Below are 55921 nucleotides of genomic sequence, written 5' to 3'. Positions count from 1 at the left end.
AGGGGCGCGATCCCCGGGGGATCGCGCCCCTTCACACGTTCACGTCACACGGACCGCGGGAACCGCAGGTCGCTCAGACGTCCCAGTTCTCGCCGGCCTGCTCGCGCGCCCGGTCCGTCTGCTCCTGGGTCTTGGGCTTCGCCCTCTCCTGGAGCCTGGCCGTGCGCTCGGCCTGCTCGTCCTTCGCGGTCTTCGCGCCCTTGGCACCCTTGGCGCCGTTCTGCGCCCGGTCCCTGAGCTCGCCGGCCTTCTCCTGGAACTGGTCCTTGATACCCATGCTGTTCCCTCCATGAGGGTGGTTGGTGGTCGGCCTGTTGGTGGTTGGCCTCGACCAGACTTGCATGAGGGGACAAAGCGCGCATTTCGATCAGTTACTCTGCGTGCGCTCCCTCTCGTCGGCGGCCCCGCCGAGCCCGACAAGCCCCTTGGAGACACCGCCCAGTCGCGGCTCGAAGCGCTTCATCTCGCGCTGTCCGACCGTCGCGATGAGTCCGGGCAGGTACCCGCGCGCTCCCTGCATCCCACGCAGCCACCACTGCGCGTACACGTGCGCCGAGCGCCGCTCGATGCCCGCGACGATCCGGTCGACGGCCGGGCCGAGCGGGTAGGTGCGGTTCGACGGCCACGGCAGCCGCCGGCGCAACTCCCGCATGACCTCGTCCTGGTCGGCGCCTCGCACCATGTCGGTGTCGGTCCAGGAGAGGTAGCCGACGCCGACCTTGACGCCCTTGTATCCGACCTCGGCGCGCAGGCAGTGGGCGAACGCCTCGACGCCGGACTTGGAGGCGCAGTAGGCGGTCATCATCGGAGCCGGGGTGATCGCGGCGAGCGAGGCGATCTGGAGGAAGTAGCCGCGGCTCTCCATCAGTACGGGCAGGAAGGCGCGCGCGGTGACGGCCCCGCCTATGAGGTTGACCTCGATCACCCGGCGCCAGGCGTCGGGGTCCGAGTCGGCGAACGGCCCGCCGGCGGCCACGCCCGCGTTGGCGACGACGATGTCGACCTTGCCGAAGCGCCGCTTGACCTCCTGCGCGACGCGGGCCATGGCCTCGTGGTCGGTGACGTCGGCATACCAGTGGTCGCTGTCGGTGTGCAGCCGCTCGGAGACCTCCTTGAGCGCCTCCGGCTCCAGGCCGACGAGGGCGATCCTCGCCCCGCGCGCCGAGAGCTTGCGGGCGAGCAGCTCGCCGACCCCGCGGGCGGCGCCGGTGACGACGGCGACCTGGCCTTCCAGACTCCTGCGAGCGCTCACGGCGTCTTCTCCTTCTCGGTGGTGTCGAGATACAGCGCGGTCAGCTCACGCACGGCTCGGGTGACGGCCTCGGGCGCCTCGACCGGGGTCATGTGCCCCATGCCGGTGAGCTCGGTGAGGCCCACGCAGTTCGGCAGCGCGGCGGCGAGCCCGCGTGCGTGCACGATCGGGGTGAGCCGGTCGACGGTGCCGCCGATGACGGCGGTGGGCACGGTGAGCCGGCCCACCTCGGCGTCGAGGTCCAGTCCGGCAAGCACCCGGGACCACGCGTGGCGCACCCCGGTGGGACAGGCGTGGACGATACGGGCGCACGCCTCGACCTTGTCGGGCGCGGAGCCGGGGCCCATCGTGGCGTACTTCAGGACCTTCCGGGCCATGGGAGTGACCGGCCCGAGCGGGGCGCGGGACCCCAGGACCGCGCCGGTGATACGGGTCCGGGCGCGCCCGGCGCGCACCGGCAGGACCAGCGCCTCGGCGACCAGCCGTGAGCTTCCGGTGCTGCACAGCAGTACGGCCGCGGCGTGCTCGGCGAACTTCGGACGGCCGGCGGCCGCCATGATCGTCATGCCGCCCATGGAGTGCCCGGCGACGACCGCACGCTCCGCGGGGGCGAGGGCGGCCCCGAGCACCGCCACGAGGTCGTCGGCGAGGGCGGTGGTGCTGTGCGCCCGGGCGGCGGGGGTGCGCCCGTGACCGCGCTGGTCGTAGGCGATGACCCGGTGGGTGGCGGCCAGGGCCCGTATCTGAGCGGCCCAGAAGGCGGTCGAACAGGTCCAGCCGTGTGCCAGCACCACGGCCGGCGCCCCCTCGTCCCCGTGCACCTCGACGTGCAGGCGGGACCCGTCGGCGGAGACGGCGACGAGCTCGCGGCGGGCGGCGGGCGGGGCGTAGGGCCCCGAGACGACGTGCGTCAGCCGGCTCACGCGTCCCCCTCCGCAGCCCCTGCGGTCTCGTCGGCGCTCGCCGCGCGGGCGTCCGGGGACAGCGCCCCCGGCAACGGCGCCGCCCCGGACCCCACCGTGACGGGGAGCCGCTCGCGCTCACCCACCCGTACGACCTCGTATTCGGCGAGGTCGACCGTCCGGGTCTCCCTGCGGAACTCACCGGTCGTGCCGGGCCAGACGGTGGTGTTGCGGCCCTGTGCGTCCAGGTACCAGCTGGTGCAGCCGCCGGTGTTCCACACCGTCCGCTCCATCCGGCTCTGCACGCGCCGGTTCCACTGGTTCACCGCGGAGGGCCGCGCGGCCAGCGCGACCTTCCCGCCGAGGCTGCTCCCACCGAGGACGGCCAGCTGGCGCAGGTAGTCGGCCATGTAGTTGAGCTGCGACTCGATCATGAGGATCATCGAGCTGTTCCCGAGCCCGGTGTTCGGACCGATGATGGTCATCCAGTTGGGGAAGCCGGCCGCGGTCGCCCCGCGCAGCGACCGCATCCCGTCCTTCCACTCCTCCGCGAGGGTCCTGCCGTCCTCGCCGACCACCCGCTCGGCGATCGGCAGGTCCGTGACGTGGAAGCCGGTGCCGAAGACGATCGCGTCGACCTCGGTCTCCGTCCCGTCGGCGGCGACCAGGACCGAGCCCCGGATCTCCTTCAGCCCGGAGGCGACCAGGTCCACATTGGGCCGGTTCAGGGCCGGGTAGTACGTGCTGGAGAGCAGGATCCGCTTGCAGCCGATCCGGTAGGAGGGCGTCAGCTTGGCGCGCAGCGCCGGATCCTTGATCGAGCGCGCCATGTTGGCCTTGGCGAGCGCTTCGACGAGCCCGAGCTGGTTCGGCCGCTTGGTGAAGGCGCTGACCTGAAGGTCCCGGATCCCCCACTGCAGTCCGCGGCGCGCCGCCCGGGTGAAGGGCAACTGGCGGTGCAGCCAGCGCTCCACGGCCGTGATGGCCCGGTCGGTGCGCGGCATCACCCACGGCGGGGTCCGCTGGAACAGCGTGAGGTGCTCCACGTCGGGCGCGATGGCGGGCACGATCTGGATGGCCGAGGCACCCGTACCGATCACGGCGACGCGCTTGCCGGCGAGGTCGTAGTCGTGGTCCCAGCGCGCGGAGTGGAAGACCTTGCCGGGGAACCCGGACAGTCCCGGGATCTCCGGCATCTTCGGCTCGGACAGCGGACCGGTCGCCGACACCACCACGTCGGCGGTCAGCTCACCCTGCGCGGTCTCGATCTCCCAGCGCAGCTCGGCGGCGTCCCAGCGCATCATCCGGACCTCGGAGTCGAGCCGGATGTGGCCGCGCAGCCCGAAGGTGTCGGCGACGTGCTCCAGATACGCCCGGATGTGCGGCTGCCCGGAGAAGGTCCGGGGCCAGTCGGGGTGCGGCGCGAAGGAGAACGAATACAGGTGAGAGGGCACGTCGCAGGCGCACCCGGGGTAGCTGTTGTCGCGCCAGGTCCCGCCGACCGCGTCGGCCCGCTCCAGCACGACGAAGTCCGTGATCCCCTCGCGCCGCAGCCGCACGGCCGCGCCCAGCCCGCTGAATCCGGACCCGATCACCGCCACCCGTACGTGCTCACGCTCACGCCCGCCGCCCGTGCCACGCGTACCGCTCGTGCCACCCATGCCGCCCATGCCCGCCGCCTTCCGCCTCATCCGCAGTCCCAGCCACGCCACGCCGCACACACCATCGAAACACTGCCAGCAATCACTGGCACAATCGGGAGGGTAGAGCAGCCCCGTACTCATGGGTAGGGGTCGGACCCGGAAAGTTACCGCCGGTACGCCATAAGGTGCGACTGTGGCGAAGGACGAGACGCAAGCGAAGACGGTGCGCGAGTACCGCACGGAGGAACTGGCCGAAGCGGCCGGCATCCCGGTCCGCACCCTGCGCTTCTACCGCGAGCGCAAACTGCTCCCACCGCCCCGCCGCGAGGGGCGGATCGCCTGGTACGACGACCACCACCTGGCCCGGCTGCGCACCATCGCCGCGCTGCTCGAACGCGGCCACACCCTCGGCGGCATCGCCGAGCTGACCGCCGCCTTCGAGAACGGCCGCGACGTCGGCCAGCTCGGCGAGCTTCTCGGCATCGGCTGGTCGGAGGAAACCCCGGTCCGGCTCACCCCGGAGGCCCTGGCCGACTACTTCGAGGGCGAGGTCACTCCGGAGAACCTGGCGGCCTCCCTCGACCTGGGCTACGTCGCCGTCGACGGCGACGCGATCGTGCACGTCAGCCGGCGCCTGCTGGAGGTCTCCTCGGCCCTGGTCCGCGAGGGCGTCCCGCTGGCGGCGGTCCTGGAGAGCGGCCGCCGGGTCCGCGAGCACGCGGACGCGATGGCCCTGCTGTTCACCGAGCTGATAGCGACCCACATCTCACCGGACGCGCTCACCCGGCTGCGCCCGCTGGCGAAGAGCGTGGTCGAGGCCGAGCTGACGATGGCCATGGACCGCCTCCTGGCCTCCGCCGCCGGTCAGGAACCCAGCGCGCCCAGCTCGTAGACGACGGTCACGGGCGCGTGGTCGGACCAGCGCTCGGGGTGCGTCTCGGCCCGCTCCACGAAGGCCTTCACGGCCCTCGCGGCCAGCCCGGGGGTCGCCACCTGGAGGTCGATCCGCCAGCCGGCGTCGTTGTCGAAGGCCCGCCCCCGGTAGGACCACCAGGAGTACGGCCCCTCGGTGTCGGGGTGCAGCTCCCGCACCACGTCCACGTATCCGGCGTCCGCGTACACCTTCCCGAGCCACTCGCGCTCCTCGGGGAGGAAGCCCGCGTTCTTCCGGTTCGTCTTCCAGTTCTTGAGGTCGGCCTCCTGGTGGCAGATGTTCCAGTCACCGCACACCACGACCTCGCGGCCGTCGGCGGCGGCTCGCACCTTCAGCGCCGCCAGGTAGGGCAGGAACTCCGCCATGAACCGGTACTTCTCGTCCTGCTTCTCCGTGCCGGCCTCACCCGAGGGCAGATAGAGACTGGCCACGGTCACGCCCGGGAGATCGATCTCCAGGTACCGCCCGCCGGCGTCGAACTCGTCGCTCCCGAATCCGACCTGCACCCGCTCGGGCGCGCGGCGCGTGTAGAGCGCGACCCCGGCCCGCCCCCTGACCGCGGCCGGGGCGAAGACGGTGTGCCAGCCCGCAGGCGTCCGCACCTCCTCCGGGATCTGCCCCTCCTCGGCCCGTACCTCCTGGAGGCAGACCACATCGGCGTCGGAACCCGCGAGCCAGGCCCCGAACCCCTTCTTGGCGGCGGCGCGGATCCCGTTCACATTCACGGACGTCACAGTGATCAAAACTTGCCTCCCACATCGCACAAAACGGGAGCAGCCTACTCGCCGGAGCCGCGGCCGGGCCCTCCCGTCTCACGGCGGGCGCGGGGGGCGACGGGTGGGTTCCGTACGATATTCAGATGTCTCACCGCATCCAGCTCCGCACCGTTCCGTACGACCACCCGGACGCGGTCAAGCTCAACGACCAGGTCCAGCTCGAGTACCAGGAGCGGTACGAGGGTGAGGGCGACGCCACCTTCCTGGACCCGGCGATGTTCGCCGCGCCGCACGGCCTGTACCTCCTGGCGTACGACGCCACGGACACCCCGGTGGCGAGCGGCGGCTGGCGCCGGCAGGACCGGAACGACGAGGGCTACTCGGACGGCGACGCCGAACTCAAGCGCATGTACGTCGTCCCGGAGGCCCGCGGCCTGGGTCTGGCCCGCCGGATCCTGGCGGTCCTGGAGGAGGACGCCCGCGCGGCGGGCCGCCTGCGGATGGTCCTCGAAACGGGCGACCAGCAACCGGAGGCGATAGCCCTCTACCTCTCCTCCGGCTACACCCCGTCCCCCAAGTTCGGCCACTACCGCTTCCACCCCTCCAGCCGCTGCATGGCCAAACCCCTGAGCCACCCGAACCCCGCGAACGCACTGCCCAGCCCCGCCGGCGTCTGAGGCGCGGGGCCCGGGGCGGAGCCCCGATCTTTCAGCCCCACCACGCACAGCCAGCCCCACCACGCACTGCCCAGCCTCGCCGCGCACCATCCAGCCCCGCCGGCGTTTGAGGCGCGGGGTCCGGGGCGGAGCCCCGATCTTTCAGCCCCGCCGGCGTTTGAGGCGCGGGGGTTCGGGGCGGAGCCCCCGGCAGCGGCCCGCAGCCGCGCTACCGCGGAAGCCAGACGGCCCGGTCCGTGCCCCACCGGGACGGCCCCACCGCCCACTCCCCGAAGGGACTGGCGGCGTGCCGCAGCACCCCGTACCCCGACCCCGTCTCCCTCAGCCACCGCTCCGCCGCATACCCCCCGACCGGGCCGCCGCCGGACGCCGGACCCCCGCCGGCCAACCCCCGCACCAGCCACGACCCCGTCCCCGCCAGCGAGAACCGCAGCCGCCGACCGCCCCCCTCCGCCAGCGCCCTCAGCACACCGGCGGCCATCAGATACCCCGTCCCGTGGTCCAGCGCCTGCGCCGGCAGCGCCCCCGGCACACCGTCCGCCCCGCACCGCGCAGCGATCCCGTACCCCGCCTGCACCAGCGAGTCGAACCCCCGCCGCCCCGCCCACGGCCCCCGCCACCCCCACGCGCACAGCTCGGCCACCACCAGGCCCGGCCTGCGCTCCAGCAGCTCCCGCGCGCCGAGCCCGTGGCGTTCCAGCGCTCCCGGCCGGTACCCCGTCACCACCACGTCGGCCTCGGCCAGCAGTGTCTCGAAGACCGCCCGGTCGCCCGCCCGCGCGAGGTCCAGCCGCGCCGACCGCTTCCCGAACCCGGTGTCCGCGTACGCGTCGTCCGCCTCCGCCAGCCCCGGCGAGTCGATCCGCAGGACGTCCGCCCCCAGCACTCCGAGCGTCCGCGTCGCGACGGGCCCGGCGATGACCCGGGTCAGGTCCAGCACCCGTACCCCGGCCGCGGGCCGGCCCTCCGGTGCCGGCCCGAGCGCTCGCCCCCGTACCCCGGATTCCCGTACGGGCTCGACCAGCGGCTGCGGCTCCCCGTACTCCTGGGTGACGGCGACGGCCAGCCCGCCCTCCGCGTACACGATTTCCTGCACCTCGACTGCAGTCCGCCCCGCCACTGCGGCGCGCAGCGCCTCCGGTGTCGTGGACGGCAGCCGGAGCGCCCGCACCAACGCGGCCTGGTGATGCGGGTAGTTGGCGTGCGTACGGACCCAGCCGTCCGCCGACTGCCAGAAGCCGGACAGCGGCGCGAAGGTCACGGGCGCCCGGCCCCCGACGCGCAGATGCCGTTCGCTGACGAACGCCGTCGCCACCGCTCCCTCGTCCACCACGAGACGGCGGGCGTCCCCCGACGCGCCCCCGACCCGCACGGCGGCCAGCTCCGCTGCCGCCAGCCCGCACACCCCGACGGCTGCACGCGCCAATTCCCTTACCGGCAAAGGCCCTTCCCCGAGGTCGCCGGCTCCGGTGTACCGCACCCGCTCGACGAGCTCCGGTGCGCCACCGAGCGCCTCCCAGGCCTGGGCCGTCCCGCCGTCCCGCTCCTCACCGATCGTCATGAGGCCATCATTTCCCACTCCTTCCCGCACGGACCTGATGCGGGTTCCCCGCCGATTCCCTCCGGCGGGGGGCGGGAGCAGCGTTCGGCATCCGGAGAATGGTGCCGTGCACCAGCGATCACACCGCGTGCGCAGCGGATCTCCGTCCACGACGACACCGGCTCCGATGTCCGCCCGGCCTTCCGCCTGAAACTCCGGCAGAACCGACCCGCCCCCGCATTCCCGGGCCGCCCCTGCGGCGGGACCGGCCCGGAAATGCAGAAGATCCCGCCCGATCTTGCGATCGGACGGGATCTTCATCGTCTGTGGGCTGTTCACGAGTACCCCTGACCAGGCACTCCGGAGGCGAATAAAGATCGCTTCCCAGACTGACGAAGATCGTTTCCCGCCCCAGCGACAGGTGTCCTCCGCTGTCAGAGGCAGAGGCGAGGATGTGCGGCATGACGAAGACCGGAGCGGACTACGCGTGGTTCGAAGACGACTTTCCAGACATCGCCGAGGCATACTGCTTCACCTTGGTGCGGGACCTCTCGCCTGCTGAGCTAGTGTCCCGGCTTGCGGGACGACCGGAAGCGCCCCTGCAGGGCATCGCCGCAGTCGTCGACGCCGCCTTCGCCCAGTACGACCTGGAGGATGGCGACCGTCAGATGGTCGCCATGACGACTGTGGGCGCCTGGACGCTGATGATCGAACCCAACGGGTACATCGGAGTCACCGAAGATCGAGCCTTGCCGGCCTCGGCCGGGGCGAGCTGGGTCTCTCACTTCGTCAACATCAATGCCGTCGGCACGTTCCTCTGGGCGGAGGACCAGGTCCTGCGACTCTGCTTCGACCCCATGTTCCCGGAGGATCGGTGGGGCACCGCACCGGACGAGCTGCTGGACGTCATGGTGCGGATCGGCTTCCACCTCGAGGACGAGACTCCGGAAACGGATCTGCCCTCACCAGCGGCCTTCGCTCTGGCAGAGCACCTGACCGGCGTGGCCATCAGTCCGGCGCTGCTCCAGGACACGACCTTCACCTGCGCCACTGTCCAGGCCCGATGACATCGCGCGACCACCCTCCCCGGGTCTGCCCTGTGAATGCGGTGTGGATGATGGCGCGGTGACGAACATCAGTGACGCCCACGTGAAGGTCCACTTCCGGATGGACGTAGATGAGGATGGCTGGCCGCCGGCAAGCGTCGAGAGCCTGTGGGCGGTGAACCTCGGCGACGGCACGGTGCGGCTGGACAACACGCCCTGGTTCGTACGCGGAGTCGCCAGCGGCGACATCATCAAGGTGGAGTGCGATGGCGACGGTGTTCTCTGGGCCGGGGAGACGGTCCGACCATTTCAGAACTGCACGATCCGGCTGATCGTACTGAAGGACGACGGCTCAGCCGCCGCCCGGCAAAGCGTGCTGGAGGTCTTCCACCGCCTCGGCACGACCGGCGAGGGAATCGAGCAGTTCCGGATGGTGGCCCTGGATGTCCCACCTGAGGCGGACCTGCCGCGGATCCGCACGCTCTTGGAACACGGTGAAGCGAAGGAGTGGTGGCACTGGGAGGAAGGCTGTGTCACCGCTGCGTGGGAAGCCGCTGCTCCTGCCTGAGGGCAGCTGAGTTCCATCCCCAGCACGTGGCGGCGGGCTGCACCCATGCCGCTTGTAACGAGTTGGTGCTCGAGCGGCTGCGCACGGCACGCTGTGGGCACGCGTCCTGACGAGGGCGGATGTGGATCCGCGCCGACGCGGCGGCCGAATGCCGCCTGATCTCCCGGGGGGCAGTGGTGAACGAACGGGACGTCCGGCTCAATGAACTCGCGCAGGGGCTGCGCCCCATGTCTGAAGGCATCAAGTGGTTCGACGACCTCGTCCCGGATGACCAGTCCGAGGTGCTGCTGTTCCTACGTCATCACTGTGCCCAGGCGCGCGCTGTCGCCGAGGATGCGCCAGAGAGCATCCGCCGTGCTGGGCTGCGCCAGACGCATACGCCCGCGGTATTGATCTCACGCGGCCGGATCGACGATCAACTGGGAAAGATCGCCGGTCTCACGCCTCTCGACGAACGTCGAAAGGCGTTCCGGCTGCTGATCGCAGTCCTGGCGGTTGCCGACGAGCGGCGCCGCGAGCGCTTCTGCTCCCGCGGCTGCGGTCATTGGTGGCACAGACTACCCGTCGACGGCTGATTGGATCCGACCGCTCGGACGTGTTGCCACGACCGCGGGCTCCTGAACAACGTACGGTGCTACATCCACTTTGAGGGCTCCGGGGCGCCCGACGGCTGCTTTGGGACACCCCTGACCGCACCTCTCGCTGTGGGGCGGGGGCCGCCTATGATCCAAACCAGGGGAACAGGGGAGGATGGGCATGTCAGGAGACGCGAACAGCACCGGAACAAGGCTGAACGGCGTGGATGGTGTACCGGCTGGCCCCTTGGCTCCGGGAGGCGGGAGCGTATTCGGCTCGACGCCGGCGGAGAAGAAGGCAGCGGCAAACACCATCGAGACCGAGCTGGAGCCCAACACCAAGAAGGCTGCGGACGGTGCGAAGGACAACACGAGCGCGGCGGCAAGGAGCCTTGATGGCTGGGAGACAGCCTCCGGCCTGAAGAAGGTGACGGAGACCTGGGACCAACAAGCGAAGATGCTGATGGGACGCCTGAGCGCCGAAAAGGCCTCCCTGCGAGGGGCCTCGGGCCTATTCATGCAGAACGACGTGCGGACGGGTGACCAACTCCGCGCAGTGGGCCCGAAATCCAAGCTCGAGTGACTGTAGGGGGATCGGGCACGTGTTGACATACCAGGAAGTCATGACGACCGATCTCAGCGTCCTGACGACGGCTGCCGAAAAGTGGCAATCCATGGCCGCTGATCTGTCGAAGGTTGAAGAGCGCTACGGGGAGACGGTCCAGAAGATCACACTGGGCCAGAACTGGCTCGGGCTCAGCGTGGAAACGGCGCACACGAAGTTCGCAACAACTCGGCGCGAGTACAAGTCCGCGCAGACCGAAGCGAAAGCGGTGGCCAAACTGCTGACGGACGCGCATACCGGTTTCGCGGACCTGAAGAAAAAGGTCGAATCGGCGCGGGACGATGCGGTGGCCGCGGGCATGGCGGTATCGGCGGCGGGACGCGCCACCTTCGACTTCACACGGGTCCAGGACCCGGCGCAGGCGCGGACCCTGCGACGCGACCCGGACTTGAAGAGCGTCGAGGAGTCCTGGACCGCGCACATCGCCGCAGCGGTGCGGGCAGTGGACGAGCTCGATAAGGCGGTCAAACAGGCGCTCGAAGCCGTGGTCGTGGACGGAAACATCCTCGACGGCACCATCGGGGGGTTCAACGCCTCGGCCACTCCCGTCATCCCGCCGACGGGGTCGGCGCGGAGCGAGCAGAAGTTCACCGACGCCGAAAAGTGGATCTTCGATGAGATGAAGCGAAACGCAAAGTCGGACACGGTCGGGCAGATGCGGTCCCTGCTGGACAAACCCGAGTGGTACGAATTCGGGCGCAACTACGGTTCCGACATCAACGCAGCACTGACGATGTGGGGCGTGAAGGTGGCCCCGGGACAGGACTGGGACCACAAGCCGCAGCTCCAGGAACGGTACGACCTCCAAACGCTTGACGACTACTACTTCAAGCAGCCCGGAACGAACCGCGAAGTCTTCTACGACATCTACTCCAACGTCCACTACGGATACGTCGGCCGGGCAGCCGGCTTCGACGCGGACACCTTGATCAAGGGCGCCTCCCTTGGAGAAACGCTGCTCACCGGAGACGACGACCAAGGCGATCAGATCACGATGCGCATCGGCATCGACCTCTACGACAAGTACGGCGACAACCTGACCGAGGAACAGCTCCGGCAGGGAATCAACGACGCGATGGACCAGATGGAACAAGCGCAGCGCAACGGTGAGAACGTCCCGCAGGTCAGGAACCGGAAGTGACGCGGGGACAGTGGGGCTGTGCGGTCGCCCCCGTTGCCGGTCTGGCCACCGGTGTGCTCGGGGCGGTGCTGCTGGCAGCCGCCTGGCGTGCGTGCGACGTAGGAGTGAACGGCGCGGCCAATGGGCTTGCGCTGATCTTCTACGGAGCCTTGCTCGCGATCATGGCGGCTGTGTGGTGGGGGGTGTTCATCGGGTACGTCGGACGCTGGAACCTCACGGCCGCCCTCCTGGGCGGCACGGCCGGCGCGGCGGTCATGATTTGGATCTTCGTGGCTCTCCTCCAGGTTCCCAACGGCTACCGCTGCTAACGAGTTCGCCCCCGACGCGGTGCCGCGCCGAGCACGGCCACATCCACTCCGCAGTCTGGGATGGAGCCACTGGCCGGCAGGCCACGAACCGGCTTCAACGGCTGGCGAACGATCTCGTCCTGGTGCCCGTCCGCCTGGCCCAGCAGCGCGGGTACCTGCGCCACCGGAGCGGCGATGTGGGAGTGGACGCAACCTCGATCCCGGTCCTGGCCCGCCCGGACAGCGATCGCTCGGGGACCGCCTCGGTCGAGATCACCGCAGGCTGGCACTACCGTGGCGGTTCCAACGAAGGGATCTTCGGCTACAGCGCAACCCTGCTGGTCGCCGCCCATTCCCGCACGAGCGAGCAGGCGGCCAAGGGACGCAGGGCACCGTCCTACCCGCAGCTCTGCCTCGGCCTCACCTTGGACACCCCCACCGTCCGTACAGGTGAGAACGCAGTCGCCGTCTTGGCACAGCTCGCTGAGCTCCGGACGCCCACTGGAACCTGCGCAGCCGACCGCGCCTACACCGGGTGCTCGCCGGAGAAGTTCCAGGTCCCCAAACGCCGGCTCGGTTTCCGCCTCGCACTGGACTACAAGGCAGCCGACCGCGGTATCCAGGGCAGCTGGCAGGGAGCCGTGCTGATCGACGGCTCCCTCGCATGCCCGCAGATCCCCAACGTGTTGGCCCAGGCCACCCACGGCATGGACGACAAGACCTTTCGCCAGCGGCTCGATGAACTGAAGCCGGTGATCGCTGAGAGGCTGCCCTACTTCCTCAAGCTCAAGCAGAACGCCGATGCCCGAGGCACCGTACGCCTGCAGTGCCCCGCCGCCGGCCCGTCCCCCTCGGTGAACTGTCCTCGCCGAGAACGCCTCCGGCCCGCAGGGCCGAGCACTTCCGGCCCCCACAGACCGTGGTCCGGCTCGCGGATCGACGGTCCCGCGCCAGCCACCCGGCTGCCCGCCCGACCGTCCAACTCCCTGACGGCGAGTGGATCGACCCTCCGCGAAAGGACGAACTGCCCGCTGTCTGCGGCGCATCCGCGATCAGCGTGCCCGCAGACGCCGCCGGAGATCTGAAGACCGCCAAGTTCCGGCAGGACAGCCACTACCTCAGCCTGGCCTGGGAACGGATCTACAAGCCGATCCGCTCGCACAACGAGGGCCTCAACGGACGGCTCAAGGGCGCCGAGCTGAACATCGGAGAGCCCCTGCATCGCCGGGCTCCAGGGCAGGTCGCCCAGACGCTCCTGGTCGCCATCATGGTGACTGTCGGCAACCTCGACATCTTGGAGACCTGGCTCTACGAACGGACGGGCAGCCGGCTCTCCGACACCGAGTTCGAGTCCGTGCCAGCCCCGCCAGGTCTTGACCCACGCCACGTCCTGGCTCCGCTGGGCACTGGCCGACATCCGCCGGGCAACCTCTGATCGGTCAGCGACACAGCCAGACATTGTGATCACCAGCCCCGGGCAACCGGGGCCCCTTCGCATGCCCCCAGAACAGCCAGAAGCCTGCCGGAGGGGATGTGATCCGGTGCACGCCGCCATCCATCACCCCGAACAGGCATCGAACGACCCCGTAAACGACGAAGATCCCGCCCGATCTTGCGATCGGACGGGATCTCGTGAACGTTCCTGAGAGCTACTCAAGAACAGTCGTCTGTGGACCTGTGGGGATTTGAACCCCAGACCCCCTCGATGCGAACGAGGTGCGCTACCAGACTGCGCCACAGGCCCTTGCGACGTGTGAAACATTAGCATCCCCGCGCGGGTGCTCCAAAACCGATATCCCGGAGCGTCCGCGCAGGTCATCGATCATTCGTTCGCGGCGCGCGGGCGGTCGTCGCTCTCGTACTGGTCGAACAGCGGGGTGCGGGCGCCGCCGCCCTGGCCGCGCGGGCGCGGGGTGGTCTGGGGCTTCGGGTCCGGCTTGGGGGCCGCGGGCTGGGCCCGCAGGCGGGGTTCGGTCGGCTCGGCCGTGCTCGAACGGGTCGCGCTCCAGGCGTCCGGGGCCGTGGGGCCGGTGGCGCGGGGGGCGACCGGGGCCGTCACGTACGTCGGCAGCGGAACCGGGACCGGCTCCCAGCTGTCACCGCGGGCGGGGCCGCGTTCGCGCTCGCGCTGCTGGTCCACCCACTCGGCGTGGTCGGTCTGCTCGACCAGCGCGCGCCGCCCGGCCTCCTGCGGGGAAACCGGTGGCGCAGGGTCCGGTTCGGTGCCCGCGGCGACGCCGGTGCCCGCCGCGGACTCGGGCTCGCGGCGGCGCGAGCGGTTCTCGCGCAGCTGCCGCGCGGCCGCCTCGGCGCGCCGCCGGTCCATGGTGAACTCGTAGCGCCGCCGCTCCTGGACCCGCAGGTGCACGATGTACGTGCTCAGCAGGAGGGCGGGCACGGCGGGGGCCCACAGGTAGCGCAGCCCTCCCACCGCGGCGACGACCGCGCCCAGGGTGAAGACCAGGAAGAGGAGCGCGGTGGTGCGCCGGCGGCGCGCGAGGACCTGGAGGCGCTGTTCGCGCCGGGCCCGCTCCGCCCGCTGCTCCCGTTCGGCGGTGGCCGGTCTCGGCTCCGCCCTGGTCGGGGGCACGACGAAGGCCCGGGCGTCGGCGTCGACGGAATTCACCGTCTCCGTCGCGGCGTCCGGGTCCGCGTGGGGCTGGGGCCCCGCCTCCTCGTCACCGCGCTCACGCAGCCCCTTGGCGTAACGGCGCTCCATTCCCGCCCGGCCGGAAAGCAGCCGAATGGCGGTGGAGAAGCGTTCCGTCGGACGAGCCTCGTTCAGCTCGTCCTGCCTCCGGAGCCACATGGGCACCAAGTAGGCGGCCCACGCCCCGACAATGACTGCGTAGATGAGGCCGCTGCTGCTCACACCTCACACCGTAGAGGGGCGCGGGCGAGGGGATCGGCCAATTGGGCCGGTGTGTCGCACGATCTCGCTGATATCACGGACTTTTTTTGTGATTCTTCGGATCAGGTTATGGGCGAATCGGTAACCCGGACCCCTAATTCGAACAGTTATTCGCTTACTGTTCCGGCGGACCCGTTATTTCGGGAGGACGGCGAGTGGCGGGCCCGGTGCCAGCGGCGCAGCAGCCCCTCCGGCACCTCCTCCACCGTGACCGCGTAGACGAGGTGATCGCGCCAGGCCCCGTCGATGTGCAGATAGCGCGGCCGCAGCCCCTCCTCGCGCAGGCCCAGCTTCTCCACGACCCGCCGGCTCGGCCCGTTCTCGGGGCGGATGCACACCTCGATCCGGTGCAGGCCGACCTTCCCGAAGCAGTGGTCGATCGCCAGCGCGACCGCCGTCGGCATCACCCCGCGGCCCGCCACGTCGCGGTCCACCCAGTACCCGACGTGCGCCGCGCACATCGAGCCCCAGGTGATGCCGGCGACCGTCAGCTGGCCCACCAGCCGGCCCTGGTACTCGATGACGAAGGGCAGCATCCGGCCGGCGTTCGCCTCCGCCCGCAGATGACGGACCATCTGGCGGTACGTGGGTCGCTGGATCACCGGCCCCCACGGCGCGGGCGGCGGAATCGTGGCCTCCCAGGGACGCAGCCAGTCGCGGTTGCGCCGGTTGACCTCGCGCCAGGCCTTCTGGTCCCGCAGTTTTATCGGCCGGAGCGTGACGTCGCCGTCCGCCAGGACAACCGGCCAGGAGGGGCCGTTCAGCTCGCGCTCCCGGAGGGTCCCGCCGGTCTGGGGTGGTCCCCGCCGCGGATCTGGTCCACGGCGTGCGGCAGGACGCGGGACAGGACGGCGAGGCCGTCGCGTACTCCGCCCGTCGAGCCGGGGAGATTGACGATGAGCGTGTGTCCGGCCACGCCCGCCAGGCCCCGGGACAGGGCCGCGGTCGGCACCTTGGCCAGGCCTTCGGCGCGGATGGCCTGCGGGATGCCCGGGATCTCGTAGTCGAGCACCCGCGCGGTGGCGTCCGGGGTGCGGTCCGTCGGCGAGATCCCGGTCCCGCCGGTGGTCAGGATGACGTCGTACCCGGCGGCCACGCCCTCGCGCAGCGCCCGTTCGACGGGATCGCCGTCCGGGACGACCCGCGGGCCGTCCACCGTGAAACCGAGCTTCTCGAGCGCCTCGGCCAGCAGCGGGCCGCCCTTGTCGGCGTACACGCCCTGCGAGGCGCGGTTCGAGGCCGTGACGACCAAGGCCATGCCCAGGGGCGCGGCCGCGGGCCCGGGGTGCCCGAGCTCGGCGGCGGGCTCCGGGTGAACCGCCGAGGACTCACCGACCGCGGCGTGGTGGCTGTGCACCTCGCCGCCGCGCGGGGGGTTCACGAGCGCGCCCAGTCGCCGGACTTGCCGCCGGTCTTCTCCTCCACCCGGACGTCCGTGATGACGGCGCCCTTGTCGACCGCCTTGACCATGTCGATCACGGTGAGGCCGGCGACCGCGACCGCGGTCAGCGCCTCCATCTCGACGCCCGTGCGGTCGGTCGTCTTCACGGTGGCGAGGATCTCGACGGCGTCGTCGGCGACCCGCAGGTCCACCTTCACGCCCGAGACGGCCAGCGGGTGGCACAGCGGGATCAGGTCGGGGGTCTTCTTCGCCCCCATGATCCCGGCGATCCGCGCGGTGGCGAGGGCGTCGCCCTTGGGCACGCCCTCGCCGCGCAGCAGCTCGATCACCCGGGGAGAGACGAGTACACGTCCGCTGGCCCGCGCCGTCCGGGTGGTGACGTCCTTCCCGGAGACGTCGACCATCCGGGCCGCGCCGGCCTCGTCGATGTGGGTGAGCCTGCTCTCGGTACTCATTGCTGCGCCGCTCCGCTCTGGGCCCCTGGGGGGCCTGTGTGGTGCGACACACGCTACCCGCACCGGCCGCCGACGGGGCGCGCCGGGGGAACAGGTCCGAGTGCACGGGGGAGACCGCGGGCGGGGGCACCTCCCGGCGGTGGCCGGGGCGAGCGGATTTCAAGCCCGTACGGAATGGTGAATCCGGCACGAAGCGCCCCCGGAGGCGCACGACTGCAGCGGCTCAGCCGAGCAGTACCACTTCCAGCTCGCTCCCGGGCTCCACCGAGGTGACGTCCTCCGGTACGACCATCAGCGAGTCGGCGTGCGCCAGCGCGGCGATCAGGTGGGAGCCCGATCCGCCGACGGGGCTGACCGTGCCGCTCTCGGCGTCGTAGGCACCGCGCAGGAACTGGCGGCGGCCGGCGGGGGAGCCGAGCGGCGTGTCGGCCTTCAGCACCGCCCGCACGCTCGGTCGCCGGACCTCGGACTCCGGCAGCCCCATGAGGGTGCGGATCGCGGGGCGCACGAACAGCTCGAAGGAGACGTAGGAGGAGACCGGGTTGCCGGGCAGCGCCAGCAGCGGGGTGTGGTCCGGGCCGATCGTGCCGAAGCCCTGGGGCTTGCCGGGCTGCATGGCGAGCTTGCGGAAGTCGATCCCGCCCCCCGCGACGTCATCGGCGTCCGGATCGCCCGAGCCGACGGCGGACAGCGCCTCCTTGACGACGTCGTACGCGCCGACGCTGACCCCGCCCGTGGTGACCAGCAGGTCGGCCCGGATCAACTGGTCCTCGATGGTGGCGCGCAGCGTGTCGGCGTCGTCCTCGACGGCGCCCACCCGGTAGGCGATGGCCCCGGCGTCCCGCGCGGCCGCGGCCAGCGCGAAGCTGTTGGAGTCGTAGATCGTGCCCGCGGTGAGCGCCTCGCCGGGCTGGACCAGCTCGCTGCCGGTGGACAGGACCACCACGCGCGGGCGCGGCCGCACCCGGACGGTGCCGCGCCCGATGGCGGCGAGCAGGGCGATCTGAGGCGGCCCGAGGACCGTGCCGGCCGCGAGCGCCAGGTCACCGGCCTGGACGTCGCTGCCGCGCGCACGGACGTGGGCGCGGGCCTCGGCGGCGCGGTGCACCCGCACCTCCCCGCCCGCATGCTCGGGGGCGGCGCTGGCCGGGGTCATGCCGGCGGCCGCGCCGCCGCCCGTGCCGCCGTCGGTCCACTCCACGGGTACGACGGCCTCCGCGCCGGGCGGCAGCGGGGCGCCGGTCATGATCCGGGCGGCCTCGCCGGGGCCCACGGCGGGCAGCTCACCGCTGCCCGCCGCGACGTCCCCGACGACCGTCAGCACCGCGGGGAACTCCTCGCTCGCACCCTGGACGTCGGCCGTGCGGACGGCGTAGCCGTCCATGGAGCTGTTGTCGAAGGGCGGGAGGGCGACGGGCACGGTGACGTCCTCGACCAGGACACAGCCTTGGGCGTCCAGCAGCTGGAGCTCGATGGGCTCCAGCGGCCGGACGGTCGCGAGGACGTCCGCGAGGTGCTCGTCCACGGACCACAGACGGTGGCCGGTGTCCTGCGGTGCGGAACTGCTCAAGGTGCTACATCTCCTCCGTGACGTAACGGCGAAGCCAGGTGCGGAACTCCGGGCCCAGGTCCTCACGCTCGCACGCGAGGCGGACGATGGCCCGGAGGTAGTCGCCGCGGTCCCCGGTGTCGTAGCGACGGCCCCGGAACACCACGCCGTGCACCGGACCGCCGACACTCTCGTCGGCGGCCAGCTTCTGCAGGGCGTCGGTGAGCTGGATCTCCCCACCGCGGCCCGGCTCGGTCTCCCGCAGTATGTCGAAGATCGCGGGGTTGAGGACGTACCGTCCGATGACCGCGTAGTTGCTGGGGGCGTCCTCGGGCTCCGGCTTCTCGACGAGTCCGGTGACGCGGACCACGTCATCCTCGTCCGTGGCCTCGACGGCGGCGCAGCCGTAGAGGTGGACGCTGGCCGGGTCGACCTCCATGAGCGCGATGACGGTGCCGCCGGTGCGGGCGTAGATGTCGGCCATCTTGCGCAGCAGCGGGTCGCGCGGGTCGATGAGGTCGTCGCCGAGCAGGACGGCGAAGGGCTCGCGGCCGACGTGCGGCTCGGCGCACAGCACGGCGTGGCCGAGGCCCCGAGGGTCGCCCTGGCGGACATAGTGCATCGTGGCGAGGTCGCTGGACTCCTGGACCTTCTTCAGCCGGTCGTCGTCGCCCTTGGCGATCAGAGCCGACTCCAGCTCGTAGTTCCGGTCGAAGTGGTCTTCCAGCGGACGCTTGTTACGCCCAGTGATCATGAGCACGTCGTCCAGTCCCGCCGCCACGGCTTCCTCGACCACGTACTGGATGGCCGGCTTGTCCACAACCGGGAGCATTTCCTTCGGGGTCGCCTTGGTCGCCGGAAGGAAGCGAGTGCCGAGGCCAGCGGCCGGGATCACGGCCTTCTTGATCACGGGGTGCAACATAGTCATGGCCCGAACGATAGTGGGTCCAGAAGAACGCCAGGCTAAATCGCCGTTGGTAGATCCGTGTATGCCCCGATTCGCAAGGATATTTGATTCCGTCGTGGCACAGAACCCGCCCACCGCCTCCGCCAAGGCCGAGCTCCGCCGAGAACTCCTCGCCGCCCGCCGCGCCTTGTCCCCCGTCACCTGCCGTACGGCGGCCTCCGCACTCGCCGTCAGGGCTCTCGAACTGCCCGAACTGGCCGATGCGCGCACGGTGGCGGCGTACGTCTCCGTCGGCACCGAACCCGGCACCCGCGCACTTCTCGACGCCCTGCGCGCGGCCGGCAAGCGGGTGCTGCTGCCCCTGCTGCTGCCCGACAACGACCTCGACTGGGCCGCGTACGAGGGCCCGCAGAGCCTCGCCGAGGCCGCCCACCCGGGCAGGATGCGGCTCCTGGAGCCGACCGGACCGGCGCTCGGCCCGGACGCGGTGACCGCGGCCGACGCCGTGCTGCTGCCCGGCCTCGCGGTGGACGGGCGCGGCATGCGGCTCGGTCGCGGCGGGGGCTCGTACGACCGGGTGCTGGAGCGGCTGGAGCGCGCCGGGGCGCATCCGGCGCTGGTCGTGCTCCTCTACGACGACGAGGTGGTCGCGCGGGTCCCGGAGGAACCGCACGACCACCCCGTTCAGGCGGTGGCCACCCCGTCAGGGGTGCGCCGCTTCAGCCCGTGACGCCCGCGTGGACGCCTACGACCCCCCGGGCGTGAGGGTCAGGGTGTCCACCGTGGCCCTGTCGACGGCGTCCTTGCCGAAGGGCCAGTCCAGCAGCTCTCCCTTGGCCCACATCGTCGTCTGGTCCGTGTAGTGGGAGTTGTACGCGTGCCCCGAGGCGCCGGTCAGGTTGATCCACCGGGATTTGTCGAGGTCGTTGAGGTTCACGACCATGCGCATCGACGGCACCCAGGTGACCCCGTACCCGCTGGAGGCGTTCCAGCCGGTCGCGTTGACCGTGGCCTCGCCGCCGCCCAGGTTCCACGGGCCGCGGTTGAGGAGCCACTGCATGAAGCCGGGGCCCTCGGTGCCGATCGTCTGGTTCTTGAGCGTCAGCTGGTGCAGGCGGCCCCAGCTCCAGGTGGACTGGTCCTTGCCGAGCTTGGCGGTCAGCTCCCAGCGGGCGTCCTTCATGGCCCGGGCGAAGAGCTCGTCACGGGTGGTGGTCGCCGGCTGGGTCAGGGTCCTGGGCGAGCTCCACCACTGCGACTTCTCGTCCTTGACCAGGCGGCGGACCACCTCGAACCAGCGGTCGCCGCCGTCGGGCTGCGCCGAGTCGGAATCGCGCGTGCCGCACTCGCGGACCGTCTTGGCGAGGTCGTCGGCCGGGCCGGTGCCGTTGCCCAGGACGTTCATGCAGCTGCCCTCGATCCGCAGCTCCTTGGGCATCTTGTCGCCGAAGGACAGCTTGAGGATGTTGCGCCAGACCGCGTTGAAGTAGGCGGCGGCCGCCGAGTCGGGCTCCTGGGTGTAGTTCCAGCCGTCCAGCAGCTTCTGCGCGGCGCGCACGCCCGGGTCCGAGACGTCTATCTTCGCCAGCATCGGGGTCAGCAGCGCGGCGATCTCGCTGCTGTTGTCCATCTGCATGGTGCGCATGTCGTCGGTCGAGATCTTGCCGCCGTCCTTGATCTTCGCCTCGATGAGGTCGTTGATCCGCTGGCTGCGTGCGCCGTAGCCCCAGTCGGTGGTCAGCAGGTGGGGATACTTGCCGGCCCCGCTTCCGCCCTCCGCGACGGCCTGGTTGGCCGTGACGATGTAGCCGCGCGACGGGTTCTGGTCCCAGGGCAGCTCGTTCTGCGGGATGTAGCCCGCGTTGCCGTCCCGGCCGCCCTTCCAGGCGTACTTGGAGTCCCAGCCGGGGGCGGGCATCTTGCCGTCGCCCTGGCCGCGCATCGGGATGCGGCCCGGGGCCTGGTAGCCGATGTTGCCGTAGGGGCCCCTGTTGTCGGCGTAGATCAGGTTCTGCGAGGGGACCTCGAAGTCGGCGGCCGCCTTGCGGAAGTCTTCGAACGTCTTGGCCCGGTCGAGCTTGAAGACCGCGTCCATGGACTTGCCCGGGTCCAGCGCGGTCCAGCGCAGGGCGACGGCGTAGCCGTCGCCGCGGTCGGGGGCGGAGCTGGCCACGGGGGCGCGGGTGCCGACCGTGGCGAGCTCCTCGCTGCGGTCGGAGACGAGCGGTCCGTTGTTGGTGATGCGGACGGTGATCTTCTTGCTGGCGCCGCCCGCGACCTTGATGACCTCTTCACGCGTGGTGAAGGGGAGCACCTTGTTGTCGTAGACGTAACCCTCGGGCTTGACCTGCTCCAGGTAGAGGTCGGTGACGTCGGCGCCGAGGTTGGTCATGCCCCAGGCGATGTCGGCGTTGTGGCCGATGACCACGCCGGGCATGCCGGAGAAGGTGTAGCCGGCCACGTCGTACTGGCACTGGGCCGAGACCGTGCGGCAGTGCAGGCCCATCTGGTACCAGACCGAGGGGAGCTGCGGGGACAGGTGCGGGTCGTTCGCGAGCAGCGGCTTGCCGGTGGTCGTGTACTTGCCCGAGATCACCCAGGAGTTCGAGCCGATGCCGCTGCCGTTGGGGCCGAGGATCGCCGGAACCTCGTCCAGGGTGTCGGCGAGGGCCGACAGCTGGGTGCGCAGACCCACGGTCGCGCCCTGGGCGGTGGCGTTGCCGGCGAGGCCGGTGGCGGTGCCGGTTCCGGTGCCGGCCGTGCCCGTCGAGGCCTGCGAGCCCAGGGCGGCGGCGCCGCCCGAGCCGGAGCCGCTGCCCGTGGAGCCGGAGCCGCCGGAGCCCTGGGGGGTGTACTTGCCGCCCTCGACCTTGCCGCCCTCGACGACCGGCTTGTTCCGGTCGAAGGGGTACGGCGGGTAGAGCTCGTCGATCTGCTGCTGCGAGAGCTTGCTCGACATCAGCGCGCGGTCGATCTCGTCCTGCATGTTGCCGCGCAGGTCCCACGCCATCGCCTTGAGCCAGGCCACCGAGTCCACGGGCGACCACTGCTCGGGCTGGTAGTCGTCGCTGAGCTTGAGGGCCGCGTGCTCGACGGAGAGGTCCTTGCCGGACTTGCCCTTGAGGTAGGCGTTGACCCCGTCGGCGTAGGCCTGCAGGTACTTCTTCGTCTCGGGCGAGAGCTTGCCGGCGTACTCCTCCTCCGCGACCTGGCGCCAGCCCAGCGTGCGCAGGAAGGCGTCGGTCTCGACCTGGCCGGAGCCGAACATCTCCGAGAGCCGCCCGGAGGTCATGTGGCGGCGGACGTCCATCTCCCAGAACCGGTCCTGGGCGTGCACGAAGCCCTGCGCGCGGAAGAGGTCGTCGTCGTTGTCGGCGTAGAGCTGGGGAATGCCGTGGGCATCGCGCTTGACTTCGACGGTTCCGGTCAGGCCCGGCACCTTGAGGGAGCCGGTCGTCTGGGGGAAGGAGGCGCGCACGCTGTCCACGCTCCAGTACGCCCCGTAGCCGAGGCCCGCGAAGAGCGCCAGGACCAGAACGAGCACGATCAGACGCGCGCGTCGTCCCTTCTTCTTGACGGGAGGAGCGGTTTCGTTGGCGGGCATCGCTGTCCTTAGAGGGGCAGGTGGTCCTGGGAGTGCTGGGAGCAACCATAGGCGCAGGACCCGCTTCGTTGATCCGCCAGGGGTCGAGGACCTGAGGACAGGGGCGAACAGGCGTTTCACAATGTGGGTATCGCGTAAAGGGCGCGTCAAAGATTAGGTAAGGTAACGAACTACTTGCCGAACTTGCCGCCGGGAGGATCGATCCACCGGGCGCATCGAGGAGGGCCGCCCGCTGACTGTCCACACGCTCAATGAGCTTTTGCTGGTCTGCTCGCTCGTGCTGCTCGTCGCCGTGGCGGCGGTGCGCGTCTCGTCACGCAGCGGCCTCCCCAGCCTGCTCATCTACCTCGGCATAGGCGTCGCGATAGGCCAGGACGGCATCGGCAACGTCGTATTCGACAACGCCGAGCTGACGCAGGTCATCGGCTATGCCGCACTCGTCGTGATCCTCGCCGAGGGTGGTCTGGGCACCAAGTGGAAAGAGATCAAGCCGGCGCTGCCGGCGGCGATCATGCTGTCGCTGGTGGGCGTCGCGATCAGCGTGGGCGTGACGGCGGCGGGGGCGCACTACCTGGTCGGACTGGAATGGCGCCAGGCCCTGCTGATCGGCGCGGTCGTCTCCTCGACCGACGCGGCGGCCGTCTTCTCGGTGCTGCGGAAGGTCCCGCTGCCCTCCCGGATCACGGGCGTCCTGGAGGCCGAGTCCGGCTTCAACGACGCACCCGTCGTCATCCTGGTGGTGGCCTTCGCGACCGTCGGCCCGGCGGACGAGTGGTACGTCCTGCTCGGCAAGATCGCGCTGGAGCTGGCCATCGGCGTCGCGATCGGCCTGACGGTCGGCTTCCTGGGCGCGTACGGCCTGCGGCACGTGGCGCTGCCCGCCTCCGGCCTCTACCCCATCGCCGTGATGGCCATCGCCATCACCGCGTACGCGGCCGGCGCCATGGCGCACGGCTCCGGCTTCCTCGCGGTGTACCTGGCGGCGATGGTGCTCGGGAACGCCAAGCTCCCGCACTGGCCGGCCACGCGGGGATTCGCCGACGGGCTCGGCTGGATCGCCCAGATCGGCATGTTCGTGCTGCTGGGCCTGCTGGTCACCCCGCACGAGCTGGTCCACGACTTCTGGCCCGCCGTGGTCATCGGGCTGGTGCTGACGATGGTGGCGCGGCCCCTGGAGGTCTTCATCAGCCTGCTGCCCTTCCGGATTCCGTGGCAGGAGCAGGCCCTGATGTCGTGGGCGGGCCTGCGCGGCGCCGTGCCCATCATCCTGGCGACCATCCCGATGGTGTCCGGGATCGAGGGCAGCGACCGCGTCTTCAACATCGTCTTCGTCCTGGTCGTCGTCTACACCCTGGTCCAGGGGCCGACGCTGCCCTGGCTGGCGCGCAAGCTGAACCTCGGGAAGGGCGAGGAGACCGCGTCCGACCTCGGCATCGAGTCGGCGCCGCTGGAGAAGCTGCGCGGACACCTGCTCTCCTTCGAGATCCCGTCGGCCTCGCGGATGCACGGCGTGGAGGTGAGCGAGCTGCGGCTTCCGCCGGGGGCGTCGGTCACGCTGGTCGTCCGGGACGCGAAGAGCTTCGTGCCGCTGCCTTCGACCGTGCTGCGACGCGGGGACGAGCTGCTGGTGGTGGCCACGGATCCGGTACGGGACGCGGCCGAGGCGCGGCTGCGGGCGGTCGCCCGGGGCGGCAAGCTGGCGGGGTGGCTGGGCACGGGCAACGGACCCGATTCGCACTGACCCGGGCCCGGATATCGGTGAGAGCGGCGTTCTCATCCCGCCGATTTCGCGGCGCTCTGACCGCTTTCCTCCCTGTTTTCAGGCCTCTGGCCCGTGAAGCTCCCGTTAATCGCAGGCGAAGACAATGCTTGTCACCGTAATCACAGGGCGTGATAGAGGCGACCCCTGTACGATGAAGGCACACCAGATCGAACCAACTCTGCCTGACGCAGAGCTGGCGCGACCGCAAAGCGGCCGTGGCACCCTCCCGCAGTGGGCGCCCAGGTATCACTCGGTTCTGCGCAAGAGGACAGCTCTCGGGGCTCCCACATGTACGGGTGCGGCCGCTCACAAGGCGGAGCACCGCCCGCAGACGGGGACGCTCTACCAGGCAGCGGAAAGGCCAGGCCGTGACATCCGCGGTCACGACCGACAAGTCCGCCCGCCCCGGCTACGGACAGCTCCTGCGCACGCCCGGCGCCCTCGGCTTCGTACTCCCCGGCTTCGCAGCCCGACTCCCCTTCGGCATGCTGACCATCAGCATCCTGCTGCTGGTCCAGCACACCACCGGTTCCTACGGCAGCGCCGGCATCATCGCCGCCGTCACCGGCATCTCCATGGCGCTGTCCGCGCCCCTGATGGGCATCTTCACCGACCGCCTCGGCCAGAGCGCCGTCCTGCTGCCCGTGGTCCTGACGCACGCCGCCGCCGTCAGCGGGCTGGCCGCGCTCGCCCTGCTGAACGCGCCGGTCTGGGCGCTCGCGCTGGCCGCCGTCCCCGCCGGCGCCTCGGTGCCGCAGGTCGGACCGATGGTCCGGGCGCGCTGGGCCGCCAAGCTGGAGGGCTCGCCGCTGCTCCCGACGGCCGCCGCCTTCGAGTCCGTCACCGACGAGTTCACCTTCGTCGTCGGCCCGGTGCTGGCGACCGCGCTGTGCACCGGCGTCCACCCGGCGGCCGGTCTGGTCACCGAGGCCACACTGACGCTGCTCGGCGGTCTGCTCTTCGCGGCCCAGCGGGCCACCCAGCCCAAGCCGCAGGCCCCGACGGCCCACGGTGAGGCGAAGCGCGCCTTCGCGCTGTCCTTCCCGGGCCTGCGCGTCCTGATCTTCGCCTTCCTCGGGATCGGCGCCGTCTTCGGCGGCATGCAGGTCTCGCTCGCCGCCTTCTCCGACGAGATCGGCAACCCCGGGGCCAACGGCCTGCTCTACGGTGTCTTCGCCGCCGGCAACATGATCGCCGGCATCGCCATGGGCGCCGTCGCCTGGAAGATCGGCCCGCGTCGCCGACTGATCCTGGGCTACATCGGCCTCACCGCCGCCGCGTCCGTCCTGTGGGCCGCCCACTCCCTGATCCTGCTCGGCGCGCTCGGCCTGGTCGTCGGACTGTTCATCGCCCCGGCGCTGATCACCGGCTACACGATGGTCGAGCAGCTCGTCCCCGCCGACACGCGGACCGAGGCCTTCACCTGGCTGACCGGTTCGATCGCCTTCGGGCAGGCCATCGCCGTCATCCTGGCCGGCCGCCTGACGGACGCGCACGGGGCCTCGTTCGGCTTCCTGGTGCCCATGGCGGCCACTGCGCTCGCCCTGGCCACCCTACTGGCGCTGCGTGCGAAGCTGGCCCCGAAGGCCCCGAGCCGGATCGTGAACTCGTCCGGTCCGGGCACCGCGCCCGCGGCCCCGGACGGCCCCTCGCCGTCCTCCCGTCAGCGGTTGAACGAGCGTGGGATGGGTCACCGCGTGCCGGTGACGGTGGACTGATCCGCCGGAATACGTCACCATGGAGCGTCGTTAGCACTCATTGAGTGAGAGTGCCAGGAGGAAATTCGTGCCGACCTACCAGTACCAGTGCACCGAGTGCGGTGAGGGCCTTGAGGCCGTGCAGAAGTTCACCGATGACGCACTGACCGTGTGCCCGAGCTGCGACGGACGCCTGAAGAAGGTGTTCTCCGCGGTCGGCATCGTGTTCAAGGGCTCCGGTTTCTACCGGAACGACAGCCGTGGCGCCTCGTCGAGCAGCACCCCTGCCTCGAAGCCGGCCTCGGGCTCGTCGTCGTCCTCGACGCCGGCCGCCGCCCCCGCCGCTTCGTCCTCCTCGGCGTCGTCGAGCACGAGCAGCTCCACGTCGGCCGCCTGACCGCTCGCTTCTGCATGAGGCCCCGCCCGCCCCGACCGGGCAGCGGGGCCTTCGGCATGCCCCGTTAGGGTGGGCCGCATGGTGAACGCAGAGATCGGTGTCATCGGCGGCTCGGGCTTCTACTCCTTCCTGGAGGACGTCTCCGAGATCCAGGTGGAGACCCCGTACGGGCCCCCGAGCGACTCCCTGTACGTGGGCGAGCTGGCCGGCCGCCAGGTGGCCTTCCTGCCCCGGCACGGACGGAGCCACACCGTCCCGCCGCACAAGATCAACTACCGGGCCAATCTGTGGGCCCTGCGCTCCGTCGGCGTCCGCCAGGTGCTCGGCCCGTGCGCGGTCGGCGGTCTGCGCCCCGAGTACGGGCCGGGCACGCTGCTCGTCCCCGACCAGCTGGTCGACCGTACGAAGGCCCGCGCGCAGACCTTCTTCGACGGGGAGCCGCTGCCCGACGGGTCCGTTCCGAACGTCGTGCACACCACCTTCGCCGACCCGTACTGTCCGGTGGGCCGCTCCGTCGCACTGGCCGCGGCGCAGGGGCGGGACTGGGAGCCGGTGGACGGCGGCACCATGGTCGTCATAGAGGGGCCGCGCTTCTCGACGCGCGCGGAGTCGCGGTGGCATGCGGCGGCGGGCTGGTCGGTGGTCGGCATGACCGGCCACCCGGAGGCGGTCCTCGCCCGCGAGCTGGGGCTCTGCTACACCTCACTGGCCCTGGTCACGGACCTGGACGCGGGCGCCGAGACGGGTGAGGGCGTGTCCCACACGGAGGTGCTGAAGGTGTTCGGCGAGAACGTCGGCCGCCTGCGCGAGGTCCTCTTCGACGCGGTGGCGGCGCTGCCGGCCACGGAGTCGCGGGCCTGCCTGTGCACGCACGCGCACGACGGGTGGGACCTGGGCATCGAGCTGCCTTAGGGGGTGCCGCCTCGGGGGGCTCCTCGGGACGGGGCTTCCTCGGGACGGGGCTTCCTCGGGGCGGAGCTTCCTCGTCGGAGCCGGGGCGTACGGCGGACCGGCTCGCGACGGCGCTCGGGATGAGCCCCCTCCCATCCGGGGAAGAGTTTCCGCAGGGGACTGTCACATTCGGCACGGCTGTCTTGTCCTCCTGGGTGAAGGCCCCGCCGGACGGTGAGGGCGCCACCGAGACAGCCCGGGAGATGACGTCATGCCGCGTATCTCGCTCACCCCGCCCCGCACCCTTCTTCTGCGCATCGGCGCCTGGTACTCGCGCCGGACCTACGGCAAGGTGCTCGACCCCGGGCAGGCATACGGCCACCACGCGCGCGTGCTGTTCTCGTACGTCCGCCTGGAACAGCAGGCGGCGAAGTGGAACGCGCTCGACGCCGGCCTCAAGCACCTTGCCGTGATGGCGGCCGCGGCCCGTATCAACTGCTCGTGGTGCATGGACTTCGGCTACTGGGAGGGCCACGAGCAGGGCATGCCGGCCGAGAAGATCGAGCGGGTACCGCGGTGGCGCGAGTCCCGCGAGGTGTTCACCGAGCTGGAACTCCTGGTCATGGAGTACGCCGAGGCCATGACCGAGACCGAGCCGACAGTCACGGACGAGCTCGCCGCGGAACTGATCGCGCGGCTCGGCGAGGCGGCGTTCGTCGAACTCACCGCCATGGTCGCCCTGGAGAACTGGCGCTCGCGCGTCAACAGCGCCTTCGGCCTGACCAGTCAGGGCTTCTCGGAGGCCTGCCGGATCCCGGCCAGGCCCTGACCTCGACAATGACGGCGTGAACACGGACTCCCCCCGCGTCGGCGCCTGCGCCGGCCCCACGCCCACCAGCACCTGCCCCGACACCGGCGCCTGCTCCGACGCGGACGCCGACCGCCGGGTCATCGTCGCCCTCGACTTCGCCGACAAGGCGGCCGCCGAGGGGCTCATCGGCCGCCTCGGCGACGCGTGCGGCTTCTACAAGATCGGCCTGGAGCTCCTGACCTCCGCAGGCCCCGGACTCGTACGGGACCTGGTCGAGCGGGGGCACGAGGTCTTCCTCGACCTCAAGCTCTTCGAGATCCCGAACTCCGTCGCCGGCGCCGTCCGGGCCGCGGGCGCCCTCGGCGCGTCCATGGTGACGGTGCACAGCATGGGCGGTACGGGGATCATGGCCGCCGCGGTGGAGGCCGCGCGGGAGTTCCCGCGGCTCCGGGTGCTCGCGCTGACGGTGGTCACCAGCATGACCGGGAGGGACCTCGCCGACATCGGCGTCGGCGCGGACACCGAGGAGCAGGTGCTGCGGCTGGCCCGGCTGGCGAGGGGCGCGGGATGCGACGGCGTCATCGCCTCGCCGCGGGAGGCCGGGCCGCTGCGCGAGCTGCTCGGGCCGGACCGGCTGATCGTGACCCCGGGCGTGACGCTGGGGGCGGACGGCGGGGCGGGCGGCGGGGCGGGCGGTCCTGCGGGCGGGCACGCCCGGGCGGGGACGGCGCAGGCGGCCTTCGCGGCCGGGGCCTCGCACGTCGTGGTGGGCCGGTCGATCACGCGGGCCGCCGACCCGGTGGCCGCCCTGCGGCGGGTGCGGTCCGGTCGCTGACCCCTGGGGGTGACGGGGTTGTCCACAGGCTGGGGATCGTCCACAGGCGCGGACGGGATTCGACGGGAGGCCGGATCGTGGGATGTGTCCGGGCGCAGGGTCCGGGCACAGCGACTCACTCGGTTTGGCGGTGTTCGTCATGTCCCGCATGTCCTCGACCCCTTCGTCTTCGCCCGCTCCGGTTGCCTCCGCTTGCGCTCCTTCGGCTTCTTCCGCTTCTCCTGTGCCCCCCGTGTGTGCGGCCGCGTCCCCGTGTCCCCCCGCGCGCCCGGTCCCGCCGTTCCCGCCGCTGCGTGTGGGGCGGGGCGCGGACCGGCTTCGCCGGGCCGTGCGGCGCCGGCGGCGGGCCGCCTCAGCCGCCCTGGCCGTCGTGGCGGCGGCCCTGGCCGTGGGCGGGACGGATGCGCAGGCCTCGCGGGGCGCCGCACCGCCCGCGGTGCGGGCCTCACCGGATGCGGCCCCATCCGCGGCGGTGCGGATGGTCTCGGCCCCGGTGCGCATCGCGGACGCGGCGACGGTGCGGCTGCTGCGGCCCGGGGACCGTGTCGACGTGGTCGCGGCGGAGCGCGCCGGACCCCCGAGGGTGGTGGCGGAGGGCGCCCGCGTCGCCGAAGTACCCGCCCATGAGGAGGGCGTGGGGGACGGTGGGGCGCTGGTGGTGCTGTCCGTGTCCCGGGACACCGCGCGGGCTCTCGTGGGGGCGGGCGCCGTGACGCGACTGGCGGTGACGTTGTGCTGATTCGCACAGACGGCCAGTCAAGTCACCGCGAGACGAGGGCCGATTGGACACGCCGTGCCTGGACTGCCGTAGCTTTCGGAACCGTTGGCTCCGTGTTCGGCACATGTGAAGAAAGGCTCAGTGGTGAGCGAGAAGAAGAAGGAGAGCGTACTGGCGGGCTTCAAGGCCTTCCTGATGCGCGGCAACGTGGTCGACCTGGCGGTGGCCGTCGTCATCGGCGCCGCGTTCACGAACATCGTGAACTCGGTGGTCAAGGGCATCATCAGCCCAGTGGTGGGGGCCATCGGCACGCAGAGTCTGGACGGCTACAAGTCCTGCATCAAGAACCCTTGCGGTATCGGCCCGAACGGCCAGCCGACGGGTGTCGAGATCCTCTGGGGCTCGGTGCTGAACGCCACGCTGACCTTCGTGATCACCGCCGCCGTCGTGTACTTCCTCATGGTGCTGCCGATGGCGAAGTACCTCGCCAAGCAGGAGGCGCGGCGCAAGGCGAAGGAAGGCGTCCAGGAGACCATGGAGATCACCGAGCTGGAGGTCCTCAAGGAGATCCGGGACGCGGTGGTCGCGCAGCGCACCAACGGCGGCGGCTCCGGCCCCGGGGGTTCGCGCGACGCGTTCTGACCGCTGCGGCCGCCTCGGCCGGTCAGATGTGGTGCGGGGGCTTCTCGTCGAGGAAGCGGGCCAGGTCGGCCGCGCTTCCGCCGGCGGGCGGCCGCTCGCCCCAGCCTCGGTCGGTGTCGTCCGAGGACTGCTGGTCCAGCGGGTCGTCGAAGACCAGCCGAGGCTTGGGCCGGGGCTTCTCGGGCCCGGGGACGGGGCGCGAGGGCTGCGGCTCGGAGGAGTGGGTGCTGCTCATGCCTCCAGGGTACGGCCGCCCCGGTCTGCGGCCCCGCTCAGCCGGGAGCCTCCTCGGCCCACTCGAGGGCGTGGAACCACCGGCCCGCCGCCTTGCAGGCGGCATGGAAGCCGATGACCATCCTGCGTGCGTGGGTGACGGCCGGGGCCGCGAACACCGCGGGGGCGGTCCGCCCGGGGCACAGCGGGCGTGCGGGCAGCGCGTCCGGCCTGGCGAAGGCCCGCCCCTCTGGTCTCCTGGCCGGTATGGCCCTCTCCCCCATGACCGCCCGCAGCCGCGACGAGGAACACCGCGCGGCCACCCCGCTGGAGCTCTTCTTCGACCTCTGCTTCGTCGTCGCCATCGCGCAGGCCGGCGCCCGGCTGGTGCACGCGCTCGCGGAGGGCCACCCCGGCAGCGGAGTGATCGGCTACTTCTTCGTCTTCTTCGGGGTGTGGTGGGCCTGGATGAACTTCACCTGGTTCGCCTCCGCTTACGACTGCGACGACGTGCCGTACCGGATCGCGACCCTGGTGCAGATCGCCGGCGTGCTCGTCTACGCGGCGGGGGTGAGCCTGGCCTTCGACGCGAACGACTGGACCGTCGCCGTCATCGGCTACATCATCATGCGCGTCGCACTGACGGCGCAGTGGCTGCGGGCCGCCGCCGGGGAGCGGGGCGCGGCCAGGGCGGCGGCCCTGAAGTACGCGGCCGGTCTGGTGATCTGCCAGGCCGGCTGGGTGGGGCTGCTGTTCGCCCCGGACGGGGCGAAGCGCTGGCTGTTCCTGGTCCTGGTCGCCGCCGAGCTGATGGTCCCGGTGATCGCCGAGCGCGGGCACGAGACACCCTGGCACGCCCACCACATCGTGGAGCGCTACGGCCTGTTCACCATCATCGTGCTGGGCGAGACGATCGCCGCGAGCACGGTCGCGGTCAAGTCGGCGCTCGACGAGCACGAGGCGCTGGACGTGCTGCTGCCCATCGCGGGGGGCGGACTGCTGATCGTGTTCGCCGCGTGGTGGATCTACTTCGCCGTCCCGATGCACGAACACCTGACGTCCAACCGGGAGGCCATCCCCTGGGGGTACGGCCACCTGCTGATCTTCGCCTCCGGTGCGGCGATCGGCGCGGGCATCGAGGTCGCGGTCGAACACGCCGTCGGCGAGGCGCACATCTCGCAGACCGCCGCGAACACCGCCGTCACCGTTCCCACCGCCCTCTTCCTGTTCATGGTGTGGCTGTTGCACTCCCGCCACTTCAAGCGCGGTCTCGCCCAGCAGCTGGTCCTGCCGGTCTCCGCCGTCGCCGTCCTCGTCTGCACCTGGACGGGCGCGTACGCGGTCCTCTGGGCGGGCCTGATCTCGACGGCGACGGTCGCCGTCGGGGTGACCCTGGCGGCGCGTTCCACCAGCCGCGCCGGAGTGTGAGGCTCTTTCAGCCCCTCGGCGGCCGAGGGGCGGGGGGCCGGGGGCGGCGCCCCCGGCAAAGGCGCCGCACCGGACCGTCACCCCCGCGCCCCCGCCGCCGTTTCCAGGCCATGACGCTCCCCGCACAACGCCCCGGCGAAGACCCCGGCAGGGAACTGGCCGAGCCGGGCTTCTGGCTGCAGCCCCCCGCCCACCGCCTCGCCGCCTTCGCCCGCCTCCGCGCGGCCGGCGGCCCCGTCTTCGTCCCCGAAGGGACCGGCCACTGGGCGCTGGTCCGGCACGCGCACGTCCAGGAGGCCAGTCGGCTCCCCAAAGTCTTCGCCAGCGCCCCCGGTGTGACCACGCCCGAGCCGGCCCGCTGGGTCCGCGCGCTGTTCGGGGACTCGATGGTCAATCTGGACGGCCCCGACCACGCGCGGCTCCGCAAGATCGTGCAGCGAGCCTTCACACCCCGCCTGCTGGCGGCCGCGGAGGCAGACATCCACGCCGTGGCGGCCAGCATCGTGGACGACGTACTGGCCGGACAGCCCGACGAGTTCGTCTCGGCCGTGGCGTCCCGGCTCCCGCTGGAGGTCATCTGCAACATGATGGGCATCCCGGAGCGCTACCGCGCCGAGATCGCCGACCGGGTCAATCACGCCTCCGAGAACATCGGCGTGGAGCGCGGCCTGGCCTCCCGGCTGCGGATGCCCGGCCGCGGGCTGCGTGCACTGGCCCGTATGCAGCGGATGGTGGCGGGCATCGGGCGGGAGCGGCGCAAGAACCCCACCGACGACCTGATCTCGGCACTGGTCTGCGCGAACGTCGACGGCCAGGCCCTCGGGGCCCGCCAGCTCGGTGCGTTCTTCTCCCTCTTGATGGTCGCCGGGGTGGAGACCACCCGCAACGCGATCACCCATGGGCTGACCCTGCTGACCGACCACCCCGACCAGCGGGACCTGCTGCTCTCGGACTTCGAGAAGTACGCCGACGGCGCGGTGGACGAGATGATCCGCCACTCGACGCCGATCATCCAGTTCCGCCGGACGGTGGCCGCCGAGCACACCATGGGCGGGCACGTCTTCCGCCCGGGCGACAAGGTGGTCCTGTACTACGCCTCCGCCAACCGCGACGAGGCGGTCTTCCCCGACCCCGACGCCTTCGTCATCACCCGCTCGCCCAATCCCCACGTGGGGTTCGGCGGCGGGGGGCCGCACTTCTGCCTGGGCGCGCACCTGGCCCGGGTGGAGATGAAGGCGCTCTTCCGCGAGCTGCTCACCCGGCCGGCAGGGCTGCGCGCGGTGGGCCTGCCGGACCTGGCGGGCTCGAACTTCGACAACCGGGTCCGCTCGCTGAAGTTCGCCTTCGAACGGCCCGGACAGCAGCCCTGACGGCATCCCGGGAGTGGCCGCCGCAGCGGGGGCCGGCAGCGGCCTGCGGAGAGGCGGGGGAAAGGCCGGGGCCGGCCACCGGGCAGGCTGGGGGCCCGGCGGCCGGAGCGGGGGGTGGCGGCTAATGCTGCAGGCGCCGCACGGCCAGGACGCAGTGGGCGCTGCCCGTCAGCACCGACTCGTCGCCCGCGAACGCCTGCAGGGTCGTCGCGTCGACCGGCTGCCCCGGGACGGCCTCGGGCCAGGCGCGCGTGGCGAAGAGGAAGTACGCCTGGCCGCTCTCGTTGGCCGCGGCGACCCACTCGTCGGGGGCGGTGCACTGCGCGTTCATCCCCGGCAGGGTGAGCGCGATCTGGTTGCCCTCCAGCAGGATCTGGACCGGGAACGTGGCCGGGTTGCGGGTGCCGTCCATGACGACGTCGCCGATGGGCAGGCCGATCTCCTCCAACAGCCCACGGGCCGCTGCCTCGCCCGCCTCCCGGCCCTTCGGGCCGTCACCGAGGGTGTAGGCGAGGAGGTACGGGATGTCGTGCGCCTCGGAGGGGTCGCCGATCCAGGCGAGCACCGAAAGGGTGCCGAGCTGGGACCGGTCGATTTCGGCTTGAGTAGAAGTCATGCGCGCACCCTAGTGGTCTGCCCGCCGACCCTTTCCCGGCCTTTCACTCGGGCGGGCTAGACGGCCCAGAATCCCTCTCCGGAATTCGCCTGAACGTTCGCATCCTGGTACTGGAGACGCACAATGCGCGCGTTTTCCGGAATTTCGAACACCACCCATCCATCGGCCCGCTCACCGACCTCGAGGGAATCGAAGACGATCGGTTTGCCGGTGGTCAGTTCGCCGGTGGGCACCACCGGGTGGCGCCGCCCCGAGCTGTCGTGCGCCCACATGCGCCCGAGCGCCCCGTACGAGGCCCCGCCCACGTTGACGAAGGACATCGAGGCGGCCACCCAGCGCTTGCCGGCGGGCGGGGCGAAGTTCTTCTCGACACTGATCGCGGGGTCCACGTAGGCGCCGAGCTCGACCTGCAGGTGCTGCCCGACCTGTGTGCCGTCCACCCGTAGGGGGTCACCCACAGGGGCACCCTTCGCGGCGGTCCGCACGGGGGCGCCCTCCGCGCCCGGCACCCCGTCGTCCGCTGGGACGGCGGGCGCCGCAGCCGGGGCGAGCGCGGCTCCCTCGGGGGCGCTCTGACAGGCCGTGGCACCGAACAGGAGGAGCGGGAGCAGGGCCGTGGCGAGGACGGGGACAAAACCGGGAACGAGGCGGGGAACGAGACCGGGGGCGGCGGACTTGCGCATGCGGGATCCCTTCGGGGATGTATTTCGGCCAGTCTCACGCGCCCGAGCGGGCAATTGCACACACCGACACGAGTGCACGGAGTGCACATGTGCGCCCGCCTGCCAGCACAATGCGTTCCGGCGGAATCCCGCCGCCCACGACAACCGGAGGAACGATGGGTATTCACGGCCCCCGCATGGCCCTGGCAGCACTCTCGGCATTGGCCGCCACGGCGGTATGCACCGCGCCCGCCGAGGCCACTGTCTACGAACAGGGAATTTCCGTACAGCCGTACGGTCATATTTCCGAGGACGGCAGGATCACCCTTTCCGGTAGCTACCACTGCGAGCAGGCGTCATCCCACGGGGCGAAGCTGCAGATCGCGGCGGCCGTCCTCCAGGACGGCACCCGGCTCGGCTTCGGCGGCGGCGAGGCGGACTGCGACGGCGAGGAGCACGCGTGGCAGGCCACCGGCACGCTGAAGTTCACCCCGGGGGTCCACCCGGGCCCGGCACTGGCCGAGGTCCAGCTCAACGAGATCCACTTCTCCGGGCTGATGCCGCGCTCCGTCGACACCGTCGCGGAGGACCGCCAGGAGATCGAGCTGATCGACCACCGCTAGGGGCGTGCCCGGGGGCGTGTGCGGCCCGGGGGCGTGACCGGCCCGGGGGCGTGTCCGGCCCGGGGGGCGTGTCCGGCCCGGGGGGCCGCTACCGGCACTCGGGGGAGACGTCCGTCATCGACATGAAGGCCACCGACTGGCATCCCGGGACCGCATGCGGCCGCCCCGTCGTCCAGTCCACGACGGTCGGCACCCCGGCCGCCACCAGCAGGGCCAGGATGCCCGTCACGGCGGCCTTGCTCAGCCCGCGCACAACACGATCCGTTCCATGGTCCGCATCATCACCCCGCCCCCGGCGCCCCACAACCCGGGGTGACCATCCGGTCACCCCGCGCTTCGGGGGCTGTCGACGTCGAACTCGCACCACACCGCCTTGCCGTCGCCGCGGGACTCCACGCCCCAGTGCGTGGCCAGCGCGTCCACCAGCAGCAGCCCGCGCCCGGTGGTGGCCGCCTCGCCCGGGGTGCGCCGGCGCGGCCACACGCTCGACCGGTCCTTGACCCACAGCCGGATCCGCCGGACCGGTTCCGGCAGCACCTCCATGGTCAGCACCGCCCCGCCGTCGGTGTGCAGCAGGGCGTTGACCAGCAGTTCCCCGGCCGCCAGCTCCACGTCGTCGGCGAGTTGCGGCATGCCCCAGTCGCGCAGGGCCTGGCGCAGGGCGTAGCGGGCCTCCGAGAGGCCTTCCGGGTCGGCCTGGTGGACGTACTGGTGGATGCGCGGCGCCCGGTGGGTGCCCGGGTCGGGGGCCCTGCGCAGCACCAGCAGCGCCACGTCGTCCCCGGAGCCCCAGCGCTCCCAGAGCCGGTCCAAGAGGTGGTCGGCGAGCGCACCGGCACCCTGGGGTCCGGTGCGCACCGCGTGGGCCAGGGCCTCCATGCCCTGGGTGATGGTCGTGCCCGGTTCCTCCACGAGGCCGTCCGTGCACAGCACCAGCGTCTCCCCGGGGACCAGGTCGAGCCGGGTCTCGGGGAACTCCTCCCGCTCGAAGAGCGAGGCCAGCCCGAGCGGCAGGCCGCCGCGCACGTTGGGCCAGCCCGTACGCCCGTCCGTGTGCCGGATCAGGGGGCCGAGGTGGCCCGCGCGGACCGCCCGTACGCCTCCCGTCTCCAGGTCCACCTGCGCATACATGCAGGTGGCGAAGCGCTCGGTGTCCAGTTCGGCGAGGAAGCGCGAGGCCCGGGCCAGCACGGTGGACGGCGAATGGCCCTCCCCCGCGTACGCCCGCAGCGCGATCCGCAGCTGGCCCATGATGGCCGCCGCGTGCGTGTCGTGGCCCTGGACGTCGCCCACGACGACGCCGACGCGGTCACGGGGCAGCGCGATCACGTCGTACCAGTCCCCGCCGACCTCCCGCCCGCTCCAGGCGGCGTGGTAGCGGACCGCGATCTCCCCGCCCGTGATGTCCGGGATCCGGCGCGGAAGCATGGCGGCCTGCAGGCCCGTCGCGAACTCGCGCTCCTGGTCGAAGAGGAGCGCCCGCTGCAGGGACTGGGCCACGATGCCGGCCAGGCCCAGGCACAGGTTGCGCTCCTCCGGGCTGAACTCGCTGCGCCGCCGGTAGAAGAGGACCAGTCCGCCGATGGCCTTGGCCTGCGCGATCAGCGGCAGGTACGCGGCCGCGCTGAACTGGATCCGGTTCAGATAGTCCGCGAGGAGCGGGAACTCGCCGCCGAGCTCGCTGAGCGAGGTGACGAAACGTGCCTGCCGCGTGAGCACCGCGTGCGACAGCGGCAGCGAACCGTCCAGCCGGGTGAACCGGCGCTCGCTGAGGATCTCCAGCGACTCCCCGCTCAGTGCGATGATCTTCATCGTGCCGCCCTCGACCAGCCCGAGGGCCAGTCCGTCGGCACCGAGCCGCTCCAGTGCGCCCGCCCCGGTCAGTGCGGCCGTGACGTCGTCGACCGTCACCGCCCGCGACAGGACGTCCGTGGTCCGCTGCACGATGGTCGTCTGCTGGGCGCGCGCCGCCTCCAGCTTGCGCAGCAGCGTGGCGTGGGCCAGCTCCGCCGTCGCGTCCCGCACGATGCCCACGATGTGCTGCGACCGTCCCCCGCCGTCCCGGAGCACCCGGCCCGAGGTGTGCGTCCACTGGTCGCGCCCGTCGCGCCGGTGCACCATGAAGTACGCGCCGTACGTGTCCTCGCCGCTCTCCAGGACCCCGGTGATGGTTCCGCGCAGCCGGCCGGCATCCTCGGGCGGGATGCGCAGCGCGACACCCTCCGGGGTGCCGTCGAACTCGTCGGGCGCCAGGTCGAAGACCTCCATCGCGGCCTCGTCCAGCAGCACGGTGCCCGTGCCCAGGTCCCACTCGAAGCTGCCCATCCCGTTCAGTGCGAGCCGCTCCCCGGGCGCGGTCACCGGGGACCGCCGGCCCGGCCGGGCTCCGTCGCGCTCCGCCGCTGCCACGTCCCACACCCCCTAACGGCCCGGCCAGTACGGCTGGGAGATCAACCGCTCCCACTCCTCGTCAGGATGCCCCGGCAGGGTGCGCCCGGCCTCCCGCCAGCGCTTGACGACGGAGAGGTAGATCGTGGGCTGGTCGGCGGGGGACGCCGTCGCGTACGGGCCCGTGTACGGGGCGTGTTCGTACCCGGCGGTCCTGGTCGTGGGGGACGTCGTGGGGGACTGTTCCGCACGGCTGGCGGGAATGCGTACCCAGCCGCGGCCGCCCTGTGCTCGCTCCGCGCTCATCACGGACCCCTTCTCACCGCGGATCTCACCGCAGACACGTCTTCGGATGCCCCGGGGCCTCCCCCTGACAGCATCCGGGGGAAGCAGCCCGGTCGAGCCGGGCAGTGCCGGGGGAGCCCGACAGCGGCCCCCGGGCACCGAGGCGCTTGCGGACTCCTTTCACCAGTCTCCCCGCCGTGAACCCCGCACCGTGCACGAATCGCATGGAAGGTCCGAATGAGGGAGCCGCCAGCAGCCCCGCGAAGAACAGTCCGGGCCACGAGGACTCGAACCCGGGGCTCAGCTCCGGCGACCCGCCGTCCCCCACCGTCGCCAGCGCGGCCCGCAGCCCCGCGTCGAGCAGCTCCAGCCGGGCCAGGTCCGGGGCGAAGCCGGTGGCGGCGATGACGTGCGCGACGTCCAGCACCACCGACTCGCCCGCCCGGTTGGTCAGCCCGAGGCGGGTCCGCTCGCCCGCCGCGGCCGCCCGGTGCAGCCGGTGCCCGAGCAGGACGGGGACGCGCCGCTCGAAACGGTCCCGCAGCCACCAGGCGCCGGCCGGTCCCAGTGCGGTCGCCGCGATCCGCTCGCGGGTGTGCGCGGGCAGCCGGCGCACCGCCCACGGCAGCTCCGACCACGCCCAGGTGCGCCAGCCCGTGCCGAGGCCGCTGTGGGGATGGCGCAGTGAGTGCAGCGGGGGCCGGCCCAGGGGCTGCGGGACGGTGTTCCAGTTCAGCCGGGAGCGCCGGGCCACCAGGCACGGCCGGGCGCCCTGTTCCGCCAGCAGGGCGGCGGTCTCCAGGGCCGCCTGCCCGGCCCCCAGCACGGCGACCTCGTGCCCGGAGAAGCGGCTCAGGTCCCGGTGGCCGGTGCTGTGCGAGGAGTGGCCGGGCGGCAGGTCCCGCAGTGCCTCCGGCCGGCGGACGAACGGCATCACGCCGACCGCGAGGGCGACCGTACGGGCGGTCAGGGGCGGCCCTTCGGCGGTGCGGATGCGGAAGCCGTCGCCCTGCGGGGTCACTTCCGTGACGGTCACCTCCTCCACTGCGGGTGCGGCCTGGCGGGCGAACCACATCCCGTACCCGCTGAACGTGCCGATCGGCAGCGGAGTGCCGTGTTCCGCGACCAGGCCGCGGGCGGCGCAGTACTCGGCCAGGGTGTGCCGACCGTCGGGCGCGGACAGGTTGGAGGACCAGGGCTCCGACTTCAGGTACATGCCGTGGGGCATGTGGTCGCGCCACGAGGCCATGGGCCGCCCCAACAGCCGTACGCCGAGCCCAGCGGCCGCGGCGTGGGCGGCGATGGACAGCCCGTACGGGCCCGCGCCGATCACCACCAGGTCGTCGGTCCGCGTCACGGCCCCTCCTCCAGATCGATGGTCACCGGCCCGGCCCGGTCCGCCGCGCCGGTCGTGGTCAACGGGTCACCAGCTCGTCCGGCTCGGCCGAGGCCTCCGGCGGGACGGGCCGGGAGGCCGGCCCCGCGGAGGCGGCGGGCGGCGGGTCCAGGCCTCGCTGCCGGGGCGCGCAGGCGACCGCGCGCGCCGTGCGGCGCCCCTGTGCCGGGACCCCGCGCAGGGCCTTTACGCCCTTCCCCGCGCCGCGCCCCAGAAAGGCGCCGAGCATCGCCAGGAACGGCAGCAGGTCGTCGGCGGCGAACCATGCCATCTCGACCCGCCCCCGCTCGGCGGCCCGTTGCGTGACCCCACCCATGACCCGATCCGGGGCTCCTCCCCGGTCCGCGACCGGTCCGGCCCGCCCGATCGGTCCGGCGGCTCCGGCGGCTCCGGCGGGAGCGACGGGAGCGGCCGGCTGTCCCGGCCCGGCCGCCCCGGACCGGTCCGTGAGGCCCTGCGCCGCGCGGCGCCGCGGCAGCGACGCGCCGCGGACCGCCGCGAGCAGCGCGTAGTTCTCGGCGACGAACACCCGGCCCGGCCCGCCTACGGGCGGCGGTACCCGTTGACCCGTCAGATCCAGGTACATCGCCTGGACGACGTCCAGCCCGGAGGCGTCCGCGAACAGCCGGAACTGCGCCCCCGGGCGGGGGTTGAAGTCCACCAGCCGGAAGCAGCCGCGCTCGTCCCTGCGGAAGTCCAGGTCCAGGATCCCCTGGTAGCCGAGCCGTTCGGCGAGCCGCAGACCCGCCTCCTCCACCGTCGGGTCCGGCAGCCAGCGACCCACCGCCGTCAGCCCCGTCCGCACCGGCCAGGACAGCTCCTTGCGGCCCGATCCCACGAGCAGCGGAAGCCCGCCCCGCGTGAAGGCGCCGTGGAAGAACCAGTCGGTGTCCGGCCCGGCGGGCAGGAACCGCTGGAGCAGCAGCCGGCTCCCGGCCTCCGCCGAGCGCTCGTGCAGCCGGCGCGCCTCGGCCGCGGTGTGCACCAAGGTGGTGCTGCGCAGCCCATCCGCCCCGGAGGGCAGCAGCCAGGGCCGGCTCCACTTGGCGACCAGTGGCAGGCCGAGCCGCCAGGCCGCATCCGCCGCCTCGGCCCCGCTCGCCGGGATCACCGTCTCCGGGTGCGGGACGTCCCACCGCGAACAGAGCCCCGACAGCTCCGCCTTGTCGGCCACGCGGGCGGGCAGGTTGTCGGGCTGATGGGGAATCCGGAAACGCTCGCGGAGCATCGGCGCGACGCGGGACACCGCGATGGCGCTCAGGTCGTCCATGGCGACGAGCACGGCCGGGCGGCCGATCCGCTCCGACACACCGGTCAGGCACTCCAGCAACGCCTCGGGCACCTCGGGGTCCAGCCCGCCGGCCGGTCCGGGGTGCACGGCACGCAGATAGCGCGAACGCCCCATGGGACCTCCCCCGGCCTCGACGACGGCATGGACCTCCACGCCCTTGCGGCCAAGCGATCTGACGGCGCCGAGCGTTCCGTGGTGGAACGGATTGCGGTCGAGTCTGAGCACAACGGCGGGCACCTGGTTGGCGAACGCGTGCATGGCATCCGTGTCTTTCACCTAGTCGGACCAAGCGGGGGTGATGTGCGCCTGCTAATGGCCTATACAGAGCCCACCGGACAGGCCATTCGTCAGATTTGATGCCTAACGTCTTTGGAAAGCACACCGGTTCAGGAAAGCTCGGGAGACGCCATGCCCACACCACGCCGCCGACTGGTGACCACCTGCATCGGTACGGTCACGGCCGGACTGCTGGCCACCGGAGCCGCACTCGCGACGCCCGAGGAGGACCGGACCCAGGGCTCCGACATCGCCATGGGCGCCTACCTCGACTACGGCCCGCCCGGGGTGGCGCGGATCCCGTACCTGTCGCGCTGGCTGGGCGGCAAGGAGATCCGGGTCGGCCACACCTACCTGCCGGGTGACTCGTGGGAGGGCATCGAGGGCAGGGTCTCCTTCCTTGAGGACTGGGCCGCGTGGCGCCAGGCGGCGGACGACCGGATGTTCGTCCTCAACGTGCCCATGCAGGAACGGAACGAAGGCCGCGTGTCCGACCGCCAGGTGGCCCGGCTGATCAGGGCGGGGGCGCAGGGCCGCTTCGACCGGCACTTCGAGCGGCTCGCCGAGCGGCTGGTGTCGCTGGGCGTCCCGGACACGGTGATCGTGCTCGGCTGGGAGATGAACGGCGTCACCTACACGCACCGCTGCGCGCCGGACCCGGAGAACTGGAAGGCGTACTGGAGGCGCGTCGTCACCGCGATGCGCGGGGTTCCCGGCCAGAAGTTCAAGTTCGACTTCGCCCCGAACCGCGGTACGGACGCGATCGGCTGGACGCACTGCTACCCCGGCGACGACGTGGTCGACATCATCGGAATGGACTCGTACGACCAAGGCCCCGGCCGGACCTTCGACGACCAGATCACCCAGCCGTACGGGCTCCAGCGGCACGTCGACTTCGCGAAGGCACACGGCAAGGAGATCTCGTACCCGGAGTGGGGGCTGTTCCGGCGCGGGGACAACCCGGAGTACGTGCGGCGCATGCTGAAGTGGATCGAGCAGCACAAGCCGCTCTACCACACCATCACCGACTACTGCCCCCACGGCGTGTGGCAGTGCAAGCAGAACCCGGCGTCCTCGAAGGCGTTCCGCGCCGCCCTGCGGCCCGAGCAGCCCGGGCCGGTGACCCCGACCCCGGTCGTCCCCACGCCGGTGGTCCCCACGCCGGTGGTCCCGACCCCGGTCGTGCCCACACCGGTGGTGCCCACGCCGGTGGTGCCCACGCCCGCGATCCCGACCCCGCAGGTCCCGACCCCGCAGGTCCCGACCCCGCAGGTCCCGACGCCCGCGATCCCCGAGCCCTCGCCCGTGGACCCGAGCCCGGAGGTCCCGGCGCCGGTCACCCCCAGCCCGCTCGTCCCGACGCCCGCGGTCCCCGTGCCCTCGCCGGCGGTCCCGACACCCGACGTCACCGTCCCCTCGCCGTCGCCCGTCGTACCGTCGCCCGCGGTGCCCTCGCCCGTGGTGCCGTCGCCCGCCACCCCGAGCCCGCTCCCGCCGACGCCCCTGCCGGAGCCGGAGCCGGAGGAGCCGCCCGTCAACGGCACGCAGTGGTGCGTGCCGATCAACTTCGGCGACTGGCTCTCCGAGCTGGTCGGCAGGCAGTCGGTCTGCATCGAGCTCGACTGGGGCAGGGACTCGTACTTCTGGCCCTTCTAGGCGGGTCATCGCACGCGCAGTTCGTTGAGCCGCGCCCGCCAGTCCCTGGCGGCCGGCAGCGCCTCCCGCAACGCGTCCACCGCCCGCTCGCGCCCCGTCACCTGCGACTCGTGCAGCCGCATCAGGGGCACGAGCGCGGTGGTGGCCAGCAGGAACCGCTGGTTGACGACGGTCTCGGGCCGCCAGTGGTTCTTGTACGGCTCGTTGCCGCGCAGGAAGCTCACCACCGGCCGGCCCTCGGCGAGCGCCCGCCCGGCCTCGTAGCGCAGCAGCAGCGTCGCCACGTCCACCTTGCGCGTCCGCAGGTCCGGGTCGGCCCCGTACAGGTAGCCGCCGCTGAGTCCGGCCGACAGCAGCGTGACGTTGGCCGCCACCACCTTCCCGTCCAGCCGGAACTCCGTCAGCCGGCCCTCCCCCGCCCGCACCATCCGCCGGGTGGCCCGGGTCAGGTGCTCGGCGAAGCGGGGCCTCAGGTGCTCGGGGGTGACCCCGCGGCCGCGCCACTGCTTCTCGTGCAGCCGCAGCAGCGTCCGTACGGCACGAGGCACTTCCTGCTCGGTGACCTCGTACTCCTCGATCCCGGCGGCGTCGGTCTTGCGCAGCTTGGCCCGCACCCGCTGGGCTCCGGAGGCCGGCATCCGCTTGACCAGCTCGTCGAACGGCAGCGTGGGCAGCTCCATGCAGGTGGAGTCGGTGAGCTTGCTGCCGACGCCGGGCCACTGCCGGTACAGCTCCTCGGCGGTGGCCCCGGGACGTACCTCCCGCAGGTCGACGACCGCACCGCGGGCGGCCCGGTGCAGCCCGCGGGCGAGCGCCGGCACGACCTGGTCGGCGTGCTCCGCGGCCACGAGTACGTCGAAGTAGTCGGTGATGGGGCCGCCGAGCGGAACCAGCAGCGGCATCGGCCGGTGGACGAGCATCAGCGCCGCCACGCCGACCAGCTCCTCGCCGCGCCGCACGAGGACGATCCGGAGCCGGCCGTCCTTCCCGTACGACAGCCACCAGGAGTGCAGCCAGGCGTGGCTCTGGAAGGGGGTGGCGGTGGGACAGCTGCGGAAGAGCCGGTTCCACGGCTCCTCCAGCGCGGCGAACTGCCGGGGGTCGCGGCACAGCGTCACCGACAGGGCCCCGGCGGAGCCCGCGCTCATCGCACGGACTCCTTCTCCTTGGCCGAGGCCGGCTCACCCTGGGCCGGGAGCGAGGCGTACTCCTCGACCGGGGGCTCGACGGTGGACTCCGCCGCGGATTCCACCGTGGAAGCGGCCGAGGACGCGACCGGCCGCTCCCCGGGTCGCCGCGCCCGGCCCGGCCGGGCGAGCAGCCACAGGCCGCCCAGCAGCCCGCCGGCGCACGTGCCCACGGCTGCGCTGATGGCGGCGGACGGGGAGGCGGGATCGGAGGGGGCCACGGCCTGGCTGAAGAGGAGCAGCTGGACACCGGTGTTCTTGGCGGCCTGATTGCTGCTCAGCGACAGGGCGTCGGCGACCGCGTTGGCGATGTCGGCGGCCTCGGCCGGACTCTTCGACGTACCCGTGATGGCGATCATCGGGGACTCGGGGGAGGTCTCGGCGCGTACCTGGGTCCGCAGCTGCCGGGCGTTGATGCCCGCGCGGGGCTGGGCATAGGCGAGGGTGGAGTTGCTGGTGGCGATCCGAGCGTACGCCTGCGCGAAGCCGAGGGCGGTGGCCGGCTCGGTGGTGTCGTCGGGCACGGCGACGATGTAGCTGGTGGCGGCGTACTCGGGGGCCTTGAGCACGCCGTACGCCCCGCCCGCTGCCAGCCCCAGCAGGGCGCAGGCGGGCAGGGGCCACCACACGGGAGGCCGCGTGAGCCGCCGCCGCGACCTCCTCCCGGAACGGTGGTCGGGCTTCTTCGCGGAGTTCTTCGCGGACTTCTTCTCCCCGGCGGTCTCGGTGTCGGTGTCGGTGTCGGTGTCGGTGTCGGCCATGGTCGTACTCGCTTCCTGAGTGAAGTGCGGGTTCCTTCGAGCGGGGGGATACGGATCAGCGGGCGCCGGCGCCACCCGGCGCGGCGCCCCGCTCTGTCAGTCCGGCCGACGCCTGAGGCGCAGGGGCCCGATCTTTCAGCCTCGCCGGCGTTTGAGGCGCGGGGTCCGGGGCGGAGCCCCGCTCCTTCAGCCCCGCCGGCGATTGAGGCGCGGGGACGGGGGCGGAGCCCCTGCGGGCCGGCGGGTCGGAGCCCCGGACCACCCCGGCAGAGCCCGGCGCAGCCGAAAGTGCGAGGTCGTACACGTCCAGCAGCCGGCGCGCGCTGTGGGCGATGTCGTAGCGGCGGACCACGGGCGGCGGCGGCAGCCGCCGTACGCCCGCCTCCATGTGGCCGCGCAGCGCCGCGACCAGTTCCTCCGTGCCGGTGCCGATGCGGCGGGCCCCGGGAGCCTGGGCGGCGGGCAGGTCGTCGATGGCCGGGCAGGTCACGTGCAGGACGGGGAGTCCGGCGGCCAGGGCCTCGACGACCGCGAGCCCGAACGCCTCCTCCCGCGACGGGGAGACGAAGACGTCCATGGCGGCCAGCAGCGCCGGGATCCCGGGCGTGCGGCCGTCCGCGCTGTCGCCCAGCGGGTCCCGCTCCCCCAGCAGGTGGATCCGGCTCTGCGCGCCGAGTTCGGCGGCCAGCCGGCGCAGCCTCGCCCGCTCCGGCCCGTCCCCGGCCAGCAGCAGGTGCGCCCCCGGCAGCGCGGCCACGGCCCGCACCAGGACGTCGAAGCGCTTGCCCGGGACCAGCCGCCCGACCCCGCCGACCACGAACGCCCGCTCGGGCAGCCCGGTCCGGGCCCGGGTGGCCCGCCGCACACCCTCCTCGAAGCGGAAGCGGACGGCCTCGATCCCGTTCGGTACGACGTGCACCCGCGCGGCCGGCACCCCCCACCCCTCCAGCCGGGCTGCCACCGTGTCCGACACGGCCACCGTCGCCGCGCCCAGGCGTTCGCTGGCCAGGTACAGCGCCCGCACCCCGCCCGACAGCGGCCGGCCCTCGATCTCGCCGTCACCGAGAGAGTGTTCGGTGGCCACGGTCGTCCCGGTGCCCGCGAGCCGGGCCGCGATGCGCCCGTACACGCAGGCGCGGTACAGGTGCGTGTGCACGAGGTCGTACTGGCCGCGCCGGATGAACTTCACCAGCCGCGGCAGCGCCCCGAGGTCCCGGTTGCTCCGCATCCCCAGGTGCACGACCCGGATCCCGTCGGCGCGCAGGCCCTCGGCGACCGGCCCGGGGTTGGTCAGCGTCAGCACGTCGCACGGCATCGGCATGTGCCTCAGCAGCAGCCGCAGTTGCTGTTCGGCGCCGCCGACCCCGAGCCCCGTGATGATGTGCAGTGCCCTGACCGCCTCGATCGGCTTCACCGGTACACCGCCCGCCGCAGCTGCTGCGCCTGGTGGCGCATCTGCTTGATCCTCAGCCGGGCGCCGCCGTCCGCCTGGCTGACGTGCGTACGGGGCAGGGCGTGCGGGCCCGCGAGCCGTCCGGGGTCGATGGCGCAGGCGTAGCCGTACCCGGCGGCCCGCGTGGCGTCGACGACCCGGGCGTCGAGGTGCCCGTACGGGTAGCAGAACCCCTCGGGCAGGACCCCGGTCAGCTCGCGCAACAGGTCGCGGCTGCCCCGCAGCTCCTGATGGAGCACCTCGTCGGTGGCCGCGGTGAGGTCCTGGTGGAGCAGCCCGTGCGAGCCGACCTCCTGCCCGGCCTCGGCGACTTCGCGGATGCCCTCGGCGGTGAGCAGGGACTTGCGCGGACCGAGCGGGTCCCACACGTTGTCCACGCCGAGCCGCCCGGGCAGGACGAACAGGGTGGCGGTGAAGTCGTGGCGGCGCAGCAGCGGAAGCGCGTGGGTGAGGAAGTCGGTGTAGCCGTCGTCGAAGGTCAGCCCGACCAGACCGGCGCCACGCCCGGCCGCGCGGGCCCGGAGCAGTTCGCCGACCGACACCCCGCGCAGGCCGCGGGAGCGCAGCCACAGCAGCTGGGCGTCCAGGGCGAGCGGGGTGACGGTGATCCCGTACGGGTCCTCGGCGGGATCGGTGAACTCGGCGACCGAGTGGTACATCAGGACCCACGGCGAAGCGGTCCGGCGGGTGGGTGCCACCACGGCGGCGGGGGCCGTGTCGGTGTCAGCGGACATTGCGGAACCTCTGCGTGAACTGGGAGATCTGACCGGGCAGGGCGGTGACTTCGAGGGCGCGTATGGCCATGCCGGTGGCTCCGAACATGGCCGGGACCAGCAGGCAGCCGAGGGCGGCGCTGAGCATCGGGTCGGGGATCATGGGCCCGGCGATCCAGCCGGTGGCGCAGGCCGCGACGGCGGCCACGGCGAGCCGTCCGATGCTGACGGCGACCCGGCGGACCTGGATGGCGATGATCCGCGAGCCGAGGCCGGTGAGCAGCAGGGCGGCGGTGGTGGAGATGCCGGCGGCGTTGGCGGCGGCGATCCCGTAGGTGCCCCACCAGCCGACGGCGAGGGCTCCGGCCACGACGTTGACGAGCAGTCCGGCACCCATCGCGAACGCCGGGAACCAGATGGGCCGGGCGGTCGAGAAGAAGGGCCGGGACAGTGCCCCGACGAGGCAGTGGCCGAGGAGTCCGAGTCCGTAGACCCGCATGACGGAGGCGGTGGCGAGGGTGTCCTCGTGGGTGAAGGCGCCGCGTTCGAAGAGGACCTGGATAATCTGGGGCGCATAGCCGATGACGAGAGCGGTGCCCATCAGGACGGCGAGCGAGGCCAGCGCGAGGTCTCGCTCCACCCGCCGCCGGGCCTTGTCCCGCTCCCCGCCGGCCATGGCCTGGGCGACGACGGGGAAGGTGACGGTGCAGATCATCAGGGACAGCACCATCGGCATCTGCGCGACCTTCTGCGCGTAGTTGAGGTGGGAGATCGCCCCGGACGGGAGCGAAGCGGCGAGGAACCTCTCGACGAGCACCTGCGACTGCCGGAAGACGGCGAAGAAGATCACGGGGGCGATGACCCCGAAGGCGATGAGAGTGGGCCGGTCGCGGTCGCGCTGGCTGCGCGGGGCGGCCCTCTTCGCGCGGGGCAGGCCGAAACCCACGTTGCGGATGAAGGCGGGCAGTTGGACGAGGACCATCAGCAGTCCGCCGACGGCGACGCCCGCGGCGGCGGCCCGTACGCCCCACAGGGCGTGCAGGGCCACCATGGTGCCGATGATGCCGACGTTGTACGACACGTAGATCGCGGCGGGCGGTACGAAGGATCTGTGCGCCCGCAGCGCCGCGCTGAAGTAGCCGGCGATTCCGAAGGAGACCACCGTCAGCGCCGTGAGCCGGGTGCACTCGACGGCCAGTCGGGGGTCCGGCAGGCCGGGCGCGAGCACGGCGACCACGGCCGGAGCGGCCAGGACGAGCACGGAGGCGACGGCGGCCAGGATCACTGCGAGCCGCGGCAGGGTCGCCCCCACCAGCAGCCGTACGGGGTCCTGCGCCCGGGCCTCCTTACGCGTGAGGCCGGCCCTGCTGGCCGCCCGGCGGGCCAGTGCGTGGCTGAAGGCGGGCACCATCAGCAGGGCCATGGCGTCCTCGATGAGCAGCGTCGAGGCCATCTCGGGCACGGTCCAGGCGATCAGGAAGGCGTCGCTGTCGTGCCCGGCGCCGAAGAGGTGCGCGATGGTCTGGTCGCGGACCAGCCCGAACACCGCCCCGGCGGCGGTCAGCCCGGCGGTGACCGCGGCGGCCTTGGCCAGGAACCTCCCCAGCGGGGGGTTCCCGCCGGGGGTGGCGGGCTCGGAGAGCTCGGAGGGGCCGTCGTTCCGGCTCCCGCCGGGGGTGGCGGGTGCGGACGACTCGGCGGCGCGCCGGACCCGGCCGGGCCGGCCGCCGGCCGCGTGGCGCCCGCCGGGGGTCACGGGTACGGAAGGCTCACCCGCGCGCCGGAGCCGGCCGACCGCGGGCGCCGCCTGGGCTTCGGGCGCTTCGGCGGAGCCGCGCGCGGCTCGCGCCGCCACCTGCACACTGCCCCTCCCGGAGGCTCCGCCGGGATACCCGGCGGAGCCGAAGACGGCCGTGCGCGCACCCGCTTCACCACCCGGCATACCACCGGCCACGAAACCCGGATCGGACGGGACCGGCAAGCCGGGAACCCCGCCCGCCTCCGGACCTCCACCACGCCCGGCCACGGGCACACTCCGCCGATACCCACCCGAGCCGAACACCGCCTCCCGCACACCCGCTTCACTCTCCGGCCCGCCGCCGGCACACCCGGCCACCGGCACACTGCGCCGGTACCCACCGGAGCCGAACACCGCCTCCGGCGCACCCGCTTCACCGCCCGGCACACCACCGGCCACGAAGCTCGGATCGGACGGGACCGGTACGCCCCGGGTTGCGGAGGCCGCTGCCGAACGGGGCGCCGCAGGGCCGTTGCGTCCCGGCAGGTTCCCGGCGACGAACCCGCGGTCCGCGGGGGCCGCAGGACCCGCCGCGCCCGGAGCTCCGGTCGGATCCTGGCCGGTGTGGCGGCCGGCCACGGGCCCGTTCCGCGCGGAGCCGGCCCGGCCGGGGTCCGTCCACGACGGGCCGGGGTCCGCGGCACCCGGGACACGGGTGTGGCCCGCCCCGGCCGGGGAGCCGGAGGCGGGCCTCCAAGGCGTGGTGTCCGTCACGGGCGAGCCGCAACCCCGGGGGCCCTACCCCGTGAACCCGCGCCGGAGACGGCCCCGCATTCCACGGCCGCCTCACGCAGTGGACCCGCGTCCCCCCGGGAGGGAAGCGCCCACCAGGCCGCCAGGCCGATGATCACGCCGGTGAGCACCGTGGAGGGCCCGCCGATGTCCGCGTAGAGGAAGTCGGTCAGCTGCCATACGAGCAGCCCGATCGCGATCAGGCCGCAGTCCCGCATCCGCCCGGGAGAGCCGAGCCGCCGAAGCCCGGCGACCAGCAGCGCCGCCCAGCCGCCCGCCAGCGCGGTCAGCCCGATCAGGCCCTGCTCGCTCAGGATCAGCAGGTACATGTTGTGCGGGGAGAGCAGCGGCTGGCGAAGGTACGCCTGGCCCGCGCCCGCGGTGTCGCTGCCGGAGGAGAGCCCCAGGGAGGCGTGCCCGTCACGGTGGGCCGGGAAGCCCTTCAGCCCCACCCCCACGGCGGGCCGCTCGCGCCACATCGACTCGGCGGCGGCCCACATCGTGTAGCGGTCGGTCACCGACTGGTCGGGCGCAGTGGAGACCTGGGTGATGGAGGTCAGCCGCTCCGCGACCATCTCGGAGCCGACTCCGAGCCCGCCCACCAGGACCACTGCGGCGGCGGCCAGCGCGGCGAGCACGGTAAGAGCCCGCCGGATCCCGGCCAGCCCCATCACCAGCACCGCCGCGCCGAAGGTGGCGATCCATGCGCCCCGGCTGAACGACAACACCAGCGGCAGCACCAGCACGAGGGCGCAGCCCGCGGCGATCCGCCGCATCCGCTGCGGCAGCCCCGGGGCCAGTGCGGCGGCGGTCGCCACGACCAGCCCGTACGCCACGACCGTGGCCATGCCCATGACGTCGCCGGGGCCGAAGGTGCCCACGGCCCGGATCTCCTCGCCCTGGTAGGAGGCCCCGGTGTGGGTGGCGAACTGGACGACCCCCACCGCGCCCTGCACCAGCGCCAGGACCACGAAGCACCCTGCGGCGAGCCGGAACTCCGCGGCGTCGCGGACCAGCAGCACGACCGCGGCCGGGACCAGTACGAAGACCTGGAGGTAGCGCACGAAGCCCGGCAGGGCCGCGTACGGGTCACCGGCGGTCATCGTCGCGACCGCGAGGCCGACGGCGGGCGTCCCGAGCACGAGCACGCCGAGCGGGGTCAGCGCCCGGACCCGCCCGCGCAGCGCCTGCACCGCGCAGACGAACACCAGCAGCAGCGAGGCGGCGTCGGCCGGGCCGACCTTCCCGGAGGCGGTCGCGTCCCCCGCCGGGAGCGGGGCGAGGAGGAACAGCACGGTCGCGGCGAGCGGCAGCAGCGGCCAGTGCCTGCGCAACAGGCCCTGGACGACGGTGCCGTGGGCGTTCCGGCCCCAGTGGCCGGAGACGGCGAGGCTCATCAGCTGCCCCCCAGCCGGAAGCGGAAGAAGGAGGCCGCGGTGCGGGCGAGGATCCACAGGTCCTGCCACAGCGACCAGGTGTCGATGTAGTGGTTGTCGAAGCGGGCCCGGTCCTCGATGGAGGTGTCCCCGCGCAGGCCGTTGATCTGGGCGAGGCCGGTGATGCCGACGGGCATCCGGTGGCGGGCCTCGTAACCGGGGTGGACGGTGGAGAACTTGGCGACGAAGAAGGGCCGTTCGGGGCGCGGGCCGACCAGGCTCATGTCACCCCGTACGACGTTCCACAGCTGCGGCAGCTCGTCCAGCGAGGACTTGCGCAGGAAGGAGCCCACGGGACTCATCCCGCGGTCGCCCGCGACCGTCCAGCGGGTGGCGGCCTCGTGCTCGTCGGCGCGCAGGGTGCGGAACTTCAGCAAGGTGAAGGAGCGCCCGTACAGGCCGACCCGCTCCTGCCGGAAGATGACCCCCGGCCCGTCCCAGAGCCGTACGGCCAGCGCACACAGGCCCATCACGGGCGCGGCGGCGATCAGTGCGACCAGGGCGAGCAGGGAGTCGATGCCCCGCTTGGCCCAGCGCTCCACCGGCCGGGCCGGGCGGGGCAGCAGCGGCTGGACGGCGTACCCCCACAGCTGGTCGGCCGGGTGCGCCATCCGCATTCCGGTGATCTTGGCGGTCCCGGCCGGGTCGGCGAGCCACAGCCGGCAGCCGTGGTCGTGGAAGAGCCGGACCAGGGAGGCCGTGCGCTCGTCGGCCTCCGGCGGGCGGGTGAACACCGCATGCGTGACGGAGTTCTGGATGACCGCGCGCCGGATGTCCTCGTGGGTGGCGAGGAACGGCAGGGCGCCGGTGTCCCCGTCGGCGGACGCCGCGGTGTCCGCGAGGCCTACCGGCCGCAGCCCGAACTCGGGGCGGCCGTGCAGGGCGGCGGCCACCGCGCTCGCCCCGGCGCCGGGGCCGACGACGAGGGCGGAGGCCGGCCGGCGCGCGGCCGCGCGCCGCTGGAGCTGGTTGACGAGACCCCGGCCCGCGCACGCCAGGACGACCTGGAGGCAGACGGCGGCGAGCAGCACGCTCCAGCCCAGCGCCCGGGCCGGCTCGACGGCGGCCACCACGGCGGCCGCCCCGCACCACAGGACGGCGGACCGACCGGCCATCGCGGGCAGTTCGAGGAGCGCGGAGGGTGCGAGCCGCGGCCGGTACAGCCCGGCCTGCGCGTGCAGCGCGGCGAGCAGTCCCGCGACCGGCACGGCCGCGAGGGCCGGCAGCCCCGCTCCGGGCAGTGTCGTCACGGTGACCGCGACGGCCAGCGTGTCGGCGGTGAGCATCGGGAGCACCCGGCCGCGGCGGCGGACCCGCCGCGGGCGCAGGGCGGACCGGGCCTGATCCGTCCTCGGCCCGCGCGGGGGGTGGATGGCGGTCACGGAACGGCGGGCTGCCGCGTGGGGCGCAGGCGCGAAGGCGCTGCCGCCGGCGGGGCCCGTGCCACCTTGCCCGGTGTGCCGGGCGGGTGCGCTGTCCATCGTCATCGGCTGATGCGCTCCTGGTTCAAGGGCCGGGGCCTGCCCAGCAGTTCGTGGTACAGACCGGTGACCGCGTCCGTGGTCCGCCGCACGTCGAAGTCGGTCCGGGCGTGCTCCCGGGCCTGCTCCCCGAGCTCGGCGAGGAGCCGCGGCTCGGCGAGCAGCCGTCCCAGGGCCTTGGCCAGGGCCGTCGGGTCCTCCGGCGGCACGAGGCACAGACGTCCCTGGCCGGGCGGCAGGCTCTCCCGGGCACCGCTGACGTCGGAGACCAGGACCGGCCGGCCACAGGCCATGGCTTCGAGCGGGGCGAGCGCCATGCCTTCCCACCGCGACGGCAGTACAACGAGATCGGCGGCCCGAAGCCACGGTCGGATGTCGGCGGCGGCGCCCGCGAAGAGCACTCCGGGCGGGGCCGTGCGGCGCAGCCGTTCGGTGTCGGGGCCGTCGCCTACGAGGGCGAGGCGCGCTCGGGGGACGGTGCCCAGCAGCTCCGGCCAGGCCCGCAGCAGGATGTCCTGCCCCTTCTGGAGGCAGATGCGGCCGACGCAGACGGCGAGGGGCCCGTCGGCCGGGAAGGCGGCGGGCAGCGGCAGCTCGGCGCGCGCCCGGGCCTTGTCCTGTCCGGGGTCCGGTCCTGCGGGGCGGAAGTGGTCCAGGTCCACCCCGTTGCGGATCACCGACCAGCGGGCGGTGATCCCCTCGGTCTCCCCCGCGCGGCGTTCGGCCTCGCTGACACAGAGCACCCGGTCGGCCCACCGGGCCCCGTACCGCTCCCAGCGCAGGGCGAGCGCGGCGGTGACTCCGCCGACCGCGTCGAAGGACCAGGCGTGGGGCTGGAAGACGGTGGGCAGGGATCCGCGCGCGGCGAGCCGCCCGGCCAGCCCGGCCTTGGCGCTGTGGGCGTGCAGCAGGTCGGGGCGGACGCGGCGCAGCAGCCGCCGGGCGCCGACGACCTCGGCGGCCAGACCGGGCCCGGGGGACCGCCCGGCCCGCCAGGTGAGCACTTCGGCCCCGGCCGACCGGGCGGTGTCGCCGAGCGTGCCGCCCGGCGGGCAGCCGACGACGGTGCGCAGGCCTTCGGCGGTCTGTGCGCGGACGAGGTCGGTGACGACCCGGGCCACGCCGCCGTCGACGGGCTGGACGAGATGGAGGACGGTCGCGGGCTTTGCTGCCCGAGGCTGTGTGGGCACGTGGAGTTGGTCTCCTGCGTTCAGCGGCGCGCGTCTGTCTGAACGAAGAGCACACCGAGGAAATGACCCTGACTTTCGCCCGCGAACCTGAAGTTCAGGCTGCGGGCGCCTCCGGACAGCGCGGGACTGAGGTCGAACACGTCCGCGTCATATCCGAGATTATTCACATGTTCGGGCTGTCGCACGAACGACTGGCCGCCGAATTCCGTGATCGTGGAATTCATAACATCATTAAAAGGATTTTCTGCATCACTGAGGCTGACCCGGCGCCCACTGTCGGCCGTCACGGTGAGTGAGTCTCCGAGGGTGCCCCGGTCTCCGTCGTACGCGACCACCCCGACCCGGCCCGCGGACCCGGCCGGCGCGTCCAGGCCGGTCATCCGGACCGTCCCGTCGCCCGCGCGGGCGGCGAGACCCTCGAAGCCGTCCCACAGGGAGACCCGGCGCTTCGGCTCCTGCGGGTGCTCGTAGGCGACGACCAGCGTCCAGCCGCCCCAGGCCCCCACATCGGAGTGGCCCATGGCGATGTTGAGCTGGGCGACCGTCCACATCCCGGCGCCACCCTTGCGGACCAGCGGGGTCACATCGGCGGACGCCTGGTAGGCGTCGCTTCCCGCGTCCGTGCGGTGGCCCATGACCGTGTCGGCGAGGACCTCCTTGTAGGCGCCGCGCGGCTCGGCCACCAGCACCCGGCTGTTGTCCTCCGGGGGCTTCTGCTCGCCCACCCGCAGGTTCCCGCCCCAGTACAGGCGGGCGTACGAGACCTTCGCGCCCTTCGGCACCTTGAGTTCGGCCCGGGTGGAGTTGTAGGTGTCGGGGTCCTTGTCGACCTCGCTGTAGAACATCTCGAAGTCGCTGTTGACCCCGGCCGCTCCCCGTTGGACCTGGCCGCACGGCTCGGCCTGCGGGGCCTGCTCCCTGCGGCAGCTGATACCGGAGTTGGAGGCGCGCACGAGCCCGCCGTGCTGCACAGCCTGGTAACGCTGCGTGAACGGAACCCGTGGCAACTCCTTGGGCGCGGGCTCTGCGGCCCTTGCCGTGGGCGCGGTCACCGAAAGTGTGAGGCAGGACAGCAGACCGAGCGTGCCGAGGATTCTGCGGGAGGAACCCATGACCCTGTCTCCAATTTCGATCAACGGAACAAAACAGGAGTGAACTTTGTCAGAAATCGGGCTTGAAATCACGCCGGACTCGCTCATACGGCCTTTTGGGCGATGGCACGCACCCCCTCGCAACGGGCGGGTCGTTATGAGGTGCACCATTGTTCGACCGAAAGGAAATGCGGCGATGTTCACCGGCGAGTCCCCGGGCATCCCGGGCGGCGACCTGATCCAGGTCCCCGCCGACGCCCCGGTGAGCGCCCGAGTGTCAACCCCACAGGACGAAACGACTGCATCCGGGTGAAGTCACGCAACCCGAACCGGGGCAGGGCCGTTGATCCGGGTGCTCCAGTACCGGGCAATCCTGCAAAAAAGGGACGACAATGATCAAGAAGATGATGGCCTCGGCCGCGGTTGCCGCCTCGGTCGTGGGCATCGGCGCCGCCATGGCGCCGCAGGCGATGGCCATCGGGAACGACAACGGCATCAACACCGCCAACGGCAACAACTCCGCGCAGATCTACGGCAACCAGGCCACCTACGGCAACATGAGCCCGCAGATGGCGCTGATCCAGGGCTCGTTCAACAAGCCCTGCATCGCCCTCCCCGCGAAGGCCAACGTGCAGTCCGTGCTGGCCCTGGTCAACGTCGGCGTCCAGGACATCCCGGTCCTGTCCAGCCCGCAGAACCAGCAGTGCACCGAGAACTCCACCCAGGCCAAGGGCGACGAGGCTCTCTCGCACATCCTCAGCAACATCCCGGTCCTCTCCGGCAACGTCTCCAACGGCAGCTGACCCGAGGTCCCGCCGGCGAGGCCGTCGCACCTTCGGGTCGCGGCGGCCTCGCCGCATGTGGGGCCCGGAATCCGCACGGCGATATTCGGGATCGTGAGCGTGAAGCCGCATCCTCCCCGAATTCGAACCAGACGTTGGAGTGAATTGCCGGAAGGTCGCCGAAGATACGCGGTTTCCTTTTCTCGGCCCAGTCGTTGTTAATTCTGCAGTGGATACGCCTCTGCGGGAAGGATCGAAATCAAAATGACGTACAAGAAGGCAGTGGTGCTGGCCGCCGGCGCTCTGATGGCAGCCGGTGCAGCCTCCCCCGCCATGGCCGACGCGGACGCCGTGGGCAAGGCCGAGGGTTCCCCCGGCGTCCTGTCCGGCAACCTGCTCCAGGTCCCGGTTCACATCCCGGTCAACCTCTGCGGCAACACCGTGAACGTCATCGGTGCACTGAACCCCGCGTTCGGCAACGTCTGCATCAACCACTGACGCAGTGCTTGCGCCCACCAGGGCAGACCTCCTCGGGGTGGGGGGGGGGGGGGCGCCGGGGGGGCGCGCGGCCCCCCACGGGTAAAGCACCCCCGCAGCGCGCCGGGA

The 55921-nt window shown here is 72.3% G+C and carries 55 protein-coding genes and 1 tRNA gene; 25 read left to right on the top strand and 31 right to left on the bottom strand.

Going from position 1 to position 55921, the window contains the following annotated elements:
• Positions 1-73: 73 nt before the first annotated feature.
• The 4 genes from ACWGIF_RS18170 to ACWGIF_RS18155 form a co-directional block, all read right to left on the bottom strand.
• Positions 74-277 carry a hypothetical protein gene (locus ACWGIF_RS18170; RefSeq protein ID WP_453498206.1) on the bottom strand — a complete coding sequence of 68 codons (204 nt, stop codon included), beginning with the start codon at positions 275-277 and terminating at the stop codon, positions 74-76.
• A gap of 90 nt (positions 278-367) precedes the next feature.
• Positions 368-1252 carry an SDR family oxidoreductase gene (locus tag ACWGIF_RS18165; protein ID WP_453498203.1) on the bottom strand — a complete coding sequence of 295 codons (885 nt, stop codon included), beginning with the start codon at positions 1250-1252 and terminating at the stop codon, positions 368-370.
• The gene (locus ACWGIF_RS18160) at positions 1249-2175 is read right to left on the bottom strand and encodes an alpha/beta fold hydrolase (RefSeq protein ID WP_453498200.1); all 927 of its coding nucleotides are present in this window, start codon (positions 2173-2175) and stop codon (positions 1249-1251) included. Before ACWGIF_RS18160 ends, ACWGIF_RS18165 begins: the two co-directional genes overlap by 4 nt.
• On the bottom strand, positions 2172-3815 hold the full coding sequence (locus ACWGIF_RS18155) for a flavin-containing monooxygenase (protein ID WP_453498259.1): 1644 nt from the start codon (positions 3813-3815) through the stop codon (positions 2172-2174). The genes ACWGIF_RS18160 and ACWGIF_RS18155 overlap by 4 nt, the downstream gene beginning before the upstream one ends.
• A gap of 175 nt (positions 3816-3990) precedes the next feature.
• Between ACWGIF_RS18155 and ACWGIF_RS18150 the strand changes: the two genes are divergently transcribed.
• Positions 3991-4689 carry a MerR family transcriptional regulator gene (locus ACWGIF_RS18150; RefSeq protein ID WP_453498197.1) on the top strand — a complete coding sequence of 233 codons (699 nt, stop codon included), beginning with the start codon at positions 3991-3993 and terminating at the stop codon, positions 4687-4689.
• Here ACWGIF_RS18150 and ACWGIF_RS18145 read toward each other — a convergent pair.
• Complete coding sequence (locus ACWGIF_RS18145; protein WP_453498194.1) at positions 4662-5474, bottom strand: exodeoxyribonuclease III; 813 nt, start codon at positions 5472-5474, stop codon at positions 4662-4664. The genes ACWGIF_RS18150 and ACWGIF_RS18145 overlap by 28 nt on opposite strands.
• Positions 5475-5590: 116 nt before the next feature.
• Between ACWGIF_RS18145 and ACWGIF_RS18140 the strand changes: the two genes are divergently transcribed.
• A complete protein-coding gene (locus tag ACWGIF_RS18140) occupies positions 5591-6124 on the top strand; it encodes a GNAT family N-acetyltransferase (RefSeq protein WP_453498191.1) in 534 nt (177 codons plus the stop codon).
• Positions 6125-6332: 208 nt separating this feature from the next.
• Here ACWGIF_RS18140 and ACWGIF_RS18135 read toward each other — a convergent pair whose 3' ends face one another.
• A complete protein-coding gene (locus ACWGIF_RS18135; RefSeq protein ID WP_453498188.1) occupies positions 6333-7685 on the bottom strand; it encodes a CoA transferase in 1353 nt (450 codons plus the stop codon).
• Between the two features lie 440 nt (positions 7686-8125).
• Between ACWGIF_RS18135 and ACWGIF_RS18130 the strand changes: the two genes are divergently transcribed.
• The 8 genes from ACWGIF_RS18130 (at position 8126) to ACWGIF_RS18095 (ending at position 13341) form a co-directional block, all read left to right on the top strand.
• Positions 8126-8731: a DUF6461 domain-containing protein gene (locus ACWGIF_RS18130; protein ID WP_453498185.1), complete on the top strand. Its 606-nt coding sequence runs from the start codon at positions 8126-8128 to the stop codon at positions 8729-8731.
• Positions 8732-8789: 58 nt separating this feature from the next.
• The gene (locus ACWGIF_RS18125; protein ID WP_453498256.1) at positions 8790-9278 is read left to right on the top strand and encodes a DUF4265 domain-containing protein; all 489 of its coding nucleotides are present in this window, start codon (positions 8790-8792) and stop codon (positions 9276-9278) included.
• A gap of 119 nt (positions 9279-9397) precedes the next feature.
• On the top strand, positions 9398-9853 hold the full coding sequence (locus ACWGIF_RS18120; protein WP_453498182.1) for a DUF5958 family protein: 456 nt from the start codon (positions 9398-9400) through the stop codon (positions 9851-9853).
• Between the two features lie 181 nt (positions 9854-10034).
• The gene (locus ACWGIF_RS18115; RefSeq protein WP_453498179.1) at positions 10035-10436 is read left to right on the top strand and encodes a hypothetical protein; all 402 of its coding nucleotides are present in this window, start codon (positions 10035-10037) and stop codon (positions 10434-10436) included.
• Between the two features lie 40 nt (positions 10437-10476).
• Entirely contained in the window at positions 10477-11619 is a 1143-nt protein-coding gene (locus ACWGIF_RS18110) for a polymorphic toxin type 44 domain-containing protein (RefSeq protein WP_398669132.1), read from the top strand.
• The gene (locus ACWGIF_RS18105) at positions 11616-11927 is read left to right on the top strand and encodes a hypothetical protein (RefSeq protein ID WP_453498176.1); all 312 of its coding nucleotides are present in this window, start codon (positions 11616-11618) and stop codon (positions 11925-11927) included. Before ACWGIF_RS18110 ends, ACWGIF_RS18105 begins: the two co-directional genes overlap by 4 nt.
• Before the next feature lie 176 nt (positions 11928-12103).
• Positions 12104-12991 carry a hypothetical protein gene (locus ACWGIF_RS18100; protein WP_453498173.1) on the top strand — a complete coding sequence of 296 codons (888 nt, stop codon included), beginning with the start codon at positions 12104-12106 and terminating at the stop codon, positions 12989-12991.
• Positions 12964-13341 carry a hypothetical protein gene (locus tag ACWGIF_RS18095; RefSeq protein ID WP_453498170.1) on the top strand — a complete coding sequence of 126 codons (378 nt, stop codon included), beginning with the start codon at positions 12964-12966 and terminating at the stop codon, positions 13339-13341. Before ACWGIF_RS18100 ends, ACWGIF_RS18095 begins: the two co-directional genes overlap by 28 nt.
• 235 nt (positions 13342-13576) lie before the next feature.
• Here ACWGIF_RS18095 and ACWGIF_RS18090 read toward each other — a convergent pair.
• The 7 genes from ACWGIF_RS18090 to galU form a co-directional block, all read right to left on the bottom strand.
• Positions 13577-13650: transfer RNA gene (locus ACWGIF_RS18090), tRNA-Ala, on the bottom strand.
• A gap of 78 nt (positions 13651-13728) precedes the next feature.
• Positions 13729-14778, bottom strand: coding sequence for a divisome protein SepX/GlpR (gene sepX / locus ACWGIF_RS18085; RefSeq protein WP_453498167.1), 1050 nt, complete (start codon positions 14776-14778; stop codon positions 13729-13731).
• A 146-nt stretch (positions 14779-14924) separates the two neighbouring features.
• Positions 14925-15581, bottom strand: a complete 657-nt coding sequence (locus ACWGIF_RS18080; protein WP_453498253.1) for a GNAT family N-acetyltransferase — start codon at positions 15579-15581, stop codon at positions 14925-14927.
• Positions 15578-16075: a MogA/MoaB family molybdenum cofactor biosynthesis protein gene (locus tag ACWGIF_RS18075; RefSeq protein ID WP_453498250.1), complete on the bottom strand. Its 498-nt coding sequence runs from the start codon at positions 16073-16075 to the stop codon at positions 15578-15580. The genes ACWGIF_RS18080 and ACWGIF_RS18075 overlap by 4 nt, the downstream gene beginning before the upstream one ends.
• Before the next feature lie 119 nt (positions 16076-16194).
• On the bottom strand, positions 16195-16674 hold the full coding sequence (gene moaC / locus ACWGIF_RS18070; protein ID WP_326589930.1) for a cyclic pyranopterin monophosphate synthase MoaC: 480 nt from the start codon (positions 16672-16674) through the stop codon (positions 16195-16197).
• 223 nt (positions 16675-16897) lie between these two features.
• The gene (gene glp, locus ACWGIF_RS18065) at positions 16898-18244 is read right to left on the bottom strand and encodes a molybdotransferase-like divisome protein Glp (RefSeq protein WP_453498163.1); all 1347 of its coding nucleotides are present in this window, start codon (positions 18242-18244) and stop codon (positions 16898-16900) included.
• A 4-nt stretch (positions 18245-18248) separates the two neighbouring features.
• Positions 18249-19151: a UTP--glucose-1-phosphate uridylyltransferase GalU gene (gene galU / locus ACWGIF_RS18060; RefSeq protein WP_453498161.1), complete on the bottom strand. Its 903-nt coding sequence runs from the start codon at positions 19149-19151 to the stop codon at positions 18249-18251.
• A gap of 94 nt (positions 19152-19245) precedes the next feature.
• On the opposite strand from galU, the gene ACWGIF_RS18055 reads away from it, so the two are divergent.
• The gene (locus ACWGIF_RS18055; RefSeq protein ID WP_453498158.1) at positions 19246-19860 is read left to right on the top strand and encodes a 5-formyltetrahydrofolate cyclo-ligase; all 615 of its coding nucleotides are present in this window, start codon (positions 19246-19248) and stop codon (positions 19858-19860) included.
• Positions 19861-19875: 15 nt separating this feature from the next.
• Here ACWGIF_RS18055 and ACWGIF_RS18050 read toward each other — a convergent pair whose 3' ends face one another.
• On the bottom strand, positions 19876-22734 hold the full coding sequence (locus ACWGIF_RS18050) for a penicillin acylase family protein (RefSeq protein ID WP_453498155.1): 2859 nt from the start codon (positions 22732-22734) through the stop codon (positions 19876-19878).
• A 214-nt stretch (positions 22735-22948) separates the two neighbouring features.
• Here ACWGIF_RS18050 and ACWGIF_RS18045 point away from each other — a divergent pair, with 214 nt between their 5' ends.
• From ACWGIF_RS18045 to mscL, 8 genes are all read left to right on the top strand, one after another.
• Entirely contained in the window at positions 22949-24475 is a 1527-nt protein-coding gene (locus ACWGIF_RS18045) for a potassium/proton antiporter (RefSeq protein WP_453498247.1), read from the top strand.
• 389 nt (positions 24476-24864) lie between these two features.
• Positions 24865-26214, top strand: coding sequence for an MFS transporter (locus tag ACWGIF_RS18040; RefSeq protein ID WP_453498152.1), 1350 nt, complete (start codon positions 24865-24867; stop codon positions 26212-26214).
• A gap of 67 nt (positions 26215-26281) precedes the next feature.
• A complete protein-coding gene (locus ACWGIF_RS18035) occupies positions 26282-26590 on the top strand; it encodes an FmdB family zinc ribbon protein (protein ID WP_453498150.1) in 309 nt (102 codons plus the stop codon).
• A gap of 78 nt (positions 26591-26668) precedes the next feature.
• Entirely contained in the window at positions 26669-27502 is an 834-nt protein-coding gene (locus ACWGIF_RS18030; protein WP_453498147.1) for an S-methyl-5'-thioadenosine phosphorylase, read from the top strand.
• 250 nt (positions 27503-27752) lie between these two features.
• Positions 27753-28310, top strand: coding sequence for a carboxymuconolactone decarboxylase family protein (locus ACWGIF_RS18025; RefSeq protein ID WP_453498144.1), 558 nt, complete (start codon positions 27753-27755; stop codon positions 28308-28310).
• Between the two features lie 16 nt (positions 28311-28326).
• Complete coding sequence (pyrF, locus tag ACWGIF_RS18020) at positions 28327-29127, top strand: orotidine-5'-phosphate decarboxylase (protein ID WP_453498142.1); 801 nt, start codon at positions 28327-28329, stop codon at positions 29125-29127.
• Between the two features lie 139 nt (positions 29128-29266).
• On the top strand, positions 29267-29866 hold the full coding sequence (locus tag ACWGIF_RS18015; protein WP_453498139.1) for a hypothetical protein: 600 nt from the start codon (positions 29267-29269) through the stop codon (positions 29864-29866).
• A gap of 120 nt (positions 29867-29986) precedes the next feature.
• Positions 29987-30487, top strand: coding sequence for a large conductance mechanosensitive channel protein MscL (gene mscL / locus ACWGIF_RS18010; protein WP_453498136.1), 501 nt, complete (start codon positions 29987-29989; stop codon positions 30485-30487).
• Positions 30488-30509: 22 nt separating this feature from the next.
• On the opposite strand, the gene ACWGIF_RS18005 is transcribed toward mscL, so the two are convergent.
• Entirely contained in the window at positions 30510-30722 is a 213-nt protein-coding gene (locus ACWGIF_RS18005; protein ID WP_453498133.1) for a hypothetical protein, read from the bottom strand.
• A gap of 245 nt (positions 30723-30967) precedes the next feature.
• Between ACWGIF_RS18005 and ACWGIF_RS18000 the strand changes: the two genes are divergently transcribed.
• Positions 30968-32128 (top strand): low temperature requirement protein A, encoded by a 1161-nt coding sequence (locus tag ACWGIF_RS18000; RefSeq protein ID WP_453498244.1) that lies wholly within the window; start codon positions 30968-30970, stop codon positions 32126-32128.
• Between the two features lie 110 nt (positions 32129-32238).
• Entirely contained in the window at positions 32239-33498 is a 1260-nt protein-coding gene (locus ACWGIF_RS17995; RefSeq protein ID WP_453498130.1) for a cytochrome P450, read from the top strand.
• Positions 33499-33619: 121 nt separating this feature from the next.
• Here ACWGIF_RS17995 and ACWGIF_RS17990 read toward each other — a convergent pair whose 3' ends face one another.
• Positions 33620-34114: a DUF5949 family protein gene (locus ACWGIF_RS17990; RefSeq protein WP_453498127.1), complete on the bottom strand. Its 495-nt coding sequence runs from the start codon at positions 34112-34114 to the stop codon at positions 33620-33622.
• Positions 34115-34170: 56 nt separating this feature from the next.
• A complete protein-coding gene (locus ACWGIF_RS17985; protein ID WP_453498124.1) occupies positions 34171-34797 on the bottom strand; it encodes a DUF4352 domain-containing protein in 627 nt (208 codons plus the stop codon).
• A 155-nt stretch (positions 34798-34952) separates the two neighbouring features.
• On the opposite strand from ACWGIF_RS17985, the gene ACWGIF_RS17980 reads away from it, so the two are divergent.
• On the top strand, positions 34953-35399 hold the full coding sequence (locus ACWGIF_RS17980; RefSeq protein ID WP_453498121.1) for a DUF6299 family protein: 447 nt from the start codon (positions 34953-34955) through the stop codon (positions 35397-35399).
• Between the two features lie 88 nt (positions 35400-35487).
• Here the strand turns inward: ACWGIF_RS17980 and ACWGIF_RS17975 are convergent, their stop codons facing one another.
• The 5 genes from ACWGIF_RS17975 to ACWGIF_RS17955 all read right to left on the bottom strand — a co-directional run bounded on the left by ACWGIF_RS17975 (position 35488) and on the right by ACWGIF_RS17955 (position 41017).
• Complete coding sequence (locus tag ACWGIF_RS17975; RefSeq protein WP_453498118.1) at positions 35488-35652, bottom strand: hypothetical protein; 165 nt, start codon at positions 35650-35652, stop codon at positions 35488-35490.
• A 71-nt stretch (positions 35653-35723) separates the two neighbouring features.
• Complete coding sequence (locus ACWGIF_RS17970) at positions 35724-37808, bottom strand: SpoIIE family protein phosphatase (RefSeq protein WP_453498115.1); 2085 nt, start codon at positions 37806-37808, stop codon at positions 35724-35726.
• A 12-nt stretch (positions 37809-37820) separates the two neighbouring features.
• Entirely contained in the window at positions 37821-38093 is a 273-nt protein-coding gene (locus tag ACWGIF_RS17965) for a hypothetical protein (RefSeq protein ID WP_453498112.1), read from the bottom strand.
• Positions 38094-38118: 25 nt separating this feature from the next.
• The gene (locus ACWGIF_RS17960; RefSeq protein ID WP_453498109.1) at positions 38119-39429 is read right to left on the bottom strand and encodes an NAD(P)-binding domain-containing protein; all 1311 of its coding nucleotides are present in this window, start codon (positions 39427-39429) and stop codon (positions 38119-38121) included.
• Between the two features lie 58 nt (positions 39430-39487).
• Positions 39488-41017: a carboxylate--amine ligase gene (locus tag ACWGIF_RS17955; RefSeq protein ID WP_453498241.1), complete on the bottom strand. Its 1530-nt coding sequence runs from the start codon at positions 41015-41017 to the stop codon at positions 39488-39490.
• A gap of 150 nt (positions 41018-41167) precedes the next feature.
• On the opposite strand from ACWGIF_RS17955, the gene ACWGIF_RS17950 reads away from it, so the two are divergent.
• Positions 41168-42691: a glycosyl hydrolase gene (locus tag ACWGIF_RS17950; protein ID WP_453498106.1), complete on the top strand. Its 1524-nt coding sequence runs from the start codon at positions 41168-41170 to the stop codon at positions 42689-42691.
• Positions 42692-42696: 5 nt separating this feature from the next.
• Here ACWGIF_RS17950 and ACWGIF_RS17945 read toward each other — a convergent pair whose 3' ends face one another.
• From ACWGIF_RS17945 to ACWGIF_RS17905, 9 genes are all read right to left on the bottom strand, one after another.
• A complete protein-coding gene (locus tag ACWGIF_RS17945) occupies positions 42697-43839 on the bottom strand; it encodes a GNAT family N-acetyltransferase (RefSeq protein WP_453498103.1) in 1143 nt (380 codons plus the stop codon).
• A complete protein-coding gene (locus tag ACWGIF_RS17940) occupies positions 43836-44639 on the bottom strand; it encodes a lipopolysaccharide biosynthesis protein (protein WP_453498100.1) in 804 nt (267 codons plus the stop codon). The genes ACWGIF_RS17945 and ACWGIF_RS17940 overlap by 4 nt, the downstream gene beginning before the upstream one ends.
• A gap of 55 nt (positions 44640-44694) precedes the next feature.
• On the bottom strand, positions 44695-46044 hold the full coding sequence (locus ACWGIF_RS17935) for a glycosyltransferase (RefSeq protein ID WP_453498238.1): 1350 nt from the start codon (positions 46042-46044) through the stop codon (positions 44695-44697).
• A 5-nt stretch (positions 46045-46049) separates the two neighbouring features.
• A complete protein-coding gene (locus ACWGIF_RS17930; RefSeq protein ID WP_453498098.1) occupies positions 46050-46826 on the bottom strand; it encodes a polysaccharide deacetylase family protein in 777 nt (258 codons plus the stop codon).
• Positions 46816-48660 (bottom strand): murein biosynthesis integral membrane protein MurJ, encoded by a 1845-nt coding sequence (murJ, locus tag ACWGIF_RS17925; RefSeq protein ID WP_453498095.1) that lies wholly within the window; start codon positions 48658-48660, stop codon positions 46816-46818. Before murJ ends, ACWGIF_RS17930 begins: the two co-directional genes overlap by 11 nt.
• A gap of 653 nt (positions 48661-49313) precedes the next feature.
• Complete coding sequence (locus ACWGIF_RS17920; protein ID WP_453498235.1) at positions 49314-50669, bottom strand: O-antigen ligase family protein; 1356 nt, start codon at positions 50667-50669, stop codon at positions 49314-49316.
• A 62-nt stretch (positions 50670-50731) separates the two neighbouring features.
• The gene (locus ACWGIF_RS17915) at positions 50732-52258 is read right to left on the bottom strand and encodes an exopolysaccharide biosynthesis polyprenyl glycosylphosphotransferase (RefSeq protein WP_453498092.1); all 1527 of its coding nucleotides are present in this window, start codon (positions 52256-52258) and stop codon (positions 50732-50734) included.
• Positions 52255-53442 carry a glycosyltransferase gene (locus tag ACWGIF_RS17910; RefSeq protein WP_453498089.1) on the bottom strand — a complete coding sequence of 396 codons (1188 nt, stop codon included), beginning with the start codon at positions 53440-53442 and terminating at the stop codon, positions 52255-52257. The genes ACWGIF_RS17915 and ACWGIF_RS17910 overlap by 4 nt, the downstream gene beginning before the upstream one ends.
• Before the next feature lie 20 nt (positions 53443-53462).
• On the bottom strand, positions 53463-54554 hold the full coding sequence (locus ACWGIF_RS17905) for a DUF3344 domain-containing protein (protein ID WP_453498086.1): 1092 nt from the start codon (positions 54552-54554) through the stop codon (positions 53463-53465).
• 371 nt (positions 54555-54925) lie between these two features.
• Here ACWGIF_RS17905 and ACWGIF_RS17900 point away from each other — a divergent pair, with 371 nt between their 5' ends.
• Together ACWGIF_RS17900 and ACWGIF_RS17895 are read left to right on the top strand one after the other, a co-directional pair.
• Positions 54926-55336: a rodlin gene (locus ACWGIF_RS17900; RefSeq protein ID WP_453498083.1), complete on the top strand. Its 411-nt coding sequence runs from the start codon at positions 54926-54928 to the stop codon at positions 55334-55336.
• Between the two features lie 243 nt (positions 55337-55579).
• Positions 55580-55813, top strand: coding sequence for a chaplin (locus tag ACWGIF_RS17895; RefSeq protein ID WP_453498080.1), 234 nt, complete (start codon positions 55580-55582; stop codon positions 55811-55813).
• The last annotated feature ends 108 nt before the right edge of the window (positions 55814-55921 follow it).

The organism is Streptomyces sp. NPDC054849 (genome assembly GCF_053610945.1).
The sequence above is the reverse complement of the archived record's forward strand: the minus strand, read 5'-3'. Positions and strand labels throughout refer to the sequence as shown.

What these genes read in the sequence shown, in the direction of transcription:
- ACWGIF_RS18170 (WP_453498206.1), bottom strand. Translation starts at nt 277, where the DNA reads ATGGGTATCAAGGACCAGTTCCAGGAGAAGGCCGGCGAGCTCAGGGAC.
- ACWGIF_RS18155 (WP_453498259.1), bottom strand. Translation starts at nt 3,815, where the DNA reads ATGGGTGGCACGAGCGGTACGCGTGGCACGGGCGGCGGGCGTGAGCGT.
- ACWGIF_RS18140 (WP_453498191.1), top strand. Translation starts at nt 5,591, where the DNA reads ATGTCTCACCGCATCCAGCTCCGCACCGTTCCGTACGACCACCCGGAC.
- ACWGIF_RS18135 (WP_453498188.1), bottom strand. Translation starts at nt 7,685, where the DNA reads ATGACGATCGGTGAGGAGCGGGACGGCGGGACGGCCCAGGCCTGGGAG.
- ACWGIF_RS18130 (WP_453498185.1), top strand. Translation starts at nt 8,126, where the DNA reads ATGACGAAGACCGGAGCGGACTACGCGTGGTTCGAAGACGACTTTCCA.
- ACWGIF_RS18120 (WP_453498182.1), top strand. Translation starts at nt 9,398, where the DNA reads ATGTGGATCCGCGCCGACGCGGCGGCCGAATGCCGCCTGATCTCCCGG.
- ACWGIF_RS18115 (WP_453498179.1), top strand. Translation starts at nt 10,035, where the DNA reads ATGTCAGGAGACGCGAACAGCACCGGAACAAGGCTGAACGGCGTGGAT.
- ACWGIF_RS18110 (WP_398669132.1), top strand. Translation starts at nt 10,477, where the DNA reads ATGACGACCGATCTCAGCGTCCTGACGACGGCTGCCGAAAAGTGGCAA.
- ACWGIF_RS18075 (WP_453498250.1), bottom strand. Translation starts at nt 16,075, where the DNA reads ATGGCCTTGGTCGTCACGGCCTCGAACCGCGCCTCGCAGGGCGTGTAC.
- moaC (WP_326589930.1), bottom strand. Translation starts at nt 16,674, where the DNA reads ATGAGTACCGAGAGCAGGCTCACCCACATCGACGAGGCCGGCGCGGCC.
- galU (WP_453498161.1), bottom strand. Translation starts at nt 19,151, where the DNA reads ATGACTATGTTGCACCCCGTGATCAAGAAGGCCGTGATCCCGGCCGCT.
- ACWGIF_RS18050 (WP_453498155.1), bottom strand. Translation starts at nt 22,734, where the DNA reads ATGCCCGCCAACGAAACCGCTCCTCCCGTCAAGAAGAAGGGACGACGC.
- ACWGIF_RS18030 (WP_453498147.1), top strand. Translation starts at nt 26,669, where the DNA reads ATGGTGAACGCAGAGATCGGTGTCATCGGCGGCTCGGGCTTCTACTCC.
- ACWGIF_RS18025 (WP_453498144.1), top strand. Translation starts at nt 27,753, where the DNA reads ATGCCGCGTATCTCGCTCACCCCGCCCCGCACCCTTCTTCTGCGCATC.
- ACWGIF_RS18015 (WP_453498139.1), top strand. Translation starts at nt 29,267, where the DNA reads ATGTCCCGCATGTCCTCGACCCCTTCGTCTTCGCCCGCTCCGGTTGCC.
- ACWGIF_RS18005 (WP_453498133.1), bottom strand. Translation starts at nt 30,722, where the DNA reads ATGAGCAGCACCCACTCCTCCGAGCCGCAGCCCTCGCGCCCCGTCCCC.
- ACWGIF_RS18000 (WP_453498244.1), top strand. Translation starts at nt 30,968, where the DNA reads ATGGCCCTCTCCCCCATGACCGCCCGCAGCCGCGACGAGGAACACCGC.
- ACWGIF_RS17995 (WP_453498130.1), top strand. Translation starts at nt 32,239, where the DNA reads ATGACGCTCCCCGCACAACGCCCCGGCGAAGACCCCGGCAGGGAACTG.
- ACWGIF_RS17990 (WP_453498127.1), bottom strand. Translation starts at nt 34,114, where the DNA reads ATGACTTCTACTCAAGCCGAAATCGACCGGTCCCAGCTCGGCACCCTT.
- ACWGIF_RS17985 (WP_453498124.1), bottom strand. Translation starts at nt 34,797, where the DNA reads ATGCGCAAGTCCGCCGCCCCCGGTCTCGTTCCCCGCCTCGTTCCCGGT.
- ACWGIF_RS17980 (WP_453498121.1), top strand. Translation starts at nt 34,953, where the DNA reads ATGGGTATTCACGGCCCCCGCATGGCCCTGGCAGCACTCTCGGCATTG.
- ACWGIF_RS17965 (WP_453498112.1), bottom strand. Translation starts at nt 38,093, where the DNA reads ATGAGCGCGGAGCGAGCACAGGGCGGCCGCGGCTGGGTACGCATTCCC.
- ACWGIF_RS17955 (WP_453498241.1), bottom strand. Translation starts at nt 41,017, where the DNA reads ATGCACGCGTTCGCCAACCAGGTGCCCGCCGTTGTGCTCAGACTCGAC.
- ACWGIF_RS17950 (WP_453498106.1), top strand. Translation starts at nt 41,168, where the DNA reads ATGCCCACACCACGCCGCCGACTGGTGACCACCTGCATCGGTACGGTC.
- ACWGIF_RS17945 (WP_453498103.1), bottom strand. Translation starts at nt 43,839, where the DNA reads ATGAGCGCGGGCTCCGCCGGGGCCCTGTCGGTGACGCTGTGCCGCGAC.
- ACWGIF_RS17940 (WP_453498100.1), bottom strand. Translation starts at nt 44,639, where the DNA reads ATGGCCGACACCGACACCGACACCGACACCGACACCGAGACCGCCGGG.
- ACWGIF_RS17930 (WP_453498098.1), bottom strand. Translation starts at nt 46,826, where the DNA reads ATGTCCGCTGACACCGACACGGCCCCCGCCGCCGTGGTGGCACCCACC.
- ACWGIF_RS17915 (WP_453498092.1), bottom strand. Translation starts at nt 52,258, where the DNA reads ATGACGATGGACAGCGCACCCGCCCGGCACACCGGGCAAGGTGGCACG.
- ACWGIF_RS17905 (WP_453498086.1), bottom strand. Translation starts at nt 54,554, where the DNA reads ATGGGTTCCTCCCGCAGAATCCTCGGCACGCTCGGTCTGCTGTCCTGC.
- ACWGIF_RS17900 (WP_453498083.1), top strand. Translation starts at nt 54,926, where the DNA reads ATGATCAAGAAGATGATGGCCTCGGCCGCGGTTGCCGCCTCGGTCGTG.
- ACWGIF_RS17895 (WP_453498080.1), top strand. Translation starts at nt 55,580, where the DNA reads ATGACGTACAAGAAGGCAGTGGTGCTGGCCGCCGGCGCTCTGATGGCA.